This is a genomic window from Collinsella sp. AM43-1 (assembly GCF_003467925.1).
Taxonomy (GTDB): Bacteria; Actinomycetota; Coriobacteriia; order Coriobacteriales; family Coriobacteriaceae; genus Collinsella.
In genome coordinates, this window is sequence record NZ_QSFR01000001.1 from 57,057 (window position 1) to 114,727 (window position 57,671).

Consider the following 57,671-nt stretch of genomic DNA (forward strand, 5'->3'; position numbering starts at 1 on the left):
ACGGGAAGAGCCCTCGAGTGCAGGGTTGGGAACAGGCTGGCCCGGGAGCTTCTCGCCCAGGTAGATCCAGACCTTCACGCCGCAAGCACCCATGGTGGTGCTGGCGACAGCCGTGCCGTAGTCGATCTTGGCACGGAGGGTGTGCAGAGGCACGCGACCCTCGCGGTACCACTCACGACGACCCATCTCGGCGCCGCCGAGACGACCGGAGCACTGGATACGGATGCCCTTAGCGCCGGCCTTGCGGGCAGACTGGACAGCCTTGCGCATAGCGCGACGGAAGGCAACGCGGCCCTCGAGCTGCTCGGCGATAGACTGAGCAACGAGGTTGGCGTCGAGCTCGGGGCGCTTAATCTCGACAACGTCGACGGAGAGCTGGCCCTTGGAGACGCCAGCGACCTTCTCGAGCTCAGTGCGGAGGGTATCGATCTCGGCACCCTTCTTACCGATGACAACGCCGGGGCGAGCGGTGAGGATGATGACCTTCACCTTGTCGCCAGCGCGCTCGATCTCGACGCGGGAGACAGCTGCGCGGGAAAGACGCTTCTCGAGGTACTTGCGGATCTCGAGATCGTTACCGAGGGTCTTAGCGTAATCCTTCTCTGCGAACCAGCGGGAGCGCCAGTTCTCGGTGATGCCAAGACGGAAGCCGGTGGGGTAGACTTTCTGACCCATACAGCTTTACGCCTCCTTTCGAGGAGCAACGACGACGGTGATGTGGGAAGTACGCTTCAGAATGCGAGAAGCGGAACCCTTGGCGCGGGGACGGATGCGCTTAAGCGTCGGACCCTCGTCAACATAGGCAGCGGCGACAACCAGGTTGTCGGCACGCAGACCGTTGTTGTTCTCGGCGTTCGCAACGGCGGAACGGAGAACCTTCTCGACATCCACGGCGACGGCGCGGTCGCAGAAGTGGAGGATGTCGAAGGCCTGAGCGACAGGCTTGCGGCGGATCAGATCGACCACCAGGCGGGCCTTGCTGGGGGAAACACGCACGTACTTAGCGACGGCGCGAACCTCGGTGGCCTCAGTTTCAATAGACTTAGTTGCCATTTACGGTTAACCCCCTATTTGGCCTTGTGGCCACGGAACGTACGAGTCGGCGCGAACTCGCCGAGCTTGTGACCAACCATGGACTCGGTAACATACACGGGCACATGCTTGCGGCCGTCGTGGACGGCGATGGTGTGACCAACCATCTCGGGGAAGATGGTGGACGCGCGGGACCAGGTCTTCACGACGTCCTTCTTGCCAGCCTCGTTCATCGCGGTGATACGCGAGAGAAGGCGAGTCTCCACGAACGGGCCCTTTTTGAGACTTCTGCTCATAAGTGCTTTCTCCTAAAACTCGGTATCCGAAATTACTTCTTACGGCGACGAATGATGTGCTGGTTCGAGACCTTCTTCTTCTTGCGCGTACGAAGGCCCTTCGTCGGCTTACCCCAGGGGGTAACAGAGGGACGACCAGAGGTGTGGTTCTTGCCCTCGCCACCGCCGTGCGGGTGGTCGACAGGGTTCATGACGGTACCGCGGACGGTCGGGCGCACGTTCATGTGACGCTTGCGGCCGGCCTTGCCGATGACGATGTTGGCGTGATCGGCGTTGCCGACCTCACCGACGGTGGCGCGGCAGGTAACGAGGATGCGACGCATCTCGGAGGAAGGCATACGGACGATGGCGTACTTGCCCTCCTTACCCATCAGCTGGCAGGAGTTACCGGCGGAACGGGCGATAGCGGCGCCCTTGCCCGGCTGGAACTCAACGGCGTGGATGAGCGTACCGACGGGGATGTCGGCGAGGGGCAGAGCGTTGCCCGGCTTGATGTCGGCGTCAGAACCGGACATGATGGTCTGACCGACCTCGAGGCCCTTGGGGGCCAAGATGTAGCGCTTCTCACCGTCAGCGTAGTGCAGCAGAGCGATGCGAGCGGAACGGTTCGGATCGTACTCGATCGTGGCAACCTTGGCGGGCACGCCGTCCTTGTTGCGCTTGAAGTCGATCACGCGGTAACGACGCTTCACGCCGCCGCCCTGGTGGCGGGTGGTGATGCGGCCGTTGTTGTTACGACCGGCCTTCTTGGGCAGGGGCTCGAGAAGAGACTTCTCGGGCTTGGTGCAGGTGATCTCAGAGAAATCGGAGATCGTCTGCCAACGCCTACCAGCGGAGGTCGGCTTAAGGTGCTTTACAGCCATTACAATCCCTTTCAATAGGAATCCGTTAGCCATCGCAGACAGGGATTCGAGGTTCTGCCTCGGGTGCGATGACACCGGACGTATACACGGTTCCGGGCGTGTCCATTTTATACGCCCGGAACCTTGAGCTCTCGCCTCCCCTATTTGGGAGGCATGAGCTCACTCAACAGCAGCGAGTCTTAGGCCTGGTTGCCAAAGACCTCGATGGTGTCGCCCTCGGCCAGCGTGACGATGGCCTTCTTCCAAGAACGGGTCTTGCCGGCGACATAGCGCACGCGCTTGGTCTTGGGCTTGACCGTCAAGGTGTTCACGCGAACGACCTTGACGCCGAAGATCTCCTCGACAGCGTCCTTGATCTGATACTTGTTAGCATCCTTGGCGACCTCGAACGTGTACTTGTTCTGCTCCATGCCGGAGAAGGAACGCTCGGACACGATCGGACGGATGATGATCTCGTGGGCGGTCATTTATGCAAGCACCTCCCCGAAGTGAGCGGCGATGTCGGCGGGCATCAGCACAGCGTTGTTGTTGACGAGATCGTAGGTGTTGGCCTCGTCAGCGGTGATGATGAACGTCTTGGGAATGTTGCGGAACGACAGGTAGGCGTTGACGTCCTCATCGCGAACGATGATGGTCAGACGCTTGCCCTCAAGGCCGAGAGCCTTGAGCATGGCGACGGCAGCCTTGGTGGAAGGCTTCTCGAAGCCGTAGTCGTCGACGAGCACGAGCTCGCCATCGGCCAGCTTGGCGGACAGCGCGGAGCGCATAGCCAGCTTGACCTCCTTGTTGTTCATACGCTTAGCGTAGGAACGGGGCTTGGGGGCGAAGACGACGCCACCGTGACGCCACTGGGCAGCACGGATGGAACCCTGGCGGGCACGGCCGGTGCCCTTCTGACGCCAAGGCTTCTTGCCGCCACCGGAAACCTCAGAGCGACCCTTAGCAGACTGGGTGCCCTGACGCCAAGAGGCCATCTGGCACTTGACGATGTGGTGCATAACGTGGATGTTCGGCTCGATGCCGTACACCTCAGCGGCGAGCTCGGCCTCGGCGACCTTCTTGCCCTCGCTGTTCTTTACTTCAAACTTTGCCATTTAAGTGTTCTCCTTGGTATGACGCTGGGCTAAATGGGCTGGGCCCTTAGGCCATACGGATGGCGACGAGACCATTCTTGGCACCCGGGACAGCGCCCTTGACCAAGATGAGGTTCTGCTCGGCATCGATGCGGACAACGGAAAGGTTCTTGACGGTAACGCGCTCGTTACCCATGTGACCGGCCATCTTGACGCCCTTGAGGACGCGCGCAGGATAGGCGCACTGACCGATAGAACCGGGGTGACGCTGGAAGTGAGAACCATGCGTCATAGGACCGCGGCGCTGACCCCAGCGCTTGATGCGACCCTGGAAGCCCTTACCCTTGGAGGTACCGATGACGTCGACCTTCTCGACATCAGCGAAATCAGCGACGGTGACGACCTCGCCGACCTTGTGCTCCTCGCCGTTCTCGACGCGGACCTCACGAAGGAAGCGGACAGGCTCGACGCCAGCCTTGGCGAAGTGACCAGCCATGGGCTTGTTCACGTTCTTGGCCTTGATGTCGCCGAAACCGATCTGGACGGCGTCATAGCCGTCGGTTGCCTGAGTTTTAACCTGCGAGACAGCGCAGGGGCCAGCCTGGATGACCGTGACGGGAACGACGTTATCGTCCTCGTCCCAAACCTGGGTCATGCCAATCTTGCGGCCGAGAATCATGCTGATCAAGATATGATCCCAACTCTCGCGTGGTCTTGGGACAATGCGTACACCACCGAGCGTACGCCCCTAGAGGACCACTACTTACACGACGTGCTCCCCAGTCTTGTATTACGCCCGGACTACCTGACAACCCTATTAAGCAGGCATTTTGTCCAGCCAGAATACTCCCCTGGTTTCACACAGCTGTTTAGTATACACGGCTGCGGGCGTATCCATCGAGATTCATATTTCACTCACATTGTTTACGCAGGTAAAGTGCGTGGATGGCTCCCGAGCACGGCGGAGGGCCGGAGAAATATATTAAGGTCCCTGCTCTACAGTCCTGCGCAAGACGGAGAGCACATTAAGTGCTCTCCTTTGCGTGCGGAACTCGCGATGACCTTAATATATTTCTCCGGCCCTCCGCCGTGCTCGGGAGACGACACGTTGATGTCTGCTTAACTCTGCTCGCTCAGCTAATTACTTTGTTGGGGGTCCACTATTTGCTGGAGGGTGAACTTACATTGCATTGGCTCGCCTTCTGCTTGTAGCTTTTCCCCATCGAAATCGAAGATCATGATGGCGCAGTTGGGGAGTTTTGTTGGGAGCTCGAAGCCCTCTGGGGCTGCAGCCTTGATGAATTGGCGGCTGGCGCTGCCGTGGCTTACTGCTAGGAGGGTTTCGATGCCCTCGGCGCCCATGAGATTGGTGAGGGTGCCCACCATGCGCTCCTGCAGGGCATGGCTTCCTTCTCCGCCAAATGGGATCAGGTCCTCGCCGGGGTCCCAGACGTCGGTGGGCAGGGCGTCGTGGGGGCCTTCTTCGAAGGTGCCGTAGCTACGCTCGATGATGCCTTCGCAGGGCTCGACTGCTGCATCCCGGCCGAGGAGTTCGGTTGCGACGAGACTTGCCGTGTCCATGGCTCGGCCTAAGGGCGAAGAGACCACTTTGTCGGGGACGACGCCGTGGGCTTTGAGCCATGCGGCTGCCATTCCCGCTTGCTTGCGGCCCAGATCGGTCAACGGAGAATCGCAGCGGCCCTGGACCAGCTTTTTGACGTTGAACTCCGTCTGACCGTGGCGGAGTAGATACAGCTTCTTCATGCTCTCCCCTTCTGCATAACCTGCTTTGCCGGCACAGCCTTACTCGTGAGTATGCCCTACGTAGTCTTCGTCGATCGTGATCTTGGCAATCGACTTGGGATATTCCGATTCGACCCGTTGTGCCAGCGCGTGCTTTAAGTCTTCGGCACTCATCTGCAGATCCGAGGGACGCACGCAGTCAAAGATCACGTTGGTGTGCGTGGGGCCCGGAACACAGCGTAGGTCGTGGATCGAGAGGCGGCTATCAATCTCTTGAGCCATAGCGTTGACGCGCAGACGCATGCTCGCCACCTTTGGATCGTCGGTCACGATGGGGTCGTAATGGAGCGTGACAATCATGCCGTCTTCGTTCCTAAATGCCTGTTCAATGTTGTCGAGCGTGTCGTGACTTTCCAGCGGGCTGGCCTCAGCCGCCATCTCGGCGTGGGCACTTGCGAACTTTCTGCCTGGGCCGTAGTCGTGAACCATCAAATCGTGAACGCCCAAAACGCCGGGGTAGCTCATGATTTTGTCTCGAATGTGCTTGACCAGCTTAGGATCGGGCGCCTGGCCCAAAAGCGGGCTCACCGTATCCTGGATGAGTTCAAAGCCGCTCCAGCCAATATAGGCGCCAACGGCAAGGCCGACCCATGCATCTAGATTGATATGCGTCACCTGCGAAACAATCGCGCACGCCAACACGGCGCCCGTGGCTAGAACATCGTTCTTGGAATCCTGCGCGGTCGCATGCAGCGTCTCGGACTCAATGCGATCGCCGAGTTTTTGGTTGAGGGCCGCCATCCAAAGCTTTACGACCATCGAAAGCGCAAGGACTGCCACCAGGGCAAGCGAGAACTCGACAGGTTCGGGGTGGATGACGCGCTCAACCGAGGACTTGATAAGCTCAAGGCCGATCAGCAGCACGAGCGCCGCCACGACCAGACCCGAGAGATACTCGTAGCGGCCATGGCCGTAAGGATGCTCGGGGTCTGCCGGCTTGCCCGCCAGCTTAAAGCCAAGCACGCTCACGATGTTCGAGCTGGCATCAGACAGGTTGTTCATAGCGTCCGCCACGATTGAAACCGATCCCGACAGCACGCCAATTGCACCCTTCGCAGCGCATAGTGCCACATTGGCGAGAATACACACCATACCCGTCAACGTTCCCACGCGTGCACGGTCGCCCTGCGCACGACGAACAATCCACTCGACCATCTGCATCCGCCCCCACGGTACTACCTATATATCTATTGCTCAAACGGATTGTAGTGTAGCCACTTTGCCCCACAGATACAAAAAGGCCGCAACCCACACGGGCCACGACCTTGGAACATGACAAAGAAATCGCCCTTTGTCGCACGGGTTTATGCGCTTGCTTCGGCCACGCTCTTCGAGGTTTCGGGTGAATCAGCTCCGTCCCCCGTCGTCTGCCCCTTCGCCGGCACCACGCCAAAGCAGTAGCTCAGCGCCGCAGACACCGCAAATGCCACACCGCCGGCAGCACAGCACCACAGCAGGTTCGAGATGCCGCCCGTGGCAAAGCCAATGACCATGAGGACATTCGTCATGCCGATGGTATAGGCCGTAACGTGGCCCACGGCCGCAACAAGGCCTCCGACGGCACCGCCAATGGCCATGCACGTCAGACACCTGCCATATTTAAAGCCGCAACCGTACAGCGCCGGCTCGCTTACGCCGCCAAGAACACCCGAGATTGAATAGCCCAGCATGAGCGCCTTCTCGTCCTTATCCGCAATGCGAAGCGACGCGCCAAAAGGCATGCCCCAAACGGCGAACGTCGCCATCGTCGCGGCAATCAGGATGCACGAATCCGTTCCCACACTCATAAACTGCGCGTACGCAAGCGATAGGACAACGTTGCTGACACCCGCGATCTTAAGAAACTCCCAACCCGCGGCAAGCCCCATGAGCGTGAGCAGCGACACGATGGCACCGGAATTGCCAAGCATAAACATAAGCTGGCCCAACAGCATGCCCAGATAGCTGCCCGCCGGCGCCGTGATACACAACGAAACCGGAACCATGACAAGCATGGTCGCAAACGGAACGAACGAAAACGCCACGGCCTGAGGGATAATGCGCGAAAAGAAACACTCCACTCGCCATAGCACGGGCACCGAGATGAGAACCGGAATAACAGTCGTCGTGTAATCGTTGACCGGCGCGGGAAGCAGGCCATACACGGAAGTCATCGGTGCCCCCGTCGTCGATGCGGCATCGACGAGCTTAAGCAGATCGGGCGCAATCAATACGCCGCCCAGCATCATGCCCAGCTGCTCCGAGCAACCGAGCTGGCGGGCGGCCGCCCAACCAAGATAGATGGGCAAAAAGTAATAGCCGGCGTTATAGAGCCAACTGTAGAACAGGCGATAGATTTCGGAATCGGCAGACCACAGGCCCAGCATGCCTTCGCCCATAATGACGGCGACGGTGCGGAACAACGCCGCGCAGACAATAAACGGCAGCGCCGACATCATGCTTTTGGACAGATAGTCCACCACGGCCATGGCGTTTGATGAAACCGTCGTTGCAAACGAGGTGTTAGAAACTTGTGGCATGGAACGCCTTTCCCAATGTGACATGCGGACTGTCCCTTTGTCACATCGTGCGGTACTGACCGATTGCGCGGTACTTTTCGTAGCGGAGGTTTGTGAGGGTCGCGTCGTCGAGCCGCCCAAGCGTATCGAAGGCATCAAATGCCGAGGACATGACGGCACCGGCAATCTCCTCATGCGACAGGCCCCTATCGTCGACAATGCCGTCGATGATGCCGAGCGCCAACAGATCGGGGGCCGTGAGCTTAAGCGCCTCAGCGGCCTCATTCGCGCGCTCGGTATCCTTCCACAGGATCGACGCACAGGCCTCGGGGCTCACGACCGAATAGGCCGAGCTCGAGAGCATCAGGATGCGGTCGGCCACGGACAGCGCCAGCGCGCCACCAGAGCCACCCTCGCCTGTCACCACCGAGACAATCGGCGTCTTAAGGCCGCTCATCTCCATGAGATTCTGGGCAATCGCCTCGCCCTGGCCGCGCTCCTCGGCACCGATGCCGCAAAACGCGCCCGAAGTATCGACCAGGCACAGAACCGGTCGACCAAACTTTTCGGCCTGGCGCATAAGGCGACGCGCTTTGCGGTAGCCCTCGGGATGCGCCATGCCAAAGTTGCGGCGCATGCGCTCTTTGGTCGTGGTGCCGCGCTCGATAGCGATAACCGTCACGGGACGTCCGTCTTTCCAGCCAATGCCACCCACCACGGCGGCGTCGTCACCAAAGTAACGGTCGCCGTGCAGCTCCACAAATCCATCCAGGCCCAGCGAGATCATCTCGCCTGCCGTGGCGCGATCTGCCGAGCGGGTCTGCTTGACAATCTCGAGCGCGGTTTTTGGTGCCGCCGAGCGCTTAAACAAGTGTCCCAGCTTTTTGCCGCGGCGACCTGTATGCACGATCTCGTGCGGAGCCCCCAGACCAGGCGCGCGCCCTTCGTGCAGCGCCAGCAGCTCGCCTACCGTGAGCGCAATCTCGCCACGCGGAACAACGGCATCGCAAAAGCCGTGCTCCAGCAAAAACTCGGAGCGCTGGAATCCCTTGGGCAGGCGCTTGTGCATGTTCTGCTCGATCACGCGCGGGCCGGCAAATGCCGTCAGGGCATCGGGCTCGGCCAGGATAATGTCGCCCTCCATGGCAAAGCTCGCGGTTACACCTCCGGTCGTGGGATCGGTGAGCACCGTGATATACAGGCCGCCCGCCTCGCTGTGGCGCCTAACCGCCGCAGAAATCTTGGCCATCTGCATGAGCGAGGTCACGCCCTCCTGCATGCGGGCGCCGCCCGATACGGTAAAGCCAACGACCGGCAGCCCCAACTCGGCCGCGCGCTCAAAGACACGACAGATCTTCTCGCCCACCACGGAGCCCATTGAGCCCATCATAAAGTTGGCATCCATAAAGAAGAGCGCGGTATCGCAGCCGCAGATTTTGCCCCTGCCGCACACAACGGCATCGCGCTCGCCCGAACGCTCGCTCACGCTCTTAAGCTTGTCGGCATAACCGGGAAACGAGAGGAAGTCCTTCGACGCCAGATTGGCATCCCATTCCTCAAAGGTACCCGCGTCGACCGTCATGCGCATGCGCGCGCGACCGCTCACGCGAAAGTGCTTGCCGCAACGAGGGCAGACCTCGAGGTTGTCGTGCAGGCGCGCCTCATCGATCACACGGCGGCACTCCGGGCATTTGACAAACACGTGGCGCGCGGGGAACTCGGCGCACGACTCGGTTATCGGCCCCTCAAGGACATTGACCGTCTTCGCTTTTCTATTCATCAGCATAGAGATGCCCCATCAGATCGGTGTGATACATGCCCGACAAGAACTCGTCGTTTGCCAGCACGTCGAGCTGAAGCTCGCTGTTTTCGCTCACGCCCTCAATCACGAGCTCGCCTAGGGCCGAGCGCATCTTGCGAATGGCGCCGTCACGCGTGGGCGCACACACGATGAGCTTGCCGAGCATGGAGTCGTAGTACGGCGGAACTTTCGCACCGGTAAACATGGCGGAATCCCAGCGCACGCGCGGGCCACCCGGCACACGCAACGCGGTGACCGTTCCGCACGACGGCAGAAAGTCCGGCGTTTCGGCATTGATGCGGCACTCCATGGCGTGGTTGCGCACCGGCATGTCCTCCTGCTCAAAGGGCAGAGGCTGGCCGGCAGCCACGCGCAGCTGCCACTTAACCAGGTCGGTATCGGTCACAAACTCCGTAACCGGATGCTCCACCTGCAAGCGCGTGTTCATTTCCATAAAGTAGAAATTGCCGTCATCTGAGTACAAAAACTCGATGGTGCCAGCGCCCTCATAGCCAACGGCACGAGCCAGGTCGCGCGCGGCCTTGTGCATGCGCGCGCGAATATCATCGCGTCCGTCGAGGCACGGCGCGGGGCTCTCCTCGATCAGCTTTTGGTTGCGGCGCTGCACCGAGCACTCGCGCTCGCCGAGCGAAAACACATGGCCCTGCTTATCGGCCATAATCTGTACCTCAACGTGATGCGCCGGCGCAACGAACTTCTCCATGTAGCACTCGCCGTCGCCAAAAACGGCCTCACCCTCGGCACGCGCCTCGATGAACGCCTTTGCCGCATCTTCCACGCGCTCGACCTTGCGAATACCGCGACCGCCGCCGCCCGCGCGCGCCTTAATAAGCACGGGGCAGCCGATGCGCTCGGCCTCGGCCGTTGCTTCCTCGGGGCTTTTGAGCAAATCGCAGCCCGGCACGATGGGCACGCCCGCAGCAGCGGCCGTTCGGCGTGCGGCGTCCTTGTCGCCCATGCTGTCGATCACCTCGGCCGAAGGACCGACAAACGCCAGACCGAACTTGTCGCAGTCGCGCACGAAGCTCGCCTTCTCGGAAAAGAAGCCATAGCCGGGATGAATTGCCTTAGCTCCCGACTTTACGGCACAGGTGAGCACGGCATCGTCGTTGAGGTAGCTCTCGGCAAGACGCGGGCCGCCGATGCAATACGCCTCGTCGGCAAGCTGCACGTGTAGCGCGTCCGCATCGGCCGTGGAATAAACGGCGACGGTCTTGATGCCCATATCGCGGCACGCGCGGATAACACGGACCGCGACTTCGCCGCGGTTGGCGATGAGCACTTTGTCGAACATGGAGCCTTCCTTAACTTTCGTGCATGAGTGCAAAAGACATATCGGCGCGGCAGCAAACCTCACCGTTGACGCTCGCAGTACCCGTCGCAAAGCGGAACGGCCCGCGCGCACGCGTGATGGAGCACACCAGATCCACCGTGTCGCCCGGGCGCACCGGACGCTTAAAGCGCACCTTGTCCAGACTCGTGTAGAACGGCGTCGCGCCGCGCGCCTCCTCATCGCCCATCAGCAGCACGCAGCAGTTCTGGGCGAGCATCTCGCACTGAATCACGCCGGGAACGACCGGGTTTCCCGGAAAATGTCCCTGCAAAAAGTACTCGTCGCCTGTAATCGTGATCTTGCCGTGGGCCTCGTCGCCCACCAGCTCGGCTTCGTCGAGCAAAAGCATCGGCTCGCGATGCGGTAACAGCTTCTTGAGCTCTTCTTTGTTCATGGATATCACCTATCCGATCCTCATGAGGCAGCTGCCAAACTCCACGAGGTCGCCGTCGGCCACGCAGATCTCGAGCACCTCACCGTCTGCCTCGGCCGTCACCTCGTTGAGAACCTTCATGGCCTCGATGATGCAGAGGGTCTCGCCGGCCTTGACCTTGGAGCCCACGCGCACAAACGGCTCGTCGCCCGGCGCCGGGGCAGCATAGAAAACGCCGACCATGGGAGCGGTCACCTCGGTGCCCTTAGGCTCCGGTGTGGCGGCAGGCGCCTGCGCGGCGGGTTCCGGTGCGGCAGGCGCGACTGTGGGAGCTGCAACTGGAGCGGCCATGGCGCTCGGCATAGGCATGGGCACGGCAACCGGCTGCGCCGCACTCGCGCGCTCGAGCTCGACCGCGGTGCCATCGGGCTCCTCAACGCGCACGCGCGTGAGGCCGCGGTCTTCCATAACATCGGCTATCTCGGCAAGTCTTTTGGAATCCATGCTCTAGCTCCTCGTATATCTACGCAGCGCGATGGCGGCGTTGTGCCCGCCAAAGCCCAGGTTGGTCGAAAGCGCCCAGGTAAGGTCGGCGCGAACCGCTCGATTAGGCGTGTAGTCAAGATCGCAGGCGGGATCGGGCGTGTGGTAGTTAATGGTCGGGGGCACCACGCCCTGCTCGAGCGCCATGGCACAGGCCATGACCTCGATGGCACCCGTAGCACCGATCATGTGGCCGGTCATCGACTTGGTCGACGAGACGTGCGCGGCGCGTGCCGCGTCCTCGCCGAGCGCACGCTTGATGCCCGCCGTCTCGGACGAATCGTTGAGTTTAGTCGAGGTTCCGTGAGCGTTGATGTAGAGGCCCTCGGAAGGCTTAACGTCGCCCTCGGCCACCGCCAGCGATATCGCACGGGCAATGCCGGCAGCCTCGGGATCGGGGCTCGTGATGTGATAGGCATCATCGGTGTTGCCGTAGCCCACGACCTCGGCATAAATGTGCGCACCGCGCGCCTGCGCATGTTCCATGCTCTCCAGCACGAGCACGCAGGCGCCCTCGCCCATCACAAAGCCGTCGCGGTCTGCATCAAACGGACGGCATGCCGTCGACGGGTCAGGATTAGTGGTGAGTGCACGGCAGGATGTAAAGCCCGCAACGGCATCGGGGATGATTGCGGCCTCGGCACCACCGGCGAGAATCGCATCGGCATAGCCATGCTTGATGGCGCGGAACGCCTCGCCCACGGCATGGGCCGAGGTCGCGCAGGCGGTCACCACGGGCAGGGTCGGGCCCTTTGCCTTGTGGCGGATCGCGATATTGCCCGAAGCCATATTGGGGATCATCATCGCAATCATATAGGGCGATGCACGGCGGGGCCCACGGTCGGCAATCGTGTGGACGTTGTCGACGAGTGTCTGCATGCCGCCCACGCCTGAACCCACGTAGACGCCCAGGCGCTCTCGATCGATGGCGCCTTCGACATCAAAGCCCGCATCATGCATGGCCTCGTCCGACGCTGCCAGGGCAAACTGAACGCAGGGGTCCAGGTGCTTGGCGTCACGCTTGCCAAAGTACTCGTTGCCGTCAAAACCCTTGACCTCGGCCGCCACCTTAACGGCAAACGCATCGGTATCGAAGTGCGTGATCGGGCCGATACCGCACGTGCCGGCGCACATGGCCGCCCAGGTGGCAAGCGCCGTGTTGCCGAGCGGCGATACGGCACCGATGCCGGTGATTGCAACTCTCTGTTCCATCTTGGTCTCCTCATTCAAGCCGTTCTTCGGCCCTGGTTTCTACATCGCCATTCCGCCGTCGACGCGCACGACCTCGCCCGTAATGTAGGCAGCCGCATCACTCGCCAAAAAGCGCACCACGCCGGCCACTTCCTCGGGGCGCGCCATTCGCCTCAGGGGAATCTGCTCCTCGCACGCCGCGCGGACCTTCTTCGAGAGCTTTGCCGTCATATCGGTCTCGACAAACCCGGGTGCGACCGCGTTTACTCGTACGCCGCGGGGCGCAAGCTCGCGCGCTACCGCCTTGGTCAGGCCGATGACGCCCGCCTTGGAGGCAGCGTAGTTGGCCTGCCCGGCATTGCCCATCAGGCCCACGACCGAGCTCATGTTGATTACGCAACCGCCGCGCTGGCGCATAAAGGTCTTGGTGAGCGCACGCGTCATATTGAACGTGCCCTTGAGATTGACATCGAGCACGCGGTCGAAGGCATCGTCGCCCATACGCATGAGCAGGCCGTCGCGCGTGATACCGGCGTTGTTGACAAGCGCCCAAATGGAGCCAAAGCCGTTGAGGACCGTCTCCACGCATGTGTTGACGGCGGCGGGATCGGCCACGTCACATTGATATGCACGTGCCGTGGCGCCAGCCGCCTCGCAGGCTTCGCACGTCTCGCGCGCCGCATCTGCGCTACCGGCATAGACAACGGCGATATCAAAGCCGTCCTCCGCCAGACCGAGAGCGCAGGCACGGCCGATACCCCGCGAGCCGCCCGTGATCAGCGCCACACGGCGCGATCCGTTGCGCTCGAGCGCGCCGTTGTTCAAGTTGCCCATGTCATTCCTTTCGGGTTACAGCCCTGTGAACTATGCGAGCTCGTCGGCAATAGCTGCGACCTGCTCGGCCGTTTCGCACGAATACACGCGAACGTCGCTCAGCGTACGCTTGACCAGGCCCGACAGCGTTTTGCCGGGGCCGACCTCAATAAACGTGTCGATGCCTTGATCCTGCAGAGCATGCAGCGTGTCGACCCAGCGCACGGCATGACTCACCTGGTTGGCCAGCACGTCCGATGCCGCTTGCAGGTCGGCCGGATAGGGCGCCGCCGTCATATTTGCCATAACAGGAATGAGCAGCGGGGACGGCGCGTGGCCGGCTTGGATATACGTCGCCAGCCCTTCAGTCGCCTCGGCCATATAGGGGCTATGGAATGCACCCGACACCGCGACCTTCATGGCCCGGCCACCAGCCTCTTTTACCAGGGCGTCGAGGGTCTGCAACGCATCGGGCGCTCCGGCCACAACCGTCTGCTGGGGGCTGTTGTAGTTGACCGGCCAGCAGTCCTCGCCGGCCTGTTTTGCCAGGCCCTCGGCTTGCGCCGCATCGAGCTTAATGACGGCACGCATGCCGCCGGGGTGACGCTCAGCCGCCGTGGCCATCAATGCCGCACGCTCACACACGAGCTCAAAGCCCGCTCGCGTATCGAACGCCCCCGCAAAGGTGAGCGCGGCGACCTCGCCCAGCGAGAATCCCGCACAGGCGGCAGGCACCACGCCGCGCTCGCGCAGGGCGACGGCGACAGCCAAGTCGTGCACGAACACGCAAGGCTGCGTGTTCTCGGTCTGCGAGAGCTCCTCCTTGGAGGCGCTCCGGCACTGCTCGCTGGTCCCCGGGCGCACCTCATCGGCAATGGCGAACACCTCAGCAGCCGCCGGCGATGCTTCGATGAGGTCGACACCCATCGCGGGATGCTGGGCACCCTGACCGGCAAACAGAAACGCTACGCTACCCATGCGAACGCACCCTTCAGGACATGCTCGGCGCCATCGACCAGATCGTCGACGATTTCGTGTGCGCTCTGGCGCTTGTTGACCATGCCGGCAATCTGTCCGCACAAATACGAACCCTCTTCGTAATTACCGTCCTTTGCGGCTTTACGAAGCGCGCCCGTGCCCATGGCCCCAAGCTCCTCGGGGCTTGCGCCCGCCGCCTCGTTCTTGGCATACGCGTTGGTGAAGGGGCTCTTGAGGGCACGCACCGGATGTCCCGTCGAGCGGCCGGTCGCGCGCGTCGACGTATCGCCCGCCTTGAGCACCAGCTCTTTGTACTGCTCCGATACGGTGCACTCGTTTGCGACCAGAAAGCGTGTTCCCACCTGGACGCCGGCAGCACCGAGCATAAAGGCGGCCGCCACACCGCGGCCATCGGCGATGCCGCCAGCCGCAACCACGGGAATATCGACCGCATCGACAACCTGCGGGACAAGTGCCATCGTCGAGGTCTCGCCAACATGGCCGCCTGATTCGGTGCCCTCGGCAACCACGGCAGTGGCTCCGCGACGCGCCACGAGACGAGCCAGAGCCACCGAGGCAACGACCGGGATGACCTTGATGCCCGCCTCGTTCCACGCCTTCATGTACTTGGTGGGATTGCCGGCGCCGGTCACCACAACGGGCACCCGCTCATCAATCACCACTTGTGCGACCTCGTCGACAAACGGGCTCATGAGCATAACGTTGACGCCAAAGGGCTTATCCGTCTTGGCGCGCAGCTCGTGAATCTGATCGCGCAGCCAGTTTGCGTCGGCATTCATGGCCGCGATAATGCCTAAGCCGCCCGCCTCGGACACGGCAGATGCTAGCGAGGCATCGGCAATCCAGGCCATGCCACCCTGGAACACGGGCTTTTCGATGCCGAGCAGATCGCAGAGAGGAGACTTGAGCATCACTACTTCTCCAATGCCGCCTCGACCGTATCGACGAACTCGCCGACCGTCTTGGGGTTCTCCTCGGTATCGAGCTCAATGCCAAACTCGTCCTCGACGGCAACGAGGATCTCGACGGTACCCAGGCTGTCGAGGCCAATCTCCTCGAGCGTGGACTCGGGCTTCATCTCGACATCGTCAAGGCCGGCGGTCTCGCGGATAACGTCGCAAACGCGCTCGAAGGTCTTCTGATCTGCCATGGTAGTTCTCCTTTGTTTGTACCCTAGGGGCGTTTTTATTTCCTATGTGCGACTACTTCCAACGAAGTAGATAGCCACCTACATCCAAGCCGGCGCCAAATCCGACTAGGGCGATGGTGTCGCCCGCGTGCAGCGCGCCGGTATTTGCCAGTCGATCGAGAGCAAGCGGAATGCATGCGCTCGAGATGTTGCCGGTTTCACGCAACGTTCGGACCACACGGTCGTCCGGCGCACCTAAGCGCTTGACTGCCTGGCTCAAGATTCGTTCGTTAGCCTGATGGAATACAAAGTGGTCGATGTCCTCGACCGCGATGCTCGCGTCGCAGGCGAGCTTGTTGACCGTGTCGCAAATGGCATTGACGCCAAACTTGAAGACACGACGGCCGTTCATGGAAAGCACGCTTTCGCGGTCCTGCGCCGTCTTATACGGCGAGGAGCCCGCCAATCCGGGGACGCGCAGTGTTTCGACGTCAGGCGACGTCGAAAGCTCAACAGCAAGGGGATTCTCTCCCCCAGCCTCTATGACCGCAGCACCCGCTCCATCGCCAAAGAGCACGCACGTGGCACGGTCGGTCCAATCGAGGGCGCGCGTCATCTGCTCGGCTGCAACGACCAGCACGTGCTCGGCGCGACCGCGGGCGATATAGCCCTCGGCGACATCGAGCGCAAATACGAAGCCGGCACAAGCCGCCGAAACGTCGAAGGCAGGACATGTGGCGCCCAGGCGCTCAGCAACGGCGCACGCTTCGGCAGGAACGAGATGATCGCCCGTCGTCGTCGAGCAGACGATAAGATCCAGCTGGCTCGCATCGATTCCGGACGTCTGGAGCGCTTGCTCGCTCGCCGCCACGGCAAGGTCGTCGAGTGACTCGGTGGTGCACACATGGCGGATCTTGATCCCCGTGCGGGTAAAAATCCACTCATCCGAGGTGTCCAGGAACTCGGACAGCTCGTCGTTGGAAACGCTGCGCTCGGGAAGTGCCGAGCCCGTTCCCAGTATCGTGAAACCCATCACTAACCTCCTTTGAGTTGTTGACGTGTTTACATCGACCAAGAGAGGATAGCGCATTTCAGTCGTTGTTGACGTGTTAACATTAAATTGTCCAAATGCGACAAAGGCTTCACATTGTGTCTGTCTCTCGACACCATTGCGTTATTCACTTATTCATTAAGGAGGTAGCAGCCGCTATGGATGCCCAATTAACGATAGTCGACGTAACCGGATCGACCAACGATGACCTGCTCGAAGCAGGAAAACAAGGAGCTCCGCACGGCACAGGACTTGCCGCCCGGGCTCAGACAGCAGGACGTGGCCGGCGCGGCCACAAGTGGGATTCAACCGCCGGCAACCTATTGCTTTCGATTGTCCTGCGTCCATGCGTTAATCCTGCAAAGTACTCTGGTCTTGCAGCCGTCAGCGGCCTAGCGGTGCTCGAGGCGCTCGAAAATCAGGGTCTTGCAAACGAGATTGGCCTCAAATGGCCCAACGATCTGGTCGCGCGAGGATGCAAGCTCGGCGGCATTCTGGTCGAGGCCGCACGCGATAACGAAGGCAAACCTTTCGCCGTCTGCGGCATTGGCGTCAATGTGAACTATGTGCCTTCGGAGGTTCCCGATGGCGGCCTGCCGGCAATCGGTCTCTCGGACCTCAACGAGAATGTTCCCGCCGTCGATGTGCTACTCAAGGAGGTCTATCACACCGTCTTAAACGCTGTGGACGCGTGGGCAGAGAGCCTCAACGCCATGGAAGAAAACGCCGGACCGCTCGCGCCCGTCCACGGCGAATACATCGGTCATCTCAATTGGATTGGGGATCACGTTATCGCCCGTTCCCCCGCTGGGGACGAGCTGGCGCGAGGCATCTTTAAAACCGTCGATGACTTTGGTCGCGCGTGCATCGAGACCGAAGACGACTTGCGATCCTTCCATTTTGAAGAGGCGTCGCTGCGCCCCATGGGTAAATAAGACGCCATAGCCACCCATTCGGCCGCATTATCCGGCCCCCCAAGGCCACCATTCAAAACAAAAGAGCCCCGCTACCATAATGGCAGCGGGGCTCTTTAAGCTATGAGCGATATCGCTTAGAGCTTGATGTCGATGTCAACGCCAGCGGGGAGGTCGAGACGCATGAGCGAATCAACGGTGCCCGAGGTGGGGTCGAGGATGTCGATGAGGCGCTTGTGGGTGCGCATCTCGAACTGCTCACGGGAGTCCTTGTTCACGTGCGGCGAGCGGATAACCGTGTACAGGTTGCGCTCGGTGGGCAGGGGGACAGGACCGGAAACGCGAGCGCCGGTCTTCTGAGCGGTCTCGACGATGAGCTTCGCGGACTGATCGACGACCTCGTGATCATAGCCCTTGAGGCGAATGCGGATCTTCTGGGTAGCCAACTTAAACCTCCAAAGAGTGCGAGAGATGTTCTCGCGGATTACGTAACAGGGAGCTCGAACTTAGGCGTTCTTGCTCATGACCTCGTCCACGATGGACTTGGGCGCGGGCTCATAAGAGTCGAACTGCATCGTGTAGGATGCACGGCCCTGGGTCTGGGAGCGAAGGTCGGTAGCGTAACCGAACATCTCGCCCAGCGGCACCTTGGCACGGATGAGCTTGCTGTTCTTGCGATCCTCCATGCCCTCGATCTTGCCGCGGCGACCGGAGAGGTTGCCCATGACGTCGCCCATGTACTGCTCGGGGGTCTCGACCTCGACAGCCATGATCGGCTCGAGCAGCTGCGGATCGGACTTCTTGAGGGCGTCCTTGATAGCCATGGAACCGGCGATCTTGAAGGCGGCCTCGGAGGAGTCGACCTCGTGGTAAGAACCGTCGAACAGGGTGACCTTGACGTCGAGGACCGGGAAGCCGGCGATAACACCGGTGTTCAGGGCCTCCTGGATGCCCTTGTCGATGGACGGGATGTACTCCTTGGGCACGACGCCGCCGACGATAGCGTTGACGAACTCGTAGCCGAAGCCCTCCTCCATCTTCTCGAGCTTGATGACGGCGTGGCCGTACTGACCGCGACCGCCGGACTGACGGACGAACTTGCCCTCAGCCTTCTCGACGTCGTGACCGGCGGTCTCGCGGTAGGCAACCTGGGGCTTACCGACGTTAGCGTCAACCTTGAACTCGCGGAGCAGACGGTCGACGATGATCTCGAGGTGCAGCTCGCCCATGCCGGCGATGATGGTCTGGCCGGTCTCGTGGTTGGTGGACACCTGGAAGGTCGGGTCCTCCTCGGCGAGCTTGGTCAGAGCCAGGGACATCTTGTCCTGCTCGGCCTTGGTCTTGGGCTCGATGGCAACGTCAATAACGGGCTTAGCGAACTCGATCTTCTCGAGGACGATCTCCTTGCCCTCGGCGCACAGGGTGTCACCGGTGGTGGAGTTCTTGAAGCCGACGCAAGCGACGATGTCGCCGGCGGCAGCGTCGTCACGGTCGATACGCTCGGCGGCGTTCATCTCGAGGATGCGGCCGAGGCGCTCGCGCTGACCGTTGGAAGCGTTGACCACGTAAGAGCCGGACTCGGCGCGGCCGGAGTAAACGCGGACATAGGTGAGCTTACCGACGAACGGGTCGGTCATGATCTTGAAGACCAGGCCGGAGAAGGGCTCGTCGAAGGAAGGATGACGCTGAATCTCCTCGCCGGTGTCCGGATCGGTACCGGTAACGGCCTCGACGTCGAGCGGGCTGGGCAGGTAGTCGACGACAGCGTCGAGCAGCTCCTGGACGCCCTTGTTCTTGTAGGCGGAGCCCACGAAGACGAGGTTGAGCTCGTTGGCCAGAACGCCCTTGCGCAGAGCAGCCTTAAGCTCCTCGACGGTGAAGTCCTCCTCCATGAGGATCTTCTCCATGAGCTCGTCGTCAAAGCTGGCAGCAGCGTCAAGGAGCTCCTCGCGCTTGGTGGCAGCGATGTCGGCGAACTCAGCCGGGATCTCGTCCATCGGCTCGGGGTAGGTCATGCCCTTGTCGTCGGCCTTGAAGTCCCAAGCAGTCATGGTGACCAGGTCGATGACGCCCCAGAAGTTGTCCTCGGCGCCCATCGGGACCTGAGCGGCCACGGCGTTGGCGTCGAGACGATCCTTCATGGTCTCGATAGCGTTGAAGAAGTCAGCGCCCACGCGGTCATACTTGTTGATGAAGGCGATGCGGGGGACGTTGAAGGTAGAAGCCTGACGCCAAACGGTCTCAGACTGGGGCTGAACGCCGGCAACGGCGTCGAAGACGGCGACAGCGCCATCGAGGACGCGCAGGCAGCGCTCGACCTCGGCGGTGAAGTCAACGTGGCCCGGGGTGTCGATGATCTGGATGCGGTAGTCCTTACCGTCCTTGTTCCAGAAGCACGTGGTAGCAGCGGAGGTAATGGTTACGCCGCGCTCCTGCTCCTGAACCATCCAGTCCATGGTGGCAGCACCCTCATGGACCTCACCGATCTTGTGGGTCTTACCGGTGTAGTAAAGAATACGCTCGGTCGTGGTGGTCTTACCGGCATCGATGTGAGCCATGATGCCGATGTTACGGGTATCGGAAAGCTTGTACTTAGGCTTAGCCATGTTAGTTCCTTACCTTAACTTACCAACGATAGTGAGAGAACGCGCGGTTGGCCTCGGCCATCTTGAAGACGTCCTCACGCTTCTTGACGGAAGCGCCCAGGCCGTTGGAGGCGTCGAGGATCTCGTTGGCGAGACGCTCGGCCATGGTCTTCTCCTTGCGAGCGCGGGAGAAGTTGACGATCCAGCGGATACCCAGAGCGGTGGAACGACGGGAGTTGACCTCCATCGGGACCTGATAGGTAGCGCCACCGACACGCTTGGGCTTAACCTCGAGCGTGGGCTTGACGTTGTCCATAGCCTTCTTGAAGGTAGCGAGAGCGTCGCCACCCTCGGACTTCTCGGCAACGATCTCGAAAGCGGTGTAAACGATGCGCTCAGCGGTGGCCTTCTTGCCGTCAAGAAGGACCTTGTTGATGAGCTGAGTCACCAGGCGGTTGTTGTAAACGGCGTCAGGCTGAACCTCACGACGATTAGCTGCTGCACGACGCGGCATGTGAAATCTCCTTAAGTGTCTACCGTGCGGCGCTTAGGCGGCACACGGCGAAAGTATCAAAACGTTATCTGGCTTATTTGGCCTTGGGGCGCTTAGCACCGTACTTGGAACGGGCCTGCATACGGTTCTGGACCGGAGCAGCGTCGTAGGCGCCACGGATGACGTGATAACGGACACCAGGGAGGTCACGGACACGACCGCCGCGGACGAGCACGATGGAGTGCTCCTGCAGGTTGTGGCCCTCACCCGGGATGTAAGCAGTAACTTCGATGCCGTTGACAAGGCGAACACGGGCAACCTTACGAAGAGCCGAGTTCGGCTTCTTGGGGCTCGTGGTGAAGACGCGGGTGCACACGCCGCGCTTCTGGGAGTTGTGCTGCAGAGCAGCGTTCTTGGACTTCTTGGGCACGGAACGACGGCCCTGGCGAACCAGCTGGTTAATAGTAGGCAAAGCGTACTCCTTCTCGAATGATTCCAGCTTTCTGTAAAGTGCAACGGCTTGAATCGAGGGGTCAGCATCCCCCTACGAAACACGCAGTTCGATAGGATACGTGGCGTTAGCTGTGCCGTCAACACACCACGCCGCCGGGCGTATCCTAAAATTGGCATATTTCCGCAAAGCCTACACAAAAGGAATCCCCTCCTGTGCGCTTGGGAGGATCCCCGGACCGGGCGGCCCAGGTTTTAAGTTTGCTGCTCTACAGTCCTGCGCAAGACGGAAAGCACATTAAGTGCTTTCCTTTGCGTGCGGAACTCGCGACAAACTTAACCCTGCGCTGCCCGGGCCGGGGATCCGACGTGCTCGTCGGGGCAACGTTACCTGCCAAAAAGGGACAGGTTTATTTTGGTCGGTTTTATCTGGGGAAACGTCGCGCTCCAGCGGTGGTCCGCCCTCATCTGTCATAGGGAAATCGGCGGCGTTTTCGGAAGTATGCGGCAAATTCTGGACCTGCCGAGCACACCGGGGTTTTTCGATAATAAACCCGCAGGTAGAGCGCTTGAGCATTTGCGGTGTGGTCGAACCATCGAGATTTTGCCGCATACTTCCGAAATTCAGGCGAATATCGCTCAAAATAACCGTCCATATAACGCAAAAAAGGCCGCTTCCCCTAGTGGGAAGCGGCCTCAAGCCTTACGAATAGACGATGGTAAAGGGTTCTTCCGTTTGAGTCTCTCCTGTTGATGTGTATCTCGTGCCCTCGAGGGTTACCGAGACCACTTGGTCGACATCAATCAACTTCGTTGGCACCCAGATGTTCTCTCCGCTATTGCGCGTATAAGAAAAATATAAGTTGAACGCCCCTGCGTCGTCATCTTCGATAATCTGCTCCGATCCATCCTTGTAGGTAACCGTCAACTTCTTCGTGACTGCGTCAATGCCCAGATCATCGATGTGCGTCTGGATGGAAAACGGGCTGATCTCGAGAGGCGAGTCATCGGAGCGGAGTTCCTTAGTATCGACGTACGCTCCAACGCTAAACTCGGGCGTCGATGCCTCGAACGGCTTCGCATCCTCTCCTTCGCCCTCGGTCCACGAGATATTCCAGGTGACCGCATGTTGAAAACCTCGCTCGCGATCCATAGAAGCAAAGTACATCGTGCCATTAATGACAGTATCGCTTGATGTGTCCTTATCAATGGTGCAGCGTGTATCAGCCCATTCCTCGCCGAAGTTCATGCTGGGTGTACCGATGCCTTGTTCTTCTTCACCATAGAGAACAAGTTCGCCTGTCTCTGCTGCCGGCTTGTAGTAGTTAACACCATTTGGATTGGACAGCGTAAACGTCACAGCACCGCAGCCGTTTTGGTCGATAGCCATATCATGAATGTCGAGTGTATAGCCGTTGCCCTCGACGGACAGATTGACCTTCTGTACTGAACCCTCCAAGCTTTGGGGCGCGATACCATCACCAAACTCTCTGGTGTAGGTATATTTAGTCCCCGACGAGCCACCTTGAGTCCAGGTAACGGACTCTCCGTTGCCATGGTTTCCCCAGGCAGAGGCAAAATAACTGGAATTGACAACAGCGTAGGCGACCCCTCCGGTCGCCAGCACTCCGGCAAGACATCCGATTACGGCAACATACAGAGGCTTCGCGTGACCCTTTCGGCGAAGCGGCTCGCCAGCAGCGGCATAAAGAACACGGTCAGCAAGATCGCTATCGGCTTGGACGGACTCGAAGGCCTGCTTGATCTGGTTGGATTTCACGGTCGCCCTCCTCTAGGATGAACTTGAGCTTCGATCTGCCGCGAGCTAAACGCGTTCGAACGGTCGCGGCTGGCACATGCAGTAACTCGGCAATCTCTGAAGTCGAGAAGCCCAGATAGTAATAGAGCACGATGGGGATACGGAATCGTTCCGGAAGCCGCATGACATCTGACAGGACGGCCTTGGTCTCATCCTGCGCTGTCGAAAGCGACTCGGCCAGGTTCTCAATATCCTCCACACGCCTCCACGGCTTTCGAAAGAGCGATTTGCATTCATTGATCGTGACCCGGATAAGCCATCGACGAAGATGTTCCCAGCTTTCAAATTGCGCATCGCTTTTGAGTAACTTCAGAAAGACGTCTTGAGCGACATCGTCGGCGTCGGCGCGATCACGCAGGTACGTCAACGCGATCCGAAACACGACATCCCGGTGGTCTTCGACCGCCTGTCTAAAAGCTTGTTCTTCCATAATCACCTCCCGGTGACATTGATGGTTCTTGATGGGGCCCTCACCATAGATACGCTTTGACCGAACGAAATGTTTCAAATCCAAGCAGGAAAAACCTACCAAAATAAACCCGTCCCTTATTGGCAAGGGATCAACAGAACGCAATAGGTTGAGCATACGCAAGCGAGCGGTCCCCAGAGCGTACAAGGTGGCATGAAAAAGGCAGGGCATTGACCTTTTGGTCATGCCCTGCCTTTTGAATGACAGATTGTAGCTCTGGGGACCGCGCAGCGACGGAGGTCGCCGCCGTTCGTTAGAACGGCGGAACTAATTACTCCTCCTCGTTGTCCTTGGCCTCTTCGGCGTCGTCGGTGTCCACGAGCTGGTTAAGCAGCTCGTCGAGGGAAGCCATGTCCTCGTTGATGGCACCGTTGGCGGGAGCCTTCTTGTCGTCGATCGGAGCGCCCAGGAGCTCCTCTTCGTCGTCGGCGTGATGCGTCGGAGCGGAGGTGCCCAGCAGGATGTCGTCCGGACCGTCGGGGCTAAAGACCATCTGCAGCAGCTGCGAGAGGTCTTCCTCGTCGGCAACGTCGTCGTTGTTCTCGAGGATGTAGAGCAGGTCGTGGGCCTCGAGGCCATCACGGAGCTCCTCGATCGCCTTGGCACCGATACCATCGATGCGCAGCAGATCCTCCTCGGACTTGCCGACCAGGTCGCCGACCGTCTCGATGCCGACCTCGCTGAACTTGTTGGTCCAGCGCTGCGACACGCCCAGGTCGTCGAACAGGTACAGGCGAGCCTTCTCGGCGGAGATGGTATGGCCGTTGCGGGTGAACGAACCGTCAGCACCACCGAACTCATCGTAGCCGGCCCAGTCGAGCTGCTGCGGGAGCTGCTCGTCCAGGTCCTTGAGCTCCACAGGGGCCCACTCAGGCAGCGACTTGGCGTTGGGCGAAGCCGGGCCGTCGATGTCCACGTAGCCGTCGGCCGTGCGATACGTCAGCTTGGCGTTGGCATACGGTTTGAGACCGGTACCAGCCGGGATCTTCTTACCGACGATGACGTTGGACTTAAGGTCGAGCAGGTGGTCGACCTTGCCCTCGATGGCAGCCTCGGTAAGGACGCCGGCGGTACGGATGAACGAAGCGCTCGACAGCCAGGAGTCGATGTTGGACGCGACCTTGAGCGTACCCAGGATGACGGGCTCGGCCACGGGAGCCTGACCGCCCAGACGGGCAACGCGCTCGACCTCGTCAGCGAACTCGTAGCGGTCGACGTACTGACCAAGCAGGTACTTGGAGTCGCCGGGGTTGGTGATCTGAACGCGACGCAGCATCTGACGTGCGAGCACCTCGATGTGCTTGTCGTTCAGGTCGACGCCCTGGCTGGTGTAAACGTCCTTGACGCTCTCGACGAAGGTGTGCATCGTCGACTCGATGTCGGTCAGCTTGCGCAGGTTGCGGAAGTTGACGAAGCCCTTGGTGATCTGGTCGCCAGCGCGAACCTCGCAGCCGTCCTCGATCTCGGGCATAAAGCGCACCGAAGCGGGGACGCGACGCTCGTCGAGGACACGGGTGTGATCCTCGGAGTCGGTGAGCGTCAACACGTACTCGGACTTCTCGGGCTTAATCGAGAGGTGGCCGGAGTACGGAGCCAGCTCGGCCTCGCGACCCAGAATCTTCTCGTTGACGTTGCCGACGATATCGAACATACGGCTGACCGTAGGCAGACCCTGCGTAATATCGTCGACGCCAGCGACGCCGCCGGAGTGAATGGTACGCATCGTAAGCTGCGTACCGGGCTCGCCGATGGACTGGGCGGCAATAATGCCGACGGCAGTACCGATGGCGACCGGACGACGGGTGGAAAGATCCCAGCCGTAGCACTTCTGGCACACGCCGTACTTGGAGCGGCAGGTGAGCAGTGCGCGAAGCTTGACCTTCTTAAGGCCGGCATCGACCATCTTCTGGATGTCAGCGACCTTCTCGATGTAGCCGTCCTGCTCAAAGAGCACGGTGCCATCGGGAGCCACGACGTCCTCGATGAAGCAACGGCCGACGAGGTCGGTGTTGAGGTCGGTGGTGCCGGGGATGATGAGGTTGTAGGTGACGCCCTCGTGCGTACCGCAGTCCTCCTCGCGGACGATGACGTCCTGGGCCACGTCGACCAGACGACGGGTCAGGTAACCAGAGTCCGAGGTGTGGGATGCGGTATCGACCAGGCCCTTACGGGCGCCGTAGGTCGAAATGAAGTACTCGAGCGGCAGCAGGCCCTCGCGGAAGTTCGCCTTAATGGGAAGGTCGATCGTCTCGCCGGACATGTCTGCCATCAGGCCACGCATGCCGCCGAGCTGACGCAGCTGGGTCTTAGAACCACGGGCGCCGGAGTCGGCCATCATGTAGAGCGGGTTCTCCTCGTCGAACAAGTCGAGCATGAGCGCTGCGACCTTGTCGGTACAAGCGGTCCACTCGTTAACGACTTCGATGTGGCGCTCCGTCTCGTTGATGAAGCCCTCCTCGAAGTACTCGTTGATCTGGTCGACGTTGGTCTGGGCGCGGTCGAGCAGCTCCTGCTTCTCGGCAGGGATGAGAGCGTCCCACACCGAGATGGTGAGGCCGGCGCGGGTAGCGTAGTGGAAGCCGGAGTACTTGATGGCGTCGAGGATCGGACCGACCTTGGCCTCGGGATAGCGATCGCAGCAGTCCGCAACCAGCTTGGCCACATCGCCCTTGACCATCTTGTAGTTCATGAACTCGTAGTCTTCGGGCAGGCACTGGCGGTTGAAGATGATGCGGCCGATGGAGGTCTCGAAGCGCGCGGTCTTGTTGCCGGTGACGTCGTAGTCGACGAACTCATTCTTGCCGTTCTTGACGCGGAAGATACGGGTGCCGTCCTCGTTGATGACATTGGCGTCGGCAGCGGACACGCGGACCTGAATCTTGGCCTGCATGTCGACCTCGGAGCGGCAGTCATAGGCGTGCAGCGCGTCGTCGAAGCTGGCGAACACGTGGTTCTCGCCCGGCAGACCGTCGCGGACCTGGGTGAGGTAGTACACACCGATGATCATGTCCTGTGAGGGGATGTTGACCGGCTTGCCGGATGCCGGCGAGCGCAGGTTGTTCGCAGAGAGCATAAGCACGCGAGCCTCGGCCTGAGCCTGGCTGGACAGCGGCACGTGGACAGACATCTGGTCGCCGTCGAAGTCGGCGTTGAAGGGCGAGCAGACCAGCGGGTGCAGGTGGATAGCCTTGCCCTCGACCAGCACCGGCTCAAAGGCCTGAATGGACAGACGGTGCAGGGTCGGTGCGCGGTTGAGCAGCACGACGCGGCCGTCGATGACCTCTTCGAGGATATCCCACACAAAGGTGGCACCGCGGTCGATAGCGCGCTTGGCACCCTTGATGTTCTCGACCTTGCCAAGCTCGACCAGGCGCTTCATGACGAAGGGCTTGAAGAGCTCCAGCGCCATGGTCTTGGGCAGACCGCACTGGTGCAGCAGCAGCTTGGGGTCGGTAACGATAACCGAACGGCCGGAGTAGTCGACACGCTTACCCAGCAGGTTCTGACGGAAACGGCCCTGCTTGCCCTTGAGGGCCTCGGCGAGCGACTTGAGCGGGCGACCGCCACGGCCAGAGACCGGGCGACCACGACGGCCGTTGTCGAACAGGGCGTCCACGGACTCCTGGAGCATGCGCTTCTCGTTGTTCACGATGATCGCAGGGGCGTCCAGGTCGAGCAGGCGCTTGAGTCGGTTGTTACGGTTGATCACGCGACGATACAGGTCATTGAGGTCGGACGCGGCGAAGCGGCCGCCGTCGAGCTGGACCATCGGGCGCAGATCGGGCGGAATGACCGGGATGACGTCCAGAATCATGTTCGCGGGGCTGTTGCCGCCCTTCAGGAAGGCGTCAACGACCTCGAGGCGCTTGACGGCCTTCTCGCGCTTCTGCTTCTGGGAGTCCTCGTCGGCGATGATGGCCTTGAGCTTCTCGGCCTCGGAAGGAAGGTCGATGGCAGCGAGCAGGTCGCGGACGGCCTCGGCACCCATGCCACCCTTGAAGTACATGGAGTAGTAGCGGGTCATCTCGCGGAACAGCGGCTCATCGGAGATGAGGTCGCGCTCGGTGAGCTTCATGAAGGCGTTGAAGGCGTCCGTGCGGAGCTGCTTCTCGTCCTTGCACTCTTCCTCAATGTCGACGATGCCAGAGGCGATCTCCTCGGGGGTCAGCGGCTCCTCGTCGGAGAACTCGTCAAAGTTCTCGGGGTCGCCCTGCTCCTTGAGGGACTCGATCTGGCGGGCGCACTCGGCATCGATCTCTTCCAGATCGGCGGCGAGCTCCTCGCGCAGGTCGTCGGCGTCGGCCTCGCGGGCCTCATAGTCAACCTCGGTGATGATGTAGCTGGCAAAGTACAGAACCTTCTCGAGGTCCTTGGACTTGATGTCGAGCATACGGCTCATCGGGAAGCTCGTGGGGCTCTTGAAGTACCAGATGTGGGACACGGGAGCGGCGAGCTCGATGTGGCCCATGCGGTCGCGACGCACCTTGGCCGAGGTGACCTCGACGCCGCAGCGCTCGCAGACGATGCCCTTAAAGCGGATGCCCTTGTACTTGCCGCAGGAGCACTCCCAGTCCTTGGCGGGACCGAAGATCTTCTCGCAGAACAGGCCGTCCTTCTCGGGCTTGAGGGTACGGTAATTGATGGTCTCCGGCTTCTTGACCTCACCGTGCGACCAGGAACGGATCTGGTCGGCGGAGGCAAGGGAGATCTTTACCGAGTCAAAATCAGTAGCTTCGAAATCTGCCACAGTCAACTACTCCTTATCAGTGGTCGTGGCGGCGACAGCCTCGGGTGCCTCGGCGGTCTCGGCATCCTCGGCCTCGACGTCGGCGTCAACGCCGGCGAGCGCAGCCAGGTCGTCGAGAGCAGAGGTCTCCTCGGCGGTCACAGGGGCGGAGGCGTCCTCGTCGGCATCGTGCATGGGCTCGATGTCCAGTGCGAGGGAGCGGATCTCCTTGACGAGAACCTTGAAGGACTCGGGAATTCCCGGGACCGGAACATTCTCGCCCTTGACGATGGACTCGTAGGTCTTGACGCGGCCCACGGTATCGTCGGACTTGACGGTCAGGATCTCCTGCAGGACGTTGGAAGCACCGTATGCGTACAGTGCCCAAACTTCCATCTCGCCGAAGCGCTGGCCGCCGAACTGGGCCTTGCCGCCCAGAGGCTGCTGGGTAACCAGGCTGTAAGGGCCGGTCGAACGGGCGTGGATCTTGTCGTCGACCATGTGGCCGAGCTTGAGGATGTAGGACGTACCCACGGTAATGGGCTCGCGGAACTCCTCGCCGGTGCGGCCGTCGAACAGACGGGTCTTGCCGCGCTCGTCAAGCTGGGTGACGAACTCGGGGCGCATGTGATCGCCAAAGGCAGCGGTGGCCTTGTTGAGCATGTTCTTGTTGGCGCGACGGATGACCTCGGCGATCTCGTCCTCCTTGGCGCCGTCGAAGACGGGCGTCGCGGTGAAGAACGGACCGGGGACGTACTTGTCGGAGTCGGCATTCTCGGTATCCCAACCGCAGGCGGCAGCCCAGCCAAGGTGGCACTCGAGCAGCTGGCCGACGTTCATACGCGAAGGAACGCCCAGCGGGTTGAGGATAACGTCGATCGGGGTACCGTCAGCCATGTAGGGCATGTCCTCGACCGGCAGAACGTTACAGATAACACCCTTGTTGCCGTGGCGGCCGGCGATCTTATCGCCCTGCTGGATCTTACGACGCTGAGCGACGTAGACGCGCACCTGCTCGTTGACGCCGGGGGCCAGGTCGTCGCCGTTCTCGCGGCTAAAGCGGACGACGTCGATGACGCGGCCGTAAGCGCCGTGAGGCATCTTAAGGGAGGTGTCGCGGACATCGTGCGCCTTGGCACCGAAGATGGCGCGCAGCAGGCGCTCCTCGGCGGTCAGAGCGCTCTCGCCCTTAGGCGTGACCTTACCGACCAGGATGTCGCCAGGGCCGACCTCGGCGCCGATACGGATGATGCCGTCCTCGTCGAGGTTGGCAAGCATGTCCTCGGAGAGGTTCGGGATCTCGCGGGTGATCTCCTCGGGGCCGAGCTTGGTGTCGCGGGCGTCGATCTCGTGACGGGTGATGTTGATGGTCGTCAGCAGGTCCTCGGCCACCAGGCGCTCGGACACGACGATACCGTCCTCGTAGTTAAAGCCTTCCCACGGCATGTAGGCCACGGTGAGGTTCTGGCCCAGTGCGAGCTCGCCATGATCGGTCGAAGGACCGTCAGCCAGGGGCTCGCCCTGTTCAACGGTATCACCGACGCGCACGAGCGGACGGTGGTTGATGCAGGTGGACTGGTTGGAACGCTGGTACTTGGCCAGGTGATACTCGTCCATGCCGCCGGCATGCTTGACGATGATCTTGGCGGCGTCGGCAAAGATGACCTCGCCGGCGTTCTTGGCCAGGGTGACCTCGCCGGAGTCCAGAGCGGCGCGGCGCTCCATGCCGGTACCGACATAGGGAGCGGCGGGGTGAACCAGCGGCACGGCCTGACGCTGCATGTTAGCGCCCATCAGCGTACGCTTAGCGTCGTCGTGCTCGAGGAACGGAATCAGCGTGGCTGCGACGGAGAGCATCTGACGCGGCGAGACGTCCATGTAGTCAACGTCCTCGACGGGCACGTCGGCGGGAGCGCCGAAGGAGCCGTCGAAGTCGCGGGTACGGGCGATCACGGTGTGCGGGCGGACAAGCTTGCCCTCGGCATCGGTCGTGATGAACTCGTTGGTCTTGGGATCGAGCGGCGTGTTGGCCGGCGCGATGACGTGCTTCTCTTCCTCGTCAGCGGTCATCCAGTCGATCTGGTCGGTGGCAACGCCGTTCTCGACGCGACGGAACGGAGCCTCGATGAAGCCGTACTCGTTGACGCGGGCGTAGAGGGCGAGCGAGCCGATCAGGCCGATGTTGGGGCCTTCGGGGGTCTCGATCGGGCACATGCGGCTGTAGTGCGAGTTGTGAACGTCGCGGACGGCCGTCGGCACGTTGGTGCGGCGGCTGGAGCCGGACTTGTGGCCGGCAAGACCACCAGGGCCGAGCGCGGACAGACGGCGCTTGTGGGTCAGACCGGTCAGGGGGTTCGCCTGGTCCATGAACTGCGAGAGCTGCGAGGAACCGAAGAACTCCTTGATGGAGGCCACGATCGGGCGGATGTTGATGAGCGACTGCGGGGTGATCTCGTCGATGTCCTGGGAGCTCATGCGCTCACGGACGACGCGCTCCATACGGCTCATGCCGATACGGAACTGGTTGGCGACGAGCTCGCCGACGGTACGGATGCGGCGGTTGCCAAAGTGGTCGATGTCGTCTACCTTGAAGCCCTGCTCGCCGGCAGCGAGGGACAGCAGGTAGCGCAGCGTAGCGACGATATCCTCGTCGGTGAGCACCGTGACCTCTTCCTCGGTGGTGAGGTTGAGCTTCTTGTTGACCTTGTAACGACCGACGCGGGCCAGATCGTAGCGCTGCGGGTTAAAGAGCAGACCCTCGAGCAGGCTGCGGGAAGCGTCCACGGTGGGAGGCTCACCCGGGCGCAGGCGACGGTAGATCTCGATGAGGGCGTCCTCGCGAGTGAGGGCGGTGTCGCGCTCCAGGGTGCGCTTGATCACATCGGAGTTGCCGAGCAGCTCGATGATGTCGTCGTTGGTGACGGCGATGCCAAGGGCGCGCAGGAACATCGTGGCGCTCTGCTTGCGCTTACGGTCGATGGAGACCATGAGCTGGTCGCGCTTGTCGACCTCAAACTCAAGCCAGGCACCGCGGGACGGGATGATCTGGGCCTTGTAGATCTGCTTGCCCGAATCCATCTCGGAGCTGTAGTACACGCCCGGGGAGCGGACGAGCTGCGAGACGACGATACGCTCGGTACCGTTGATGATGAAGGTGCCCTGATCGGTCATCATGGGGAAGTCGCCCATGAAGACGAGCTGCTCCTTGATCTCGCCGGTCTCCTTGTTGGTGAGACGGACGTCGGTCAGAAGCGGAGCCTGATAGGTCATATCCTTCTCGCGGCACTCCTCGACGGTGTGCGCGGGGTCGCCGAACTGATGCTCGCCGAAGGTAACCTCGAGAACATGGTTCTGGCTCTGGATGGGGCTGGATTCCTTGAACGCCTCACGAAGGCCCTCGTCCTTAAAACGCTCAAAGGATTCCCTTTGAACAGAGATAAGGTTGGGGAGCTCCATGGCCTCCGGGATTTTCCCGAAGCTGACGCGCTTGCGCTCAGTGGCAGTGTATGCGTAGGTCACCAGGTTTTTCCTCCTTCACGGAAATGCTCGGTGGGTTGGCGAGGCATGGCTTCGCCAGTTATCGCAACCTAATAGTTTATCAGGTACCGACTGTTGGGCAAGAAAAGTCTTGACGCGATTGAGTTTTTGGAGTAGCAAAGTTTTTCGACAGAAAACACGCAGGTAGATGTATGTATATCGAACATCTGTTCATATATTTTCTGTGAACAGAGAGCAGCAATCGCAGCTCTTATAAAAAACGGGCGCGAACCGAGGTCCACGCCCGTAAATGTCGGTGCCCGAAGGCTTACTTGCGCATCAATCCGCCGCGCTCGTCGATGGCGTCCCAGAAGGCATCGGCAAAGCGGGGGTCGTTTGCAGCCATGAGGGCGTTAGTGGCCATCCAACCAGAGGGAGTGCCAGTGTCGTAGCCCGACAGCGGGTCGATGACGACGGCGTACATGGCCTCGCGGTCGAGCGAACGGGCCATGGCGTCGGTGAGCTGGATCTCGCCGCCCTTGCCGGCCTGCTGATCTGCCAGCAAGTCCATGACCAGCGGGCTCAGCAGGTAGCGACCGACGATGTACAGGTTGGACGGAGCCGCCTCGGGAGCGGGCTTCTCGACCAGACCGCCGATGCGCCAGACAGCGCCCGGCTCGGCATCGGCAACGCCCTCGGCGCCCTCGAGCGAACCGACGCGCTCGCCGGCGATAACGCCGTAGCGGCTGACTTCCTCGGGCGAGCAAGCAGCGACGGCGATAACCGAAGCGCCACCGTGCTCCTTGGAAACGGCGAGCATCTTGTCGCAGATATCGCGGTTAGGCACAACGTAGTCGCCCAGAAGAACCAGGAAGTTCTCCCCTGCCACGGCGTCGGCAGCAGAGCGAATAGCATGGCCGAGGCCCTTGGGCTCGTACTGATAACGGAAGTCGACCGGCATACCGCCAGCGTGGGCGACGGCATCGGCATAGGCGTTCTTGCCGCGCTCGCGCAGCAGGTTCTCGAGCGAGCGATCAGGCTGGAAGTAGTTCAGTAGCTCGGGCTTACCGGGAGAAGTAACGATGATGGCATCGTCGACCTCCTCGGGCTCGAGCGCCTCCTCGACGACGTACTGAATGACGGGCTTGTCGAGCACCGGCAGCATCTCTTTGGGCGTGCACTTGGTGCCAGGCAGAAAACGCGTGCCAAGACCGGCGGCGGGGATGATTGCCTTCATGTTATTCAAAGATCCTTTCGCAGGCGCAAAAGCGCCCCATGCGTGCGGCACACAGCCGCAGACCAAATTGCGATACTCAAGCATCTTACCGCTGGAACTATATGTCGCTACAAGGCAGAGACAATTCTTCAGCAGGTCAACGCAAATTATTGCTCGAATGGTGCAATTTTATTGCCCAACGGCAGGGCACCCGATACGACCCAAATCACAGAACATGGCAGTTTGAGCAACCGATGCCGAGGGACCGATAAACAAAAAAGACGGGGCTCGCAATGCGAACCCCGTCTGCAAAGGAATCTGGCGAGAAAGCCTGATTACTTGAGGGTGACAGCAGCGCCAGCAGCCTCGAGCTTCTCCTTGGCAGCCTCGGCGTCCTCCTTCTTGGCACCCTCGAGAACAGCCTTGGGAGCGCCCTCGACGACCTCCTTGGCCTCCTTCAGGCCAAGGTTGGTGAGCTCACGGACGGCCTTGATGACCTGGATCTTGTTGTCGCCGAAGCCCTCGAGCACGACGTCAAACTCGGTCTTCTCCTCGGCCTCAGCAGCGCCAGCAGCGGGAGCGGCGACAACAGCAGCAGGAGCAGCGGCGGAAACGCCGAAGGTGTCCTCGATAGCCTTGACGAGCTCGGAAGCCTCGAGAAGGGTCATTTCCTTAAGAGCATCGATGATCTCATCGGTGGTAAGCTTAGCCATTTCTAAGTCCTTTCGGTTTCCGTGCGGATGCACGGAGATCAGTTAAAACACGGCGCGAATGCGCCAGGGGTGCGGCGTTGCCGCCGCGGGTGAAAACAGCAACTAGGCTGCCTTCTGCTCGGAGACCTGCTGGATCGAACGAGCGAGACCAGAGGAAACGCCGTTGACGCAGACAGCGATGTCGCGAGCGAAACCGGAGATGAGACCGGCGATCTGGCCGAGAAGCTGATCCTTGGTGGGCAGCTCGGCGATAGCCTTAACATCATCAGCGGAAACGGCCTTGCCGTCGGAGATACCGCCCTTGATCTCAAGGACGCCCTTGGACTTAGCAGAGAAGTCCTTAAGGGCCTTAGCGGCCTCGACCGGCTCGGTCTCGTAGAACACATAAGCGACGGGGCCGGCGAGGATCTCGTCGATCTCGGGCTGCTCCTGGTTCTTGAGAGCGATCTTGACCAGGTTGTTCTTGTAGACCTTCATCTCGGCGCCGCACTCGCGAAGCTGATGACGCAGCTCCTGAGCCTGCTTAACCGTCAGACCGTTGTAGTTGACGACGAACAGACCGGCGTTCTCGGCGATACGGGACTCGATCTCTGCAACCTTGTCGATTTTGTACTGCTGGGGCATGAATTACACCTCCTCGAATTCTTTCCGGGCACGGTCCGCCACAAGGACGTGACGGGGGCATGTCCAAAAAGAAAGCCCCCGCGCTGCATGAGCGACGGGGGCGAGAAGACATATCTACTCGACCACCTCGGCTGGCGGGATATCCCATTAAGCTCGCGGGCGATGCCCGTTTGCACCGGCTGTCTCTGGCAGCGGATTCGTGCGTGAACCGAAAGTATTATGTCGGGGACCCTGGCGTCGGTCAACGGGTGCGAGGATTCGTACACAAACCCTGCATACGCTCCGGTCCGAGGGGCCGGGTTGAGATTTTCGCTCGGTCAAGTCCTGGCTCGCACGAAGGCCACATTAAGTGGCCTTCGGCTCGTGCGGAATCTACGAAAATCTCAACCCGGCCCCTCGGACCGGAGCTGCGGTAACTTTGCTGCGAATCCTCGCGCCCGTTGAGCGACGCGCCCCACGCATAACCCTTATGTCGGTAGGCTGATGCGTTGCGTCCCTGATGGCTACAGGGTTGAAACGAAGGTGGACAGGCGGTGGAGGCCTTCGTCTAGGTCTTTGTCGGAGACGCAGTAGCTTAGGCGGATATGACCTTCGGTGCCGAAGCAGTCGCCCGGGACTAGGGCTACGTTGGCCTCTTTGATGGCTTTGATGCAGAAGTCTTCGCTTGTCAGGCCGAATTGTTTGATGCTGGGGAAGGCGTAGAAGGCGCCTGCCGGTTCCACTACGTCGAGGCCCATGGCGTCTAAGGCTGCGAGTACGCGTTCGCGGCGGGCTCGGTAGACTTTGAGCATGGGGGTTGGGTCGACAGTCAGGGCTCGGGCTGCGGCGTCCATCTCGAAGGAGACGGCGCTCGATACTAGGTATTGGTGAGCTTTTGCGATCTCGGCGATGACGGGTGCCGCTGCCGCGAGCCAACCCAGGCGCCAGCCGGTCATGGCCCAGGGCTTGGAGAAGCTCTCGATGACGACCGTCTGCTCGCGCAGCTCCGGGCGTCGCTGGGCGAAGCGCTCGTAGCCGTCCACATAGACGAGGCGGTTGTATACGTCGTCGCAGACTACGTAGATGCCCGCCTGGTCTGCCACGCGCGCCACGGCGTCGAGCGACGCCGTATTGAGGATGCAACCCGTAGGATTGTTGGGCGAGCAGATGACGATGGCCTTGGTCGCCGGCGTAACGCAAGCGCGCAGCGCTTCCTCATCGATCTGGAATTGCGCAGGCTCCGTATCCAAAAAGACCGCCTTGGCGTGGTTGGCCACGACGATGCTTTCGTACAGGCCAAAGGCCGGCGTGGGGATAATGACCTCGTCGCCGGGGTTGAGCATAGCCATGAATGTTGCCGACAGGGCCTCGGTCGCGCCATCAGTCAGGATGACCTCGTCGGCCGAAAACGCAAGGCCCGCGTCCCCCATGTAGGCAGATAACGCCTCGCGCAGGGCGGGGCGACCGTTGTTCGGCGGATAGTGCGTGTCACCGCGGTCCAGTGCGGCGGTCACCTCGGCGCTAATCACATCGGGCGTGGGAAAATCGGGCTCGCCGAGCGCGAGCGCGATGCACCCCGGATGCTGGGCGGCGAGCGCGTTGATCCGGCGGATACCGGAGGGCTTGAGCGTGGCAAGCGAGGTATTCATGGGCAGACGCATGGCGTTCCTTTCGTAAGGGTTGCACTAGGATAGCGCGGCGAGGCGCCGTCAGACGGTGTAACCTAAACGGAAACGAGCCGGAAAGGAGATGGCATGGAGACGACCGCGCGCGGCGATGTACCAAAAACGCTGCAAACCATTGCGTATATCAGCATTCCCAATAGCGCCGATCTTGAGTTTTTGCTTTGGGACCTGCAGGATGCCATCGCCGCCTATGCACAGCTTTCCGGCACTACACTCCCCCTCCCAGTCGACTTGAAGGCAAATGACGCCGGCAGCGTTGCCGATGGCATCGTGCTGGCCATTGAAGATGTGGCTGACGATGAGACGTTGACAGCTATCGAGCAGACGCTCGAGCGCTTTGGCGGTACGGGAACGCGCGTCTATGCCGCGATTCGAGCCGCACAAGAGGGCACTGAGCAGGCGCGTGGGGCCGCCGTTCGCCTGCACAAGGCATGTGAGCGCCATGACCAATTGTGGTGTGGCGGCGTTGCCATCTGCGCCGGCAGCGGCATTGCGGCGCTTCGTCGCTCCCCGCGCATGGGACTCTTGCGGCGACCGTTTTCGGAAGCGATGGATAAGCTTGTGGGCGCTGTGCGCATGGGCTGCTCCGTCAAGCATGCACAGCGACTTGGCGGTGGCAATGCCGCCAACGTCGACGCCGACGGCATGGTTTGCGCCGAGCCAGCCGTGCCCGCGCCGATCTGGCGAGGCGTTCTAAAACGTCTGGGCACCCACGCTCAAACAAAAATCTAAATTAAATAACAGCCCAGTCAACGGCTTCGTGCCAACGCTCAACAAGACGCTCCAGGCGCCAGGCGGCATTGGCGGGACTTGTCGAGGGCAGGACGATAGCGGGCAGCCCGGTGTGTTCTTGTAGATAGCGCTTGTAGAGCCGGCCAGCTGTACCACCGTTGCATATCACCTGCTCAATGGGGGCTGCGCCGGTAATGCGCTCGATATGTGCCGGCACAACGTTGCGAATGCTCGCGTCGCTTGAGCCCTTGATATCACAGCTCTCGATCACGTCCCACAGGGCCACACCGCCGTTGAGCAGCATGGATCGCTTGGCAGCAATCGAGGCGTCGAGCGTCGCGGGCTCGCCGCTCGCCAAAAAGTCTCCCTCGTTGGGCGGCACGGGCACACCGAGGCACGCGGCCATCACGCGCCAAAAGCGATTCTGAGGGTTGCCGTAATAAAAGGCATTGGCACGCGAGAGCACCGAGGGAAACGACCCCAGCACCAAAACGCGCGAGCGCTCGTCAAACATGGGTTCAAACCCATGCTCAATATGTTGATAGCCCTCGTCGGCAGCAGCCATGGCCTAGGCCCTCAACAGATAACGCACCTCGTAGGGCGCAAGCTCAAGGGAGCCAGCCAGCTCGACCGTGGGTGCATCGTCGGCAAGCAAATCGACAAAGGAGCCGTTGAGCTCGCCGGCGCCAAAGGTGTAAGGCTCGTCCACGGCGTTCACCGCCACGAGCACCGTCGCGCCGTCACAGGCGCGCTCAAACAACAGTTGCTTGTTCTGAATCACCACGTTGCGGTACGCGCCGTAGTTGAGAGCGCGTGCCGCCGCATCGTCGGCCGAGCGCAGGTGCGCGAGCTGCGTGATGAACGCCGTCAGCTCGTTGGGCGCGGGCTCATCGAGCGCAGGCCGCAGCGCCCAGTCGCCATCGGGGCCGCCCTTTCCGCCAGCGATTCCCCACTCGCTGCCATAGTAGACGCACGGGATGCCCGGCATGCCAAAGAGCATGCCATAGGCGGGACGCAGGCACGACTTGTCGGTGAGGATGCTTGCCAGGCGCGGCACGTCGTGGTTGTCGACAAACGACAGCAGGTGTTTGCCACGGTAGATGCACCACGGATCGCCGCCAAACTGGCGATGCAGCGAATGAGCGATCTCGAACATGTTGACCGAGTTAAAGCTGGAGTACAGGCCCTTGTAGCACTCGTAGTTGGTGCAGGAGTCGAGCATCTCGTCGTTGACGATTTGGCTGTAGTCGCCGTGGAGTGTCTCGCCGATCAGCACGAAATCAGGCTTGAGCTCACGGGCAAAGCTATGCAGACGACGCATGAAATCGCGGTCGAGCATGTAGGCGACGTCCAGGCGCAGACCGTCGACGCCAAAGACCTCGGCCCAGCGGCGTACGGACTCGAGCAGGTAATCGACCACAGCGGGATTTTGCAGATTGAGCTTCACAAGCTCAAAATGGCCCTCCCAGCCCTCGTACCAAAAGCCGTCGCCATAGCACGAGTCGCCGTCAAAGCTGATGTGGAACCAATCCTTGTAAGGCGAGTCCCACTTGTGCTCCTGCACATCGCGGAAGGCCCAAAAGCCACGACCGACGTGGTTGAAGACGGCGTCGAGCACCACGCGGATGCCGTGGGCATGCAGCGTGCCGCATACGGCGGCAAAGTCGGCATCCCCGCCCAAGCGACGGTCGATGTGGCGCAGGCTGCGCGTGTCGTAGCCGTGGCTATCAGACTCGAGCGGCGGGTTGATCAGCACGGCGCCAATACCGAGTTTTTGCAGGTAGTCGGCCCATTGGGCGATCTTCATGATGGGCGCATCGGGGTTGGGCGCGGCGTTGGCAGCCTGGGCGAGCTCATCCTCGGCAACGGGCGCGGCGTTTTCGCGCGGAGCTCCGCAAAAGCCCAGCGGATAGATTTGATAGAACGTCGTCTCGTATGCCCACATAACAGCCTCCCAGTAAGCTCAACACAACGCTACCCATTGTATGCCCAGCTTGCATCCCCTTCCCCAAAATAAGTTGCGGTGAAATAGTTCCTGCTTGGGCCTTCAGGGGCCTTAAACAGGAACTATTCCACCGCAACTGATGAGGGGACGTGATTAGGCGACGGGCTTGGCACGGCGGATGGCTGGGAACAGCACGGTGATGGCGAGGATGACGCCCACGACGGCAATCGCCCCGCCCGCGAAGCCAATCCAAGCGATACCGGGGCCCGACACCACGGCGCCGCCGATCGCGGTGCCCGTGCCGATACCCAGATTGAACAGGCCCGAGAAGATCGACATGGCGACGGCCGACGAATCCGCCGGCGTGTACTTGATGAGCTCGGCCTGGAACGCCACGTTAAAGGCCGTGGAGCAGCAGCCCCATAGCGCGCAGACGGCAAGCACCGCCGCGAGCGACGATGCGGCCGGACCCATGAGCAGCAGGGCCGCCGGCACACCGGAGAGCGTAATAGCCAAGAATGGGAACCGGTGCCCGTCGAACAGGCGGCCAAACAGCCAGCTGCCCACCAGACCGGAGAAGCCAAACGCCGTCAGCGTCATGGTGATGGCGCCCGCATCGACGTGCGCGACCTGCGCCAGGAAGGGCTCGATATAGCTGTAGCTTGCGTAATAGCCGGTCGCCATAAAGACCGTGACCGCGTAGAGCGCGATCAGGAACGGGTTCTTGAGCAGCTCGGGCAGCTGCTTAACGGTAAAGCGCTCACCCGCCGGCATGGCCGGGAACACCGCTGCCTGGTACACCACCGCGGCGGCAGAGAAGGCCCCGACCACGGCAAACGTCATACGCCAGCCCACGGCCAGGCCAATGGCGCGGCCGAGGGGCAGGCCAAAGATCTGTGCGATGGAAGAGCCCGTGGCGATCATGCTGATGGCGAGTGCCCCATGGCGCGTGTCAACCAGACGCGACGCCATGATCGAGGCGACCGACCAGAACACGGCGTGCGCGCAGGCAACCACCAGGCGTGCGCAGACCAGAATGGGATAGGTCGGCGCCACGGCGGACAGGAACTGGCCCAGCGAGAACACGGCAAGCACGCCCAGCAGCATCCGCTTGAACTCAAAGCGCGAGGCAAACACCATAAGCGGCAGCGACAGCAGCATGACGCCCCAAGCATAGACCGAGATCATGATGCCTGCCTGGGCCTCGGTGAGCGAGAACGATGCGGCGATATCAGTCAGAAGGCCGATGGGCATAAACTCCGACGTGTTGAACACGAACGCGCAGCAGGCGAGCCCGATAAGCGGGAGCCACTGCCTGAGTGCGATACCACCTTGCTTTGTTTGAGCCATATAGGAAAACCTCTCCGATCATCTAGAGCGGTGGGCGATTATAGCAATGAGAAGTCTATAAAATGAGCAACAAAAGAATTCTTGGAAAACGATCGTTAACAGATGGCGCGCCAATTCTGCTTAGAAAGCAAGGTACGCAGAAACTCAATGTCGAAAACGCGGCTTCATCTTCGGGCTATCGCGCCTGCTCGGATACGCACAAGGACACCCCCATGAGCACGTCAATTTCGAGCCAACTCGCAACCGCACAATGAACTAGCAAAAGCAGCATATAAGCAAACGCCCCATAATAAAGTCCCTCATGTACAAGCGCCGTCACTGAAAGTGCCGACGGCAGCGCCGCACTCGAAACTACCCATCCAACAAGAACCTGGATAGCGCAACTTGCAACCAGGTTCCATGCCACCAGCAGCGTTGCGGGACGCGCGATTTCCCTGCAGGAGGAACGAAGCACCGTGACCGAACGCATGATGTAGCGTGGTGCAAACCGAATGCCTCGTAGTCCCCTCTGCTCCACGTCCGCATCTTCAATTAACACGAATACGAACGACGCGGAAAGAAGCGTCACGATTACTGCCACCACAAGCGAGCACAACACCCCGAGCTGGCTGCTCGCAAGCGAGGCAAAGACTACAATTGCCGATAAAATCAAGTGAACCAAATAAATTAGCAGCGCCCCAGAAATCTGGAGGGGAACCGTCGAGGCCAAGAGATAAACCGGAGGGGTTCGAGCAGGTTGCACCGTCTCTTTGGACCGGTCGACGGCAAATAATGAAAAAGCCACATTCGATAGAAGCAGGTTTAAAAAGGCCGCGACCACAGTGCAAATAAGCGTAATGGACGGATTGATATAGGCGAGCTCAGTTGCAACGTTTGATACACCAATTTGAAGCGCGCTCATAACAAACAAGGGGATATATAACGCCATCGTGCAGCCACTCCGGCATCCCTTCGCCCGATCGCCCGATTCCAGAAAGACATTGAAGTTCTCTCGCAAGTTCACTCTATACCCGTTTTCTTACTAGGCAGGGCGAACGAGCGCCAATATAAACGCCGGTCCGCCCATCCATGATTTCTAGTTTTAACGTCCAGACTAGTCTGTCCAGCCGTCGATGTAGTCGCGGTTAAGCTCAAAGTACTGCGCGGCGATATCTTTCGCCAAGGAGTACGAATTAACGAGCGGGTGCATCGCGAGGCTCTCGACAATGTCGCGCTTCGATCGGTTAACGATGCCACGCGCCACGGTGCGCTCGTAGTACTTGACGCGACGAATCAATTCGAGGTTTCCCGCGGGCACAGAATCGGCTTCGACGCGATGCGGTACACAGCCATCGGTGGAGATATCGCACGTTGACTCAATGACATCTGTATCGAGAAGGCCGGGGATGGCGCCATTGTTGGGGGTGCACAGGATCATCTGCTGCGTCTTGCCAGAGCGAGCAATATCCATGAAACGGAGCGCGACACCTGCGTATCCGCCAGCATCTTTGCCGTACACGTCAAACGTCCACGGCTTGTCGCGATGAATACCCGTCTCGGCCGCCATGTAATTGTTTTCGCGCATTCCGTACCACTTCTCAAAGCACGCGAGGCCTTTTTCGAAGTCGTTCTCAATATCGATAGATGCAAGCTCGCTCGTCATTTCTCGATTAATTTCTTCAATTAGTTCGCCGCGCGTCTGGGGCGAAGAGAGAACGTTGGCAACGGCGCGCTCGCGATAGTAGAAATAGTATAGGTACTCATTTGGCACGCATCCGCGATTTAGGACGAGGTCCTTCTCGAAGAACCTAAGATCTGTATGAGCATATGCCCCGTCGTCGTGGATCAAGTCGGGCATGATGTCCTCGCCGTCAACCGTCACATTGCGGAAGAACGAGAGGTGGTTGAGTCCATAGCACTCGCCCTGAACCGATGCGGGATCAACGCCTTTATACTCGGCAAACTGATGCAACATGCCCGAGGGGGCATCGCAAATGCCATAAGTAAAATCATAGCCCATATCGCGTAGGGCCTGAGATACGACGCCAGCGGGATTAGTAAAGTTAAACACCTTGACGCCCGGCTTTGCGTACTTCTTGATTAACTCGCAATACGAAGCAAGCGCAGGGACGGAGCGCATGGCAAAAGACACGCCGGCTGCGCCAGTCGTCTCCTGGCCAAGAACCCCATGTGAAAGAGCAATGCGCTCATCGCGAACGCGCATATGGTCCCCACCGACGCGAATCGTCGTGATCACGTAATCGGCGTCCTTAACGGCCTCGACTGCATCGCCCGTCAGTGAAAAATTAAGCGTGGGGCAAAGCATGCCCGAGACATGGGCGGCAAGGCCACCGTAGATGCGCAGCTTCTCGGGATCATTGTCCATAAACACAAGTTCATCGATTCCAAGCGATGACGCCTGCTGGGCTATGCTCTTTGCCAAAAACATGGAGCGGACGCCACCGCCCCCTATGACCGTAAGTTTCATATCGAAACCCCCAATTAGCACATTCAATATTGCATGGTTCGCCTGTGTATGGATATTGTATCCAGCATGGAGGGCCGCTTCCCGCCCCGGCTGCAAGGCAGGAAAGGAATTCCCCAAGGAGTTATTATTTACGCAACGGAAGCGGCCGCACACGTCCGGCGGGAAGGGAGCACCGATGGTTGATAAAAAGCAGATTTCCAAGCTCTACTCAGCCGCAAAGCTATCCGAAACCGAGCAAAGCGTACTCGAATACCTACTCAACAATATCGACACCCTCGATGATATTGGCATAAAACCCGTCGCCATGGCATGCTTTACCAGCATGACGACAGTCATCAGGCTTTCGAAAAAGCTCGGCTACCGTGGCTACCGCGAAATGATGTACGATCTCAAGCACCTTCAGCATGTCTCCCGCGAAATGAATCAATCACTCAAAGACAGTAGCGTCCACTTCGTATGCCACACCGGAGATGTAGACGTATTCATCGCCGCCCTGCATCGCAACAGAATGATCGGAGTAAACGGAGAGGGCTTCTCACGCATCGTCGCGCAGTACATGGCGACCAAGCTCGTTGGACTTGGCTTTTTGGCCGTTATACAGGACTTCCTAGAAACCGATCAGTTTGTCGAATCCAACCGAAATACGCTCAGCTGCATGATGCTCATATCCAAATCGGGCCAGACAGAAGCCATCCTGGAAACCGCAAGGGCATGCCACGACGCGGGCATTACGACCCTCGCGTTTACCGGCAACGAAGACAGCGAGCTCGCCAAGACGGCAGACGCGATCTTTACGATACATGACGATCACCCAATGGATCTTAAGAACGTTAAGCCTAACTGCTTTACCGGAAGTTGTATTCTCGCATTCGAAGAACTATTGAGTATCTGCCTTGACAATCTAAAACAAGAAGGCTTGGCTCCCTAAATCATGCGATAGGAAGCCAAGCCCTGGAATTGCGCTATGCAATTGAAAGCCACTTGCGCGTTTTACTCGTCACCGAGAACTTCGTGCACCTCAGAAGCGACTTCGCCGACACGAGGACCGTAAATGACCTGGATTGCCTTGTCGCTCAGGCGGATAACGCCCATAGCTTCAAGATTCTTGGTGAACACCTCGTCGTCTGCAACCTTAGAACCATCCTTGACAATCACGCGAAGACGTGAGATGCAGTTGTCAAGATCATCAATGTTGTCGGCTCCACCAAGCGCTTCGACAATGCCAACAGCAAGCGCGCTGTCCTTGGTCGCACGGCCCTGGACTGCCTTCTCGGGAGTGCTATCAGACTCGCCCTTTGCCTCAGCGGCCTTTGCCTCGAACTCGGCTCTGCTGTTGATCAACTCAATATCGTCACCATCGTCTCGACCGGGCGTCTTGATATCGAACTTAGTAATAAAGAACCGGAAGAGGAAGAAAGCTGCCAGGAAAAAGGCGGGGAGCAGAATAAGGTACGGAAGCAGATTAAGCTTCTCGGGGCGGAATAAGAATGGGATCAGATCCTTGATATTTCCCTGGTACACCGAAACGCCCATTGCCTCCGAGAGAACTTCACCCAGTCCGGAAAGCGGAGCGTAAACGCCAAAGTAGAGCCAGGGGGCGGCAAACAGGAACGTAAAGAGAATAGGCTCCGTAACGCCAAAGAAAACAGTCGAAATCACTGTGGGGATTAAAAGACCAGCAACCTTCTTGCGGTTCTGGGGCTTGGCACAAGACCACATAGCAAGGGCGATGCCCGGGAACAACGCGTAATCGTTAATGCCATAGCCAGCCATGAAGGCCCTAACCAAGAGCTTGTCGCTACTGGGAGAAGCGAGCTGTGCAAGCTGAATAGCGCTATTGCCCACCACGCGCGTTCCGTCGACGACCATGGAGCCGCCAAGCTCAGTCCAATACATGGGCGTCTCGAGCAGCGGATGCAAGCCAAACGGCACAAGGCTCTCGAGCACCCAGCGATAGACAAACGTACCGACCAGACCGGAGCCTTTCACGAACGTCGCAATACCCGAGAAGCATCCACCGATGACGGGCCAAACGAAGTACATGATGCCGCCCAGGACGCCACCGGCGACCAGCGATACAATGGGAACCGTTCGACTGCCCGCAAAAAACGCCAGCGCCGTTGGAAGCTTGGTCTTGTAAAAACGGCCGGTGATCCAGGCGACCAGGCAGCCCACGATAATGCCGCCAAAGACACCAGAGCTGTAGCCAAAAAAGCCGAGCGAGGTAGTGTAGAGTGCGGACTGCTCACTCGCCTGAATGGACGTAAGGCCGACCTTCTGAAGAGCTTCCACCGTTGTATTGTCGGCAGCCAAGCCAGCTGCTCCAAGCAGAATCTCAACCGTCTTGAGCATGGTGAGATAGCAGACAGGGGCAGAAAAGGCAGCCCAGCCCTTCTCTTTGCGAGACAAGGAGAAGGCGCAGCCGACGGCAAACAAAACACCGAGGTTTCCAATGATTACCTCGCCGAGACCCTTAAATACCGAGAAGAACGTAAAGAGCGGCGAAGCGGCATACCAGTCCCAATTAACGCCAAGGGACACAAGGGTCAGTTCGGTCGTAAAAACGCTACCGATACCCAAAAAGAGACCGGAAATGGCAATGAGCGTAATCGGAACGAGCATTGCCTTTCCGAACGATTGGAATTTTTCTTTCATCAATTCCCTCCTCAATGAGCCTCTACAAACGACTATTGCACCCCACGTCCCCACACAGGCGAAACGGAAGACATGTTCGGCAATAGACACAAAGTGATTGTAGAAAGGGGCACACAAAATGCGCATCGGCATCGCGTAATGCGGTTAAATCGACCGACGATTGCAAGTATTTACGAATCCGTAAACGGCAGCAAATAGGCAGCGAACGGCAACCTGCAGCGTAGGACAGTCCCCGCAGGCCGACAATTACCGGTATTTTGGCTCATATTTATTGAATTGTTGCTCGCCCAAAAGCGCGGAGCATCAACGCGCCCCTAAGCCAACCCCAGCAATATGCCCGCCGAATGCACGACAAACGCCACGATCCAGGCGACCGTCACCTGAAACGCGAACACGGCAACGGCATAGCGCGCGCCCAACTCGCTCTTGACGGCGCCGATGGACGCCACGCAAGGCGGGTACAGCAGCGTAAAGACCAAGAACACGTAGGCGGTAAACGGCGAAAACATGGCTGACAGTGCCGCGGGAGAGGTTGCGCCCAAAAGCACCGTGAGCGTCGAGATGACGCTCTCTTTGGCAATAAGTCCCGTGACGAGCGCCGTGGATGCACGCCAGTCGCCAAAACCGAGCGGGGCCAACACCGGCGCGATGATGCTACCCAGACCGGCAAGCAAGCTTTGCGACTGATCGGCGACCACATTAAAGCGAATGTCGAACGTCTGAAGGAACCAGATGACCACGGTAGCGGCAAAGATGATGGTGAAGGCCTTGGTGATAAAGTCCTTTGCCTTATCCCATGCCAGCATCACCGTCGTCTTGACGCTCGGCAGGCGGTAGTTGGGAAGCTCCATGATAAACGGTACCGGGTCGCCCTTAAATGCCGTGCGATTGAGCACCAAAGCCGCGATGCAACCGACCGCGATGCCGATCAGATAGAGCGAGACCATGGCGGGTACCGTCGCCTGCGGGAAAAACGCCCCGCACAGCAGACCGTAGACCGGCAACTTGGCCGAGCAGCTCATGAACGGCGTGAGCATGACCGTCATCTTGCGGTCGTGCTCGGATGGGAGCGTACGGGTCGACATGATAGCCGGCACGGTGCAGCCAAAACCAACGAGCATGGGCACGAAGCTGCGGCCCGACAGACCAAAGCGGCGCAGCACCTTATCCATGACAAAGGCCACACGCGCCATGTAGCCGGAGTCTTCCAGAATGGAGAGGAACAAGAAGAGCACGACGATGATCGGCAGGAAGGCCAGCACGCTGCCCACGCCCGTAAGCACGCCGTCGACAGCCAGCGAGCGCACCACATCGTTGGTGCCGAACGCTTTGAGACCCGCATCGGCCGAGGCGATGATGGCAGCGATGCCGTCCTCCATGAGTCCCTGCAACGCCGCGCCGATCACGCCAAACGTCAGCCAAAAAACGAGGCCCATGATCACCAGGAACGCCGGGATGGCCGTATAGCGACCCGTCAGGATGCGGTCGATCTTGACGGAGCGCACGTGCTCGCGGCTCTCGTGCGGCTTGACGACGCAACGCCCGCACACGTCGCCGATAAAGCTAAAGCGCATATCGGCCAGCGCGGACAGGCGATCGGTGCCGGCCTCGCCCTCCATCTGGGTAATGATGTGCTCGATGGCGTCGAGTTCGTTGCGATCCAGGTGAAGTGCCTCGGTTACCAGCTCGTCGCCCTCAACCAGCTTGGTCGCCGCAAAACGCACCGGAATATGCGCCGTCGCGGCATGGTCCTCGATAAGGTTCGCGATGCCGTGGATGCAGCGATGCAGCGCGCCGCCGTCCGGGCCATCGGGCGCGCAGAAGTCCAGGCGACCGGGGCGCTCGCGGAACCGCGCCACGCGCAAGGCATGATCAACCAACTCGCCGATGCCCTCGTTGCGGGCAGCGCTAATGGGGACAACAGGCACGCCCAACAGGCTCTCGAGCAGGTTGACGTCCACGGCGCCGCCGTTGGCCGTCACCTCGTCCATCATGTTGAGCGCGATGACCATGGGGCGATCGAGCTCCATAAGCTGCAGCGTCAGGTACAAATTGCGCTCGATGTTGGTAGCGTCGATGATGTCGATGATGGCGTCGGGATGCTCATCCAGGATAAATTGACGGCTGACGACTTCCTCGCCCGTGTATGGCGACAGCGAATAAATACCAGGTAGGTCGGTGACGCTCGCCTCGGGGTGGTTACGGATGGCGCCGTCTTTGCGGTCGACCGTCACGCCGGGAAAGTTGCCGACGTGCTGGTTGGAACCCGTCAGCTGGTTGAACAGCGTGGTCTTACCGCAGTTTTGGTTGCCGGCGAGGGCAAAATGCAGCGGTGCGCCCTCGGGCACAGCCGTCTTTGCCGCACGGGGCGAATACGTCCCCTCGCCGAGTGCCGGGTGCTCCGTCGTACCGATTGCGGCGTTAACGCGCGGGCCGGTATCGGTGTCGTGCACGCCCACGAGCTCGATGCGCGCGGCATCGTCTTTGCGCAGCGTGAGCTCGTAGCCACGCAAGCGAATCTCGAGCGGGTCGCCCATGGGGGCGTACTTCATCATGGTGACTTCGGTGCCCGGCGTTAGGCCCATGTCCAAAATATGCTGTCGGAGTGCCTGATCGTCCGATGCCACCGATGCGACAACGGCGTCCTTTCCAATCTCGAGTGTATCGAGCTTCACGTCCGTGTTCCTCCCCCGGCGCCCACAGGGCGTTGTATTTATGTTCACCATGGCTAACCGTTTGCCATGGCTAACCAATTTTAACCATGCATGATAGCGCGAACATGCAACGATGTTCAATCAACAGATCGGTGCAGGGGGGATTCTGGGCCATTGCTTCCCAGACGGGCCTGCTGCGGAAACCGAATCCCACTCCGGAACACCTAAACGGGATGGGCTTTCCGGTTGAGGCATCTAGCGGAAACTGCAGCCCGGAATCGGCGCTCAGACTGGGATGCAATTTCCCAATGGAGCCCTCGGGGAAACTGCGGCCCGGAATCTGCTCTCGAAACGGGACGCGGTTTCCCCGAGGACCGAAGCAGCCGCCCGCCCCTCGACAAAATGATCCGTTCCCTCCGTCGCATGCGGAACATCCAAGGAGTGTCCCAGGGTGCCGGCACAATAGGAACGTCCCCAGCTGCCGGCAGCATTTCGCCGCAACAACAAAAGCCCGCGCTGGCAACAAATGTCACCTGCGCGGGCTTGGTGGGCGCTCACAAAGGCACGTTACAGAGGCCCACGTCAGTTATGGATTACCGAACGGCACCGGCACGCGATGCCTCCGTCGGCTTACCAAGCGATGAAGCTTGCCGCAGTCTTAGACTATCGGCGCAATGCCGGCAAAGTGCAGATACAGCGAAATGATTGCCACGACAATGACCACCGCTGCGATCAGCTTGTCGTGCAGATGCGGAAGCACCGGTTTACCACGGCCTCGCTCGCCCAGCATATAAACGGGAATGGCCGGAGCAAAAAGAATCGTCGTGATCATAACGCCCTGAAGACCCGTCGACCACACCAGGAACAATGTGTAGATGAAGCCGAGCGTACCGAAGAAGCGGGCTTTGCCGACGCTGGGCGCATGCGGCCCGTCCAGATGCTCGTTCTTCCAGCCAATCACCATGTAATAGGCAGCCGAGCAGACATACGGAACCAGAATCGTGTTGACTGCGCAGCTATAGAAGAACTGGTAGGTGCTCGCCGCCACATACGACACGATCAAGAAGAGCTGCGTAATGCCGGAGCTCACGAGAACCGTTACCACCGGGGCGTCGTGCTTGTTCGTCTTGGCAAACGCCAGCGGGAAGGATCCCTGGCGCGCCGCCTCGAACGGCGTCTCGGACGCAATGATGACATAGCCCAGCAGCGCGCCGACCAACGAAAGGATAACGCCAAGGTTTACGATGGCAGCACCAACCGGACCGATTGCGCACTCGAGAATTCCCGCCATGGAGGGCGTTGCAAGCTGTGCCATCTCCTCTCGCGGCATAATGCCGAGCGACAGCATAGAAATAATCAAATACAGGACAAAGACCGCCGCAAATCCGAGCGCCGTCGAGCGACCGACGTCACGCACGTACTTTGCGCGGCCCGAGATGACAACGGCGCCCTCGATGCCCGTGAAGACCCAGACAAGGGCAATCATGGTCGAGACAACCTGCTCGCCAAAGCCAGGACCAGCCGGCTCTCCCCAGAAGTTGTCCATAAAGATATCGACGTTGAACTTGCCCAGGAGCACAATGCTCAGCACAAAGAGTCCCAGCGGCACCAGCTTCGCCAAGGTGACAATCGTGTTAATGCCCGCAGCCTCCTTAACGCCACGAAGCACAAGGGCGGTAAGGAACCACAAAAACACGCTGGCGCAGACGATAGAAAGCAGGTTGTTGCCCGCGCCAAACGCAGGGAAGAAATAGCCCAGCGCGCTAAACAGCAAAAGTGCAAAGCTCACGTTGGAAAGGCATGCGCTGATCCAGTAGCCCCAGGCGGAGTTGAATCCAATGTAATCGCCAAAACCGGCCGCAGCGTATGCATAGATGCCACCGGTCAGGTCGGGACGGGCTTGAGACAAACCGTTGAACACCATCATCAACGCAAAGACGCCAATAAAGCAAATTCCCCACGAGACGATAACCGCACCGGTATTGGCTCCGCCTGCCGCCATATCGCCGGCAAGAGAAAAGATACCGCCGCAGATGCTCGCAGTGATGACCATCATGGTCAGACGGAAGAGATCCAGACCATTGGGGTCGATAATCTCGTCGTTAGAAGTTTTAGAGGCCATTGTATGTGCACCCCCTTCATCATGTGATCGAACGAAAGATGGCCCGGACGTCCCGAATCGGGTGCCGGGCCATCGGTCAAGCGATCATCAGACTGTTACAGCTATCGCGTTAGAAGCGCAGCGACAGGCAAGAAAGGCCGCCGTCGACCTTGCGATACTCGGAGGTGTCGACGACGAGTGTCTTGTAGCCCAGATCCTGCACGGCCTTGAGCACAGTCGGATAGCCCTCGGCAACGATGACCGTACCGTTGACCCAGATGCAGTTGGCGCCGTACGCCTCGTCCTCGGGCACGACGATCTTGTTGTACTGGGCAAAGTCAGGCTTATCGATGAACTCACCAGAGACGAGCATGTTGTTGTCCTCGATGTAGTTGACGCCCGTCTTGAGGTGCAGGACCTCCTCCAGCGGAACCTCAGAACCCTCGAGGCCCCAGCCCTCGAGAATCTCACAGAACTGGCGAATGCCCTCTTCGTTGGTACGAGCGGAGCGACCGACGTAGAAATGGTCACCGACCATCATGACGTCGCCGCCGTCAAGCGTGCCCGGAGAAACGATGTGCTTGACATGCTCGTCGTCAAAGAAGCGACGGACGGCCGGCTCAATCTCGTCCTTCTCGCCGTTGCGGCTATCGGCGCCGGGGTTGGTAATGATGGCGCCGCAGCGAGTGATAACGGCCGGATCTTCGACGAAGCAGCTGTCGGGATACTGCTCGAGTGCCGGCAGCACCGACACGTCAACGCCGCACTGCTCGAGCGCATGCTCATAATCGTAGTGCTCCTCGATGGCGCGCTCGTAGATGGGCTGGCCAAGCTCGGGGGCACTCGTGATGCCATTGCTCAGGGACTTGCCGGGGCGGCGGATGATGACGTGGCTGAACTTGGTCATGATGATCCTCCTTGGATCTCTTAGCAGAGAGCGGGACTTCTTCGCGCCCGCCTTCCTTTCGATGGCTTTATCTTAGGGCGGTTTTCCTGTTTTGTATATTGTATACAATCCTGAACGGTAGGTATTCTTCGGTAAGCGTATTCTTACGTATCGGCGCAAAGTAGCATGATTTAGCTGGTCGTTCTATAATTCAACTGAGCTATTCAAGTGAAACGTATTTGCTTTTAGAAATATACCGTTAAGGAACATAGGCTCATGGAAACGCTCAGAAAGCCCCTGAAGGACCACGTATACGACTATATTTCGAGCCGTATTGACGCCGGCGAGCTTTCGGCCGGCGACCGGCTGAGCGAGCAGGCGATCTGCGATGCCATGGGCGTGTCGCGCACGCCGGTCCGCGAAGCGCTCATCCAGCTCGCAAGCGACGGCTATCTGGACAATCTCCCCCGCCGCGGATTCCGCGTCCGTGGGTTCGATCAGCAAAACGCCGTTGAAGTCTTTGAGATTATGGGGCCGCTCGACGGGCAGGCCGCATATCTCGCCTGTCCGAATCTAACTGACGACGATATTACGCAGCTGAAATTTCTCGTCGGCTCCATGGACCTCGCGATCCAAGGCGGTCTCATCCGTAAGTATGACGACATTCAGCGAGACTTTCACCTTACGTACTTCAACCGCTGTGGCAACGACCGTCTGCGCGATATGATCTCGCAGCTCGAGCGTTGCTTTATCAAGCGCGATTACGAGACTGTTGACCAAGAGACGGCTTGCAAACTGCTCAATAAAGCCAACAACGAACATGCTCATATTCTTGAGTTGTTCGAAGCACGAGACGCGACGGGCGTGCGCGACTACGTTCGCGATGTCCATTGGAACACGGAAAACGCCCAGTTCACCGTTTGGTAGAAATACAACAAGGAAAGCTATCAGACGCCCATCTCACGAGAGTGGATAATCCCCCGTTTTTGTCGAAAAGCAGACCAAAAAATGGGAGATTATCCACTCTCGTGCTGCGCGGTCTAGAAACCGTGGCGCTCCAGGAAGCGGAAGGCTAGGCGAATCCATGGACGGACCGCCACCTGCTTGTCCTCGTTATCGACCGCGGTATTGGCGTTGCCGAGCGAAAGGCCGTGACCACCTTGGTCAAAGACGTGCATCTCGCATACGACGCCCTCCTCGGCCATGCGCTGGGCAAACGGGTAGACCTGTGCGATCGGCGCCGTCTTGTCGTCGGACACGCCCCACACAAAGGTTGGCGGCATCTGACGCGAAACATGTGTGGTGGGGCAGATATCGGCCAAATGCTCGTCAGTTGCCTCGCCACCCGTCACCATCGACAGGTAGTCGTTGAGCAGATCGCGCCCCGTCTTGCCACCCGTCTTGGGCACGCGCAGGTCGATGCGCGGGTCGCGCGTCTGCATGTCGCGCACATAGGCAAAGTCGAGCAGCGGATAGCCCAGCACTACGGCATCGGGACGAATGTCGTCCGGACGCGCCCCTGCCAGGCCCGCGAAGGGACCAGCCTTCCATTGTGTTGCCAGCGAGGCGCAGATCATACCGCCCGCAGAAAAGCCCACGACGCACACGCGCTTGGGATCGACATGCCACTCGTCGGCATTCGCACGCACCGTGGCGACCATCTTGGCAAGATCTGCCTGCGGGTGCGGAAAACTTACGTCACCCGTGCCGCTCGTCACATAGTTGAGCACAAAGGCCTGGTAACCGTGATCCAAAAACGCAAACGCCACGGGATCCTGCTCATGCGGAGCGATATGCGTAAACGCACCTCCGCCGCAGATAATCACCGCGGGGCGGCGGCCATTGGGCTTGTCGGGCAGCGGCTCGGCACCCAGATACGTAAACGTCGCCGGATAATCCTCGGTCGGCTCCTCGCCCCACAGCGCATGGTTCTCAATAATCATAGGTGCTCCCTCCGTGCGATTCGTGCGCACTCGTTTTTCGCACCTTAGCGTACCCCACTTGAGCCCGCGGCGCAGAAACACCCCCGCAATAAGTTGGCCTTCAACTGATATATCACAAAATCGCTGTTCAGAGGTATCGTTGGACAGCGTAAAATAGGAGCGCTGACCGTGCTGGGAAACACGTACGAAACGTTTCCGGCAAACCACACGCGTGCAACATGCGCGCCTGATACGTTGGAGGCATCTATGGGTCTGCTCGATTCGCTCAAGTCCACGTTCACTTCGTCGGGCGAGGCGTCCGTTCCGCCCGCAGCAAGCTTCGCCACCCGCGAAGGCGTCATCTACGCTCCTGTCAACGGCGTGCTCGTCAATCTGAGTGAGGTTCCCGACGAGACCATCGCCTCGGGCATGCTCGGCCAGGGCTACGGCATCGAGCCCATTACCGGCACCATTTACGCCCCCGCTAACGGCCGTATCGGCGCCACCACCGTCACCAACCACTCCATCGGCATGATCACCGAGGACGGTCTTCGCGTGTTCATCCATGTTGGCCTGGGCACCGTGGAAATGAACGGCAAGGGTTTTGCCCGCTTCGTCGAGATGGGCGACACGGTCAAGGCCGGCCAGCCGCTCATCAGCTTCGACCGCGACGCTATCAAGGCCGCCGGTCACGAGGACATCGTGACCGTCATCATCTCTGAGCTCGACCGCCTCAAGAGCATCGACCACGTCGGCGAGTCTGGCACGCTTATCGGCGGCAACCCGCTCGTCAAGCTTGGCGACCCGCTGCTGGTAGCCAAGACCAAGTAGCCAGGTCCCGCGCACACAGCCAAAAGGCACCTCGTCAAGCGCCCGCGACCATTTGGCCGCGGGCGCTTTTCGTTTGAAAAACCATCCCGCCAATGCCTTATCTGTATAGCCCAAATGAGCCGAGCTGCTAGAATATCGAACTGTATGGATAACTATCATTCAACCGTTATGGGAGGATACGTGAACCGCACCAAAATCGCGCAGCTCTATGCCGATGCCGAGTCGCTCGGCGGCCAAACCGTCACCGTTGCCGGCTGGGTCAAGTCCGTCCGCGACATGAAGAACTTTGGCTTCGTTACGCTCAACGACGGCAGCTGCTTCCGCGACCTGCAGGTCGTCATGAACCGCGATGCACTCGACAACTACGACGAGATCGCCCATCAAAACGTCTCGGCCGCACTCATTTGCACCGGCACCGTCAAGCTGACCCCCGATGCGCCCCAGCCTTTCGAGCTTTCTGCCACCTCCATCGAGATCGAGGGCGTCAGCGCCCCGGATTACCCGCTGCAGAAGAAGCGCGCAACCGTCGAGTTCCTGCGCACCCAGCAGCACCTGCGCCCGCGCACCAACCTGTTCCGCGCCGTCTTCCGCATTCGCTCTGTCGCGGCTGCCGCCATCCACCGCTTCTTCCAGGAGCAGGGCTTTGTCTACGTCAACACCCCCATCATCACCACGAGCGACTGCGAGGGCGCCGGCGAGATGTTCCGCGTGACCACGCTCGACCCCAAAAATCCGCCCCTCACCGAGTCCGGCGAGGTCGACTGGAGCCAGGACTTCTTTGGCAAGCATGCGAGCCTCACCGTGTCCGGCCAGCTCAATGCCGAGAACTTTGCCATGGCCTTTGGCGACGTGTACACCTTTGGCCCCACCTTCCGTGCCGAGAACTCCAACACCACGCGCCACGCCGCCGAGTTTTGGATGATCGAGCCCGAGATGGCCTTTGCCGACCTTAACGACTATATGGATAACGCCGAGGCCATGCTCAAGTATGTCCTCAAGGACGTCATGGCAACCTGCCCCGACGAGCTCAATATGCTCAACAAGTTTGTGGACAAGGGTCTGCTCGAGCGCCTGGACCATGTCGCCAACTCCGACTTTGCCCGCGTTACCTACACCGAGGCCGTCGAGATCCTGGAGCAGGCAGTCGCTGCTGGCCACCAGTTTGATTACCCCGTCAGCTGGGGCATCGACCTGCAGACCGAGCACGAGCGCTTCCTGACCGAGGAGCACTTTAAGCGACCGACTTTTGTGACCGACTACCCGGCCGAGATCAAGGCCTTCTACATGCGCATGAACGAGGACGGCAAGACCGTCGCCGCCGCCGACTGCCTGGTGCCGGGCATCGGCGAGATCATCGGTGGCTCCCAGCGCGAGGAGCGCCTGGATCTGCTCGAGGCCCGCATCAAGGACCTGGGCATGAATCCCGAGCAGTACAAGTACTACCTTGACCTGCGCCGCTACGGTTCCTGCAAGCACGCCGGCTACGGCTTGGGCTTCGAGCGCTTGGTCATGTATCTGACCGGCGTGGGCAACATCCGCGACGTCCTGCCGCACCCGCGCACCGTGGGCAACGCCGACTTCTAATCGCCACAGCGCCACCAAACGCGTTCCAGCGCATCACGCCAGCGCCTCTCGGCAAGCCGAGGGGCGCTTTTTTCAACAGTATCCGTCAAGCTTTTGGCAAGATTTTGGTCAGTTGAGCAGGGCTGTTGAAAACTCGACCCGCCGCTTGCCGACGACTACCGACCGCCCGGAGCGTCCTGCACCCCTGGGAAAGCCCCGCGCCCTAGGCTCCATACCGTCGCCACCCAAAACGGAAAGGACGTGGACGCCATGACCGAAACCGCTGTTGAAACTTACGAGACCACGACGAGGGGCGCCGCCTCGATGGCAGCCTATCGCGCCGTTCGCATCCTGCAACTATTAAGCGAAAACACCGGCGAGGACAAGGCCATGCTTTCCGATGAGTTGATCCGGCGTCTCGCCCATCCCGACGACCCCGCCCGCATGCCCATCTCGGCGGCGCGGCGCAGCATCTACACCGCCATCTCCGCACTTCGCCATGCCGGATACGAAATTGAATACAAGCGCGGCGTGGGGTATCGGCTCTTGACCCGTCCGCTCACCGACGAAGAGATCATCCGGCTCCACGGCATGGTCATGCGCAACCGCTCTACGCCCATCGCCATTCGAAAAAGCATGGCGCAGCACCTGGTCGCCATGGCGAGTGCCGACGTTCGCGGCTACCTCGATGCACCCGAGCCTGCTCCAAGCGCAGGCGACAAATCCACCAAGGCCACACGCACGCCCGTCAAGCGCATCGATGCCTGCGAGCTCATCGAGCAGGCCATCGACCACGGAACCACGGTGAGTTTTGATATTTCGAGTGTCACGGCACGCGGAGAGGTCGAAGTGGCGCGGATGACACTCCGGCCCTTTGCCATCAAGCAACGAGACGGCATCTCGTATTTGCTGGGAACGGTCTATGACGCGCGAGGCGCCGACGACACGCTGCGTACCGTTGAGATCGGCCGCATGAGAAACGTCACCACACGTCTCCTCGACGGCAAGAAGCTCTTCGCCGCCCTGGACGAGGACGACGCCGCCTCCGCCGCATAAGACCCTCCGCCGCCCATTCGACTACCCGTACCGCCCATCCGATTCTGTATTAAAAAACCCGCCAGGCTGTTGTAAAAATGGACATCAGCGCTACTATAGTTCCACTTGCACTTTGTCCCAGTGCAGTGTTTCCAGCCATTTTTATACTGGGGGTAATGATATGAAGGACATCACCATCAGCCGCAGGAGCCTTCTGGTCTCCGCCGGTCTGCTCGCGCTCGCCCCGCTCGCCGGATGCGGCGGCAACTCTGGTTCCGGCTCTGCTGCCGCCGGTTCCGACTACACCATCGGCGTTCTGCAACTCACCGAGCACTCCGCACTCGATGCCGCCAACGACGGCTTTGTCAAGGCCATCAAGGAGAGCGGCCTTAAGGTCAAGATCGACCAGAAGAACGCCCAGAACGACCAGTCCACGTGTAAGTCCATTGCCGACAAGTTTGTGGGCGACAACGTCAACCTGATTTATGCCATCGCCACGCCCGCCGCGCAGGCTGCCGCCGGCGCCACGGCCGATATCCCCATCGTGGGCTGTGCCATCACCGACTACGCCGCCTCCGGCCTGGTCCAGGACAACGACAAGCCCGGCACCAACGTCACGGGCGCTTCCGACCTCACCCCAGTCGCCGAGCAGCTCGAGATGATGCAGAAGGTCCTGCCCGACGTTAAAAAGGTCGGCCTGCTCTACTGCACCGCCGAGTCCAACTCCGACGTCCAGATCAAAGCCGCCAAGAAGGAGCTCAACAAGCTGGGCCTCGAGTACACCGATTTCACCGTCTCGAGCTCCAACGAGATCCAGTCCGTCGTCGAGTCCGCCGTGGGCAAGGTCGACGCGCTCTACTCCCCCACCGACAACACCATCGCCGCGGGCGCTTCGCAGGTCGGTCAGATCTGCAAGGAGAACAAGCTCCCCTTCGTGACTGGCGAGGAGGGTATGTGCATGGCCGGCGGCCTGTTCACCCTCTCCATCAACTATGAGGACCTGGGCTACGCCGCGGGCGAGATGGCCGTTAAGATCCTGAAGGGCGAGGCCAAGCCCGAAGACATGCCGATCAAGCACCTCTCGAGCAAGAACCTGGTCGTCGTCAAGAACGACGAGATGGCCGAGGCGTTGGGCATCGACCTTTCCGCCCTGGACGAGTAGCACCATGCGCCGTAACGCATCTAGGGTTCGTTCTCGCCCATAGCTGCGTTATTCAATATCTGAGCCATTGGGGCGAACGTCATAGACCGGCGTTCGCCCTGCTTGTTTCAGATATAACAAAACGTTTGCCTGCCGTTCTTATATTCATTGTTACCGCTATTATGGAACATCACGTGTCCACCCTATCCTAGGAGGTATGAAGCATGCTCATTGCATTGCAGGGCGCCGTTTCGCAGGGCGTCCTCTGGGGCATTATGGTGCTTGGCGTGTTTATCACGTTCCGCCTGCTCGACATCCCCGATATGACCTGCGACGGCAGCTTTGCCCTCGGCGGCTGCGTCTGCGCCGTACTCATCGTCAATAACAACGTCGACCCGCTGCTCGCCGTGCTGGCCGGTA

The 57,671-nt window shown here is 60.0% G+C and carries 51 protein-coding genes (2 of these 51 cut by a window edge); 9 read left to right on the forward strand and 42 right to left on the reverse strand.

What is annotated here, in order from left to right; translation table 11 throughout:
* From rpsC to DW925_RS00390, 20 genes are all read right to left on the reverse strand, one after another.
* Positions 1-675 carry the 5' portion of a 30S ribosomal protein S3 gene (gene rpsC, locus DW925_RS00295; RefSeq protein ID WP_006235037.1) on the reverse strand. It extends 36 nt beyond the left edge of the window, so only the first 675 of its 711 coding nucleotides appear in the window; the start codon lies at positions 673-675; its stop codon lies beyond the left edge, outside the window.
* A gap of 6 nt (positions 676-681) precedes the next feature.
* Positions 682-1,053 (reverse strand): 50S ribosomal protein L22, encoded by a 372-nt coding sequence (gene rplV, locus DW925_RS00300; protein ID WP_006235036.1) that lies wholly within the window; start codon positions 1,051-1,053, stop codon positions 682-684.
* A gap of 14 nt (positions 1,054-1,067) precedes the next feature.
* Complete coding sequence (gene rpsS / locus DW925_RS00305) at positions 1,068-1,328, reverse strand: 30S ribosomal protein S19 (RefSeq protein ID WP_006235035.1); 261 nt, start codon at positions 1,326-1,328, stop codon at positions 1,068-1,070.
* Positions 1,329-1,360: 32 nt separating this feature from the next.
* Positions 1,361-2,191 carry a 50S ribosomal protein L2 gene (rplB, locus tag DW925_RS00310; protein ID WP_055250219.1) on the reverse strand — a complete coding sequence of 277 codons (831 nt, stop codon included), beginning with the start codon at positions 2,189-2,191 and terminating at the stop codon, positions 1,361-1,363.
* 179 nt (positions 2,192-2,370) lie between these two features.
* Positions 2,371-2,658: a 50S ribosomal protein L23 gene (gene rplW, locus DW925_RS00315; protein ID WP_006235033.1), complete on the reverse strand. Its 288-nt coding sequence runs from the start codon at positions 2,656-2,658 to the stop codon at positions 2,371-2,373.
* The gene (gene rplD, locus DW925_RS00320) at positions 2,659-3,285 is read right to left on the reverse strand and encodes a 50S ribosomal protein L4 (protein WP_006235032.1); all 627 of its coding nucleotides are present in this window, start codon (positions 3,283-3,285) and stop codon (positions 2,659-2,661) included.
* A 46-nt stretch (positions 3,286-3,331) separates the two neighbouring features.
* The gene (gene rplC, locus DW925_RS00325; RefSeq protein ID WP_035137484.1) at positions 3,332-3,952 is read right to left on the reverse strand and encodes a 50S ribosomal protein L3; all 621 of its coding nucleotides are present in this window, start codon (positions 3,950-3,952) and stop codon (positions 3,332-3,334) included.
* Between the two features lie 449 nt (positions 3,953-4,401).
* Complete coding sequence (locus DW925_RS00330; RefSeq protein ID WP_117790112.1) at positions 4,402-5,028, reverse strand: histidine phosphatase family protein; 627 nt, start codon at positions 5,026-5,028, stop codon at positions 4,402-4,404.
* A 39-nt stretch (positions 5,029-5,067) separates the two neighbouring features.
* The gene (locus DW925_RS00335; RefSeq protein WP_233540198.1) at positions 5,068-6,222 is read right to left on the reverse strand and encodes a cation diffusion facilitator family transporter; all 1,155 of its coding nucleotides are present in this window, start codon (positions 6,220-6,222) and stop codon (positions 5,068-5,070) included.
* Between the two features lie 149 nt (positions 6,223-6,371).
* Positions 6,372-7,586 (reverse strand): PTS fructose transporter subunit IIB, encoded by a 1,215-nt coding sequence (locus tag DW925_RS00340; protein WP_117790114.1) that lies wholly within the window; start codon positions 7,584-7,586, stop codon positions 6,372-6,374.
* Between the two features lie 40 nt (positions 7,587-7,626).
* Positions 7,627-9,351: an acetyl-CoA carboxylase, carboxyltransferase subunit beta gene (gene accD / locus DW925_RS00345; RefSeq protein ID WP_117790115.1), complete on the reverse strand. Its 1,725-nt coding sequence runs from the start codon at positions 9,349-9,351 to the stop codon at positions 7,627-7,629.
* Positions 9,338-10,681: an acetyl/propionyl/methylcrotonyl-CoA carboxylase subunit alpha gene (locus tag DW925_RS00350; RefSeq protein ID WP_117629226.1), complete on the reverse strand. Its 1,344-nt coding sequence runs from the start codon at positions 10,679-10,681 to the stop codon at positions 9,338-9,340. The genes accD and DW925_RS00350 overlap by 14 nt, the downstream gene beginning before the upstream one ends.
* Before the next feature lie 10 nt (positions 10,682-10,691).
* Positions 10,692-11,114, reverse strand: a complete 423-nt coding sequence (gene fabZ, locus DW925_RS00355) for a 3-hydroxyacyl-ACP dehydratase FabZ (protein ID WP_099432064.1) — start codon at positions 11,112-11,114, stop codon at positions 10,692-10,694.
* 9 nt (positions 11,115-11,123) lie between these two features.
* Entirely contained in the window at positions 11,124-11,597 is a 474-nt protein-coding gene (accB, locus tag DW925_RS00360) for an acetyl-CoA carboxylase biotin carboxyl carrier protein (protein ID WP_117790116.1), read from the reverse strand.
* Positions 11,598-11,600: 3 nt separating this feature from the next.
* Positions 11,601-12,848 (reverse strand): beta-ketoacyl-ACP synthase II, encoded by a 1,248-nt coding sequence (fabF, locus tag DW925_RS00365; protein ID WP_117790117.1) that lies wholly within the window; start codon positions 12,846-12,848, stop codon positions 11,601-11,603.
* Positions 12,849-12,887: 39 nt separating this feature from the next.
* Positions 12,888-13,661, reverse strand: coding sequence for a 3-oxoacyl-[acyl-carrier-protein] reductase (gene fabG, locus DW925_RS00370; RefSeq protein WP_117790118.1), 774 nt, complete (start codon positions 13,659-13,661; stop codon positions 12,888-12,890).
* A gap of 30 nt (positions 13,662-13,691) precedes the next feature.
* Positions 13,692-14,618 carry an ACP S-malonyltransferase gene (locus tag DW925_RS00375; RefSeq protein WP_117790119.1) on the reverse strand — a complete coding sequence of 309 codons (927 nt, stop codon included), beginning with the start codon at positions 14,616-14,618 and terminating at the stop codon, positions 13,692-13,694.
* On the reverse strand, positions 14,606-15,550 hold the full coding sequence (gene fabK, locus DW925_RS00380; RefSeq protein WP_117790120.1) for an enoyl-[acyl-carrier-protein] reductase FabK: 945 nt from the start codon (positions 15,548-15,550) through the stop codon (positions 14,606-14,608). Before fabK ends, DW925_RS00375 begins: the two co-directional genes overlap by 13 nt.
* Before the next feature lie 2 nt (positions 15,551-15,552).
* The gene (locus tag DW925_RS00385) at positions 15,553-15,789 is read right to left on the reverse strand and encodes an acyl carrier protein (RefSeq protein ID WP_055285196.1); all 237 of its coding nucleotides are present in this window, start codon (positions 15,787-15,789) and stop codon (positions 15,553-15,555) included.
* Between the two features lie 52 nt (positions 15,790-15,841).
* The gene (locus DW925_RS00390; protein WP_117790121.1) at positions 15,842-16,801 is read right to left on the reverse strand and encodes a 3-oxoacyl-ACP synthase III family protein; all 960 of its coding nucleotides are present in this window, start codon (positions 16,799-16,801) and stop codon (positions 15,842-15,844) included.
* A gap of 176 nt (positions 16,802-16,977) precedes the next feature.
* On the opposite strand from DW925_RS00390, the gene DW925_RS00395 reads away from it, so the two are divergent.
* Positions 16,978-17,754 carry a biotin--[acetyl-CoA-carboxylase] ligase gene (locus DW925_RS00395; protein ID WP_158565714.1) on the forward strand — a complete coding sequence of 259 codons (777 nt, stop codon included), beginning with the start codon at positions 16,978-16,980 and terminating at the stop codon, positions 17,752-17,754.
* A 116-nt stretch (positions 17,755-17,870) separates the two neighbouring features.
* Here DW925_RS00395 and rpsJ read toward each other — a convergent pair whose 3' ends face one another.
* The 12 genes from rpsJ to DW925_RS00455 form a co-directional block, all read right to left on the reverse strand.
* Entirely contained in the window at positions 17,871-18,179 is a 309-nt protein-coding gene (gene rpsJ, locus DW925_RS00400) for a 30S ribosomal protein S10 (protein ID WP_022094184.1), read from the reverse strand.
* A gap of 60 nt (positions 18,180-18,239) precedes the next feature.
* Positions 18,240-20,339 carry an elongation factor G gene (gene fusA, locus DW925_RS00405; RefSeq protein WP_117790123.1) on the reverse strand — a complete coding sequence of 700 codons (2,100 nt, stop codon included), beginning with the start codon at positions 20,337-20,339 and terminating at the stop codon, positions 18,240-18,242.
* A gap of 19 nt (positions 20,340-20,358) precedes the next feature.
* A complete protein-coding gene (gene rpsG / locus DW925_RS00410) occupies positions 20,359-20,832 on the reverse strand; it encodes a 30S ribosomal protein S7 (protein WP_006235013.1) in 474 nt (157 codons plus the stop codon).
* A 73-nt stretch (positions 20,833-20,905) separates the two neighbouring features.
* Positions 20,906-21,283 carry a 30S ribosomal protein S12 gene (rpsL, locus tag DW925_RS00415; protein WP_006235012.1) on the reverse strand — a complete coding sequence of 126 codons (378 nt, stop codon included), beginning with the start codon at positions 21,281-21,283 and terminating at the stop codon, positions 20,906-20,908.
* Between the two features lie 681 nt (positions 21,284-21,964).
* Positions 21,965-23,041 (reverse strand): DUF4179 domain-containing protein, encoded by a 1,077-nt coding sequence (locus DW925_RS00420; protein WP_117790124.1) that lies wholly within the window; start codon positions 23,039-23,041, stop codon positions 21,965-21,967.
* Positions 22,992-23,510, reverse strand: coding sequence for an RNA polymerase sigma factor (locus DW925_RS00425; RefSeq protein WP_233540199.1), 519 nt, complete (start codon positions 23,508-23,510; stop codon positions 22,992-22,994). The genes DW925_RS00420 and DW925_RS00425 overlap by 50 nt, the downstream gene beginning before the upstream one ends.
* Before the next feature lie 310 nt (positions 23,511-23,820).
* The gene (locus tag DW925_RS00430) at positions 23,821-28,296 is read right to left on the reverse strand and encodes a DNA-directed RNA polymerase subunit beta' (protein ID WP_199577009.1); all 4,476 of its coding nucleotides are present in this window, start codon (positions 28,294-28,296) and stop codon (positions 23,821-23,823) included.
* A gap of 6 nt (positions 28,297-28,302) precedes the next feature.
* Positions 28,303-31,731 carry a DNA-directed RNA polymerase subunit beta gene (locus tag DW925_RS00435; RefSeq protein ID WP_233540203.1) on the reverse strand — a complete coding sequence of 1,143 codons (3,429 nt, stop codon included), beginning with the start codon at positions 31,729-31,731 and terminating at the stop codon, positions 28,303-28,305.
* Between the two features lie 349 nt (positions 31,732-32,080).
* Positions 32,081-32,989: a UTP--glucose-1-phosphate uridylyltransferase gene (locus DW925_RS00440; protein WP_117786148.1), complete on the reverse strand. Its 909-nt coding sequence runs from the start codon at positions 32,987-32,989 to the stop codon at positions 32,081-32,083.
* A gap of 314 nt (positions 32,990-33,303) precedes the next feature.
* Positions 33,304-33,681, reverse strand: coding sequence for a 50S ribosomal protein L7/L12 (rplL, locus tag DW925_RS00445; protein WP_006235005.1), 378 nt, complete (start codon positions 33,679-33,681; stop codon positions 33,304-33,306).
* A 102-nt stretch (positions 33,682-33,783) separates the two neighbouring features.
* Complete coding sequence (gene rplJ, locus DW925_RS00450; RefSeq protein ID WP_055250258.1) at positions 33,784-34,305, reverse strand: 50S ribosomal protein L10; 522 nt, start codon at positions 34,303-34,305, stop codon at positions 33,784-33,786.
* 503 nt (positions 34,306-34,808) lie between these two features.
* The gene (locus DW925_RS00455; protein WP_117790127.1) at positions 34,809-35,945 is read right to left on the reverse strand and encodes a pyridoxal phosphate-dependent aminotransferase; all 1,137 of its coding nucleotides are present in this window, start codon (positions 35,943-35,945) and stop codon (positions 34,809-34,811) included.
* Between the two features lie 93 nt (positions 35,946-36,038).
* On the opposite strand from DW925_RS00455, the gene DW925_RS00460 reads away from it, so the two are divergent.
* Positions 36,039-36,701, forward strand: a complete 663-nt coding sequence (locus DW925_RS00460) for a hypothetical protein (protein WP_117790128.1) — start codon at positions 36,039-36,041, stop codon at positions 36,699-36,701.
* 1 nt (position 36,702) lies between these two features.
* Here DW925_RS00460 and DW925_RS00465 read toward each other — a convergent pair whose 3' ends face one another.
* The 5 genes from DW925_RS00465 to DW925_RS00485 form a co-directional block, all read right to left on the reverse strand.
* Positions 36,703-37,266: a DNA-deoxyinosine glycosylase gene (locus DW925_RS00465; protein ID WP_117790129.1), complete on the reverse strand. Its 564-nt coding sequence runs from the start codon at positions 37,264-37,266 to the stop codon at positions 36,703-36,705.
* Positions 37,267-37,269: 3 nt separating this feature from the next.
* Positions 37,270-38,646, reverse strand: coding sequence for an alpha-amylase family glycosyl hydrolase (locus tag DW925_RS00470; protein ID WP_117790130.1), 1,377 nt, complete (start codon positions 38,644-38,646; stop codon positions 37,270-37,272).
* A 153-nt stretch (positions 38,647-38,799) separates the two neighbouring features.
* The gene (locus DW925_RS00475) at positions 38,800-39,996 is read right to left on the reverse strand and encodes an MFS transporter (protein ID WP_117790131.1); all 1,197 of its coding nucleotides are present in this window, start codon (positions 39,994-39,996) and stop codon (positions 38,800-38,802) included.
* Positions 39,997-40,171: 175 nt separating this feature from the next.
* Positions 40,172-40,993: a hypothetical protein gene (locus DW925_RS00480; protein WP_147330888.1), complete on the reverse strand. Its 822-nt coding sequence runs from the start codon at positions 40,991-40,993 to the stop codon at positions 40,172-40,174.
* Between the two features lie 96 nt (positions 40,994-41,089).
* Positions 41,090-42,463 (reverse strand): 6-phospho-beta-glucosidase, encoded by a 1,374-nt coding sequence (locus DW925_RS00485; RefSeq protein ID WP_117583084.1) that lies wholly within the window; start codon positions 42,461-42,463, stop codon positions 41,090-41,092.
* Positions 42,464-42,638: 175 nt separating this feature from the next.
* Between DW925_RS00485 and DW925_RS00490 the strand changes: the two genes are divergently transcribed.
* Positions 42,639-43,391, forward strand: coding sequence for a MurR/RpiR family transcriptional regulator (locus tag DW925_RS00490; protein ID WP_158550125.1), 753 nt, complete (start codon positions 42,639-42,641; stop codon positions 43,389-43,391).
* A 62-nt stretch (positions 43,392-43,453) separates the two neighbouring features.
* On the opposite strand, the gene DW925_RS00495 is transcribed toward DW925_RS00490, so the two are convergent.
* From DW925_RS00495 to DW925_RS00510, 4 genes are all read right to left on the reverse strand, one after another.
* Positions 43,454-45,118, reverse strand: coding sequence for a PTS transporter subunit EIIC (locus tag DW925_RS00495; RefSeq protein WP_158565715.1), 1,665 nt, complete (start codon positions 45,116-45,118; stop codon positions 43,454-43,456).
* Positions 45,119-45,432: 314 nt separating this feature from the next.
* Positions 45,433-47,844 (reverse strand): ferrous iron transport protein B, encoded by a 2,412-nt coding sequence (feoB, locus tag DW925_RS00500; protein WP_117790133.1) that lies wholly within the window; start codon positions 47,842-47,844, stop codon positions 45,433-45,435.
* A gap of 586 nt (positions 47,845-48,430) precedes the next feature.
* Complete coding sequence (locus tag DW925_RS00505) at positions 48,431-49,894, reverse strand: basic amino acid/polyamine antiporter (RefSeq protein ID WP_117583088.1); 1,464 nt, start codon at positions 49,892-49,894, stop codon at positions 48,431-48,433.
* 109 nt (positions 49,895-50,003) lie between these two features.
* The gene (locus tag DW925_RS00510) at positions 50,004-50,780 is read right to left on the reverse strand and encodes a dimethylarginine dimethylaminohydrolase family protein (protein WP_117583089.1); all 777 of its coding nucleotides are present in this window, start codon (positions 50,778-50,780) and stop codon (positions 50,004-50,006) included.
* Between the two features lie 255 nt (positions 50,781-51,035).
* On the opposite strand from DW925_RS00510, the gene DW925_RS00515 reads away from it, so the two are divergent.
* Positions 51,036-51,686 (forward strand): GntR family transcriptional regulator, encoded by a 651-nt coding sequence (locus DW925_RS00515; RefSeq protein ID WP_117583090.1) that lies wholly within the window; start codon positions 51,036-51,038, stop codon positions 51,684-51,686.
* Between the two features lie 113 nt (positions 51,687-51,799).
* Here the strand turns inward: DW925_RS00515 and DW925_RS00520 are convergent, their stop codons facing one another.
* Positions 51,800-52,702 carry an alpha/beta hydrolase gene (locus tag DW925_RS00520; protein ID WP_117583091.1) on the reverse strand — a complete coding sequence of 301 codons (903 nt, stop codon included), beginning with the start codon at positions 52,700-52,702 and terminating at the stop codon, positions 51,800-51,802.
* A 246-nt stretch (positions 52,703-52,948) separates the two neighbouring features.
* Between DW925_RS00520 and DW925_RS00525 the strand changes: the two genes are divergently transcribed.
* The 5 genes from DW925_RS00525 to DW925_RS00545 all read left to right on the forward strand — a co-directional run.
* Entirely contained in the window at positions 52,949-53,512 is a 564-nt protein-coding gene (locus DW925_RS00525) for a PTS glucose transporter subunit IIA (protein WP_117583092.1), read from the forward strand.
* 180 nt (positions 53,513-53,692) lie between these two features.
* Positions 53,693-55,096 carry an asparagine--tRNA ligase gene (asnS, locus tag DW925_RS00530; RefSeq protein WP_117790173.1) on the forward strand — a complete coding sequence of 468 codons (1,404 nt, stop codon included), beginning with the start codon at positions 53,693-53,695 and terminating at the stop codon, positions 55,094-55,096.
* A gap of 249 nt (positions 55,097-55,345) precedes the next feature.
* Complete coding sequence (locus DW925_RS00535) at positions 55,346-56,131, forward strand: hypothetical protein (RefSeq protein ID WP_117790134.1); 786 nt, start codon at positions 55,346-55,348, stop codon at positions 56,129-56,131.
* 160 nt (positions 56,132-56,291) lie between these two features.
* Positions 56,292-57,272: an ABC transporter substrate-binding protein gene (locus DW925_RS00540; protein ID WP_117629248.1), complete on the forward strand. Its 981-nt coding sequence runs from the start codon at positions 56,292-56,294 to the stop codon at positions 57,270-57,272.
* A 203-nt stretch (positions 57,273-57,475) separates the two neighbouring features.
* Positions 57,476-57,671, forward strand: the start of a protein-coding gene (locus tag DW925_RS00545) for an ABC transporter permease (RefSeq protein ID WP_006234992.1). 728 nt of this gene lie beyond the right edge of the window; only the first 196 of its 924 coding nucleotides appear in the window; the start codon lies at positions 57,476-57,478; the stop codon falls past the right edge of the window.

What these genes read in the sequence shown, in the direction of transcription:
- rplV (WP_006235036.1), bottom strand. Translation starts at nt 1,053, where the DNA reads ATGGCAACTAAGTCTATTGAAACTGAGGCCACCGAGGTTCGCGCCGTC.
- rpsS (WP_006235035.1), bottom strand. Translation starts at nt 1,328, where the DNA reads ATGAGCAGAAGTCTCAAAAAGGGCCCGTTCGTGGAGACTCGCCTTCTC.
- rplB (WP_055250219.1), bottom strand. Translation starts at nt 2,191, where the DNA reads ATGGCTGTAAAGCACCTTAAGCCGACCTCCGCTGGTAGGCGTTGGCAG.
- rplW (WP_006235033.1), bottom strand. Translation starts at nt 2,658, where the DNA reads ATGACCGCCCACGAGATCATCATCCGTCCGATCGTGTCCGAGCGTTCC.
- rplD (WP_006235032.1), bottom strand. Translation starts at nt 3,285, where the DNA reads ATGGCAAAGTTTGAAGTAAAGAACAGCGAGGGCAAGAAGGTCGCCGAG.
- DW925_RS00330 (WP_117790112.1), bottom strand. Translation starts at nt 5,028, where the DNA reads ATGAAGAAGCTGTATCTACTCCGCCACGGTCAGACGGAGTTCAACGTC.
- DW925_RS00335 (WP_233540198.1), bottom strand. Translation starts at nt 6,222, where the DNA reads ATGGTCGAGTGGATTGTTCGTCGTGCGCAGGGCGACCGTGCACGCGTG.
- DW925_RS00340 (WP_117790114.1), bottom strand. Translation starts at nt 7,586, where the DNA reads ATGCCACAAGTTTCTAACACCTCGTTTGCAACGACGGTTTCATCAAAC.
- accD (WP_117790115.1), bottom strand. Translation starts at nt 9,351, where the DNA reads ATGCTGATGAATAGAAAAGCGAAGACGGTCAATGTCCTTGAGGGGCCG.
- DW925_RS00350 (WP_117629226.1), bottom strand. Translation starts at nt 10,681, where the DNA reads ATGTTCGACAAAGTGCTCATCGCCAACCGCGGCGAAGTCGCGGTCCGT.
- fabZ (WP_099432064.1), bottom strand. Translation starts at nt 11,114, where the DNA reads ATGAACAAAGAAGAGCTCAAGAAGCTGTTACCGCATCGCGAGCCGATG.
- accB (WP_117790116.1), bottom strand. Translation starts at nt 11,597, where the DNA reads ATGGATTCCAAAAGACTTGCCGAGATAGCCGATGTTATGGAAGACCGC.
- fabF (WP_117790117.1), bottom strand. Translation starts at nt 12,848, where the DNA reads ATGGAACAGAGAGTTGCAATCACCGGCATCGGTGCCGTATCGCCGCTC.
- fabG (WP_117790118.1), bottom strand. Translation starts at nt 13,661, where the DNA reads ATGGGCAACTTGAACAACGGCGCGCTCGAGCGCAACGGATCGCGCCGT.
- DW925_RS00375 (WP_117790119.1), bottom strand. Translation starts at nt 14,618, where the DNA reads ATGGGTAGCGTAGCGTTTCTGTTTGCCGGTCAGGGTGCCCAGCATCCC.
- fabK (WP_117790120.1), bottom strand. Translation starts at nt 15,550, where the DNA reads ATGCTCAAGTCTCCTCTCTGCGATCTGCTCGGCATCGAAAAGCCCGTG.
- DW925_RS00385 (WP_055285196.1), bottom strand. Translation starts at nt 15,789, where the DNA reads ATGGCAGATCAGAAGACCTTCGAGCGCGTTTGCGACGTTATCCGCGAG.
- DW925_RS00390 (WP_117790121.1), bottom strand. Translation starts at nt 16,801, where the DNA reads ATGGGTTTCACGATACTGGGAACGGGCTCGGCACTTCCCGAGCGCAGC.
- DW925_RS00395 (WP_158565714.1), top strand. Translation starts at nt 16,978, where the DNA reads ATGGATGCCCAATTAACGATAGTCGACGTAACCGGATCGACCAACGAT.
- fusA (WP_117790123.1), bottom strand. Translation starts at nt 20,339, where the DNA reads ATGGCTAAGCCTAAGTACAAGCTTTCCGATACCCGTAACATCGGCATC.
- rpsG (WP_006235013.1), bottom strand. Translation starts at nt 20,832, where the DNA reads ATGCCGCGTCGTGCAGCAGCTAATCGTCGTGAGGTTCAGCCTGACGCC.
- DW925_RS00425 (WP_233540199.1), bottom strand. Translation starts at nt 23,510, where the DNA reads ATGGAAGAACAAGCTTTTAGACAGGCGGTCGAAGACCACCGGGATGTC.
- DW925_RS00435 (WP_233540203.1), bottom strand. Translation starts at nt 31,731, where the DNA reads ATGGAGCTCCCCAACCTTATCTCTGTTCAAAGGGAATCCTTTGAGCGT.
- DW925_RS00440 (WP_117786148.1), bottom strand. Translation starts at nt 32,989, where the DNA reads ATGAAGGCAATCATCCCCGCCGCCGGTCTTGGCACGCGTTTTCTGCCT.
- rplL (WP_006235005.1), bottom strand. Translation starts at nt 33,681, where the DNA reads ATGGCTAAGCTTACCACCGATGAGATCATCGATGCTCTTAAGGAAATG.
- rplJ (WP_055250258.1), bottom strand. Translation starts at nt 34,305, where the DNA reads ATGCCCCAGCAGTACAAAATCGACAAGGTTGCAGAGATCGAGTCCCGT.
- DW925_RS00455 (WP_117790127.1), bottom strand. Translation starts at nt 35,945, where the DNA reads ATGCGTCTGCCCATGAATACCTCGCTTGCCACGCTCAAGCCCTCCGGT.
- DW925_RS00460 (WP_117790128.1), top strand. Translation starts at nt 36,039, where the DNA reads ATGGAGACGACCGCGCGCGGCGATGTACCAAAAACGCTGCAAACCATT.
- DW925_RS00465 (WP_117790129.1), bottom strand. Translation starts at nt 37,266, where the DNA reads ATGGCTGCTGCCGACGAGGGCTATCAACATATTGAGCATGGGTTTGAA.
- DW925_RS00470 (WP_117790130.1), bottom strand. Translation starts at nt 38,646, where the DNA reads ATGTGGGCATACGAGACGACGTTCTATCAAATCTATCCGCTGGGCTTT.
- DW925_RS00475 (WP_117790131.1), bottom strand. Translation starts at nt 39,996, where the DNA reads ATGGCTCAAACAAAGCAAGGTGGTATCGCACTCAGGCAGTGGCTCCCG.
- DW925_RS00485 (WP_117583084.1), bottom strand. Translation starts at nt 42,463, where the DNA reads ATGAAACTTACGGTCATAGGGGGCGGTGGCGTCCGCTCCATGTTTTTG.
- DW925_RS00490 (WP_158550125.1), top strand. Translation starts at nt 42,639, where the DNA reads ATGGTTGATAAAAAGCAGATTTCCAAGCTCTACTCAGCCGCAAAGCTA.
- DW925_RS00495 (WP_158565715.1), bottom strand. Translation starts at nt 45,118, where the DNA reads ATGAAAGAAAAATTCCAATCGTTCGGAAAGGCAATGCTCGTTCCGATT.
- feoB (WP_117790133.1), bottom strand. Translation starts at nt 47,844, where the DNA reads ATGGTGAACATAAATACAACGCCCTGTGGGCGCCGGGGGAGGAACACG.
- DW925_RS00505 (WP_117583088.1), bottom strand. Translation starts at nt 49,894, where the DNA reads ATGGCCTCTAAAACTTCTAACGACGAGATTATCGACCCCAATGGTCTG.
- DW925_RS00510 (WP_117583089.1), bottom strand. Translation starts at nt 50,780, where the DNA reads ATGACCAAGTTCAGCCACGTCATCATCCGCCGCCCCGGCAAGTCCCTG.
- DW925_RS00515 (WP_117583090.1), top strand. Translation starts at nt 51,036, where the DNA reads ATGGAAACGCTCAGAAAGCCCCTGAAGGACCACGTATACGACTATATT.
- DW925_RS00520 (WP_117583091.1), bottom strand. Translation starts at nt 52,702, where the DNA reads ATGATTATTGAGAACCATGCGCTGTGGGGCGAGGAGCCGACCGAGGAT.
- DW925_RS00525 (WP_117583092.1), top strand. Translation starts at nt 52,949, where the DNA reads ATGGGTCTGCTCGATTCGCTCAAGTCCACGTTCACTTCGTCGGGCGAG.
- DW925_RS00535 (WP_117790134.1), top strand. Translation starts at nt 55,346, where the DNA reads ATGACCGAAACCGCTGTTGAAACTTACGAGACCACGACGAGGGGCGCC.
- DW925_RS00540 (WP_117629248.1), top strand. Translation starts at nt 56,292, where the DNA reads ATGAAGGACATCACCATCAGCCGCAGGAGCCTTCTGGTCTCCGCCGGT.